The organism is Actinomadura sp. GTD37 (assembly GCF_041951365.1).
Classification (GTDB): Bacteria; Actinomycetota; Actinomycetes; order Streptosporangiales; family Streptosporangiaceae; genus Spirillospora.
This window is the reverse complement of record NZ_JBGNUS010000003.1, coordinates 285,823-343,493: the sequence shown is the minus strand read 5'-3', so window position 1 is coordinate 343,493 and position 57,671 is coordinate 285,823. Positions and strand designations below refer to the sequence as shown.

The following is a 57,671-nucleotide window of genomic DNA, read 5'->3' as shown; positions in this document are numbered from 1 at the left end:
TTGCAGCTCCCGACCCGGCGGGCATGGTTGCCTCACTGAGTTCGCTGGGCTACTCCCTGGAAGCCGCAGTCGCCGATCTGGTCGACAACAGCGTGTCAGCAAGAGCGACCGACATCGAGGTCGTCTTCACATGGGCAGGTGAGGACTCCTGGGTGGCGGTGGTCGACAACGGGAGCGGGATGTCGCTGCCGGATCTCGTCACGGCGATGACGCCGGCCGCGCGTGGGCCTGGAACCGAACGCAGTGCCGACGACCTCGGCAGATTCGGGTTGGGCCTGAAAACCGCCTCTTTCTCCCAGGCCCGCCAGCTGACCGTAACCAGCCGCCCTCCTGGCGAGACGTGGCACACCCGTACCTGGGATCTGAACATGGTCGAGGCCAGCAGGGAGTGGCGTCTGATGCATGATGCCGACCCCGAAACCTCCAGGCTCCTCGACCTTTTCCGCCGAGACCGGGGCAGCGGGACCATAGTGCTCTGGCGTCGGCTCAACGGCTATGGGGCCGACGGGACGGATCCCGACCAGACAACCCAAAGGCAGTTCTACGAAGACGCCTCCCGGGTCGAGCGGCATTTGGGCATGGTATTCGCGCGCTTTCTGAAGGATGTGGACCTCCGAGTGCAGAATCAGACCGTTGCCGCCTGGGATCCGTTTCTCACCGGTCACCCATCCCTTCAGCGGCTACCCCCCGAGGACCTCGCCTTCGGATCCAGCTCGGTCAGGGTCGAGGCGTATGTCCTGCCCAGCGCACAGAGGCTCTCCAAAGAGGAGTATCTCGCCGCGGGTGGGCCCGGTGGATGGCTGAGGCAGCAGGGATTCTACGTCTACCGGCGGAAACGCCTGATCCTCGCTGGCGACTGGCTCGGCCTGCAGGGCATGCGCCAAGAGGAGAAGTTCAACCTGGCCCGCATCTCCATTGAGGTTCCCGCTGAGCTGGATGCGGAGTGGAGCGTTGACGTACGCAAATCCAAGGTGGTCCCGCCGGTGGCGCTCCGACGGCATCTACAACGCATCGCCAAGCGCGCCAGGGAACAGGCTGCGGACGTGATCAGGCACCGAGGGCAGATCGCCGCACGGAGACACGGTTCGGCCTTCGTCTATCTGTGGAGAGTGGACCGCCCTGACGGACGGATCAAGTGCCGCATCAACCGCGACCACCCCTTGGTCCGTGAGGCGCTACGAACCGGGGACGAGCGAGGCAAGGTCGTCAAGGCCCTCCTAACTCTGCTGGAGGAGACCGTTCCTGTCGAGGCACTCCGCGTGATCCATGAAGCGGACGCCGCCGACGACCCGGTACCGTTCACCGGTGCCCCGAGCCAGGACCAGGAAGATGTGGCCCGCGCCCTCCTAGCCGCACTGATCAACCAGGGAAGAAGCCCGCACGACGCTAGGTCGATGATCCGGAACATGGACCCGTTCAGTCGGCTCGACGGCTTCTGGAACAAGTGACCAACGATTGTCGGTGGCAGCGTTTAGCCTCTTCCTGACCGGAGTCTTCACCCGCAGAGGATCGCATGAACGCCACCGAGGAAGTCATCGCCAAGGCGATCCAGGTCGTCCTTGTCCTACTCCCCCGTGAACGGCACGCGACGCCCGGCGAGGTCGAGCAGGCCGTTTCCCAGGCGGCGCCCATGTTCCCCGGGCTCGCGGCGGACGTCTTGCTGCGCAGGGTGGAGGAGCTCGTCTCGGTGTTCCAGGAGGTCGGCAAGGGGATCTCTGACAGCGACCACCACACACCCTGGCTACCGGACGCTAAGTCCGACCGGTCGTGGAATTTCTGGGAACGCTACCGCGACCACCTCGACCACTCGGTGCGCCTCCCACCCCGCGTGGTCCGGGCTCTCGACCGTTCGACCGACGACATCCTCGGTGAACTCGAGGATCCAAGGTCGAAGGCTCCCTGGCGGCGCGCCGGGCTGGTCATCGGTCAGGTGCAATCGGGCAAGACCGGGAACTACACCGGCCTGGTCTGCAAGGCCGCCGACGCCGGCTTCCAGATGATCATCATCCTGGCGGGCATCCACAACGATCTGCGCAGCCAGACCCAGTTGCGCATCGACCAAGGGCTGCTCGGCTTCGACACACAGTTTCAGAAGCGCTACGACGAGGACGCTTCGCGTTACATCGGCGCCGGCGCGCCATCGCACGCCAAGCGACTCGGGATCGGGTCGGTCACCGACAGCACGGAGAAGGGCGACTTCACCAAGACCAAGGCCCTGCAGTTGAACTTCCCGCTCGGACGCTTCCCCGTCGTCTTGGTGGTGAAGAAGCACCGGAGCATCCTGGGGAACGTACGCCGCTGGCTGACGGAAGTGCACGGCACGCCGGACGGGACTGAGGACGGTGTGATCGTCCGGGATCTGCCCGTCCTTCTCATCGACGACGAGGCCGACCATGCGGGCATCGACGTCTCCAAAGAGAGCGAGACGGACCCGTCGAAGGTCAACGGCGAGATCCGGAAGCTGCTGAAGGTGTTCGAGCAAGCGGCGTACGTCGGGTACACCGCCACCCCGTACGCGAACATCCTGATCGACCCCGACACTGAGCACGAGACGTTTGGCCGGGACCTTTTCCCAGGCAGCTTCATCCGGGTTCTCCCAGCTCCGTCGAACTACTTCGGACCCGAAAGGGTCTTCGGTCTGACCATCGACGATCCAGACCAAGACGACGTCGAACCGCTGCCCGTGACCCGCACGGTCGACGACTACCAATTCTGGATGCCAGACAGGCACAAGAGCCACCACCCGGTCGCTATCGAACTTCCGGATTCCCTTCGTGAAGCCGTGAACGCATTCATCCTCACCTGCGCGGCACGGCGTGCTCGTGGCCAAGAGACCGAGCACAACTCCATGCTCGTGCACGTCACCCGCTTCACCGCCGTGCAGGGCCAGGTCCGAGAGATCATCGAGGACCACGTCCAGTTGCTGGCCGACAGCATGCGCGACCGCTACAGCGTCACCGCTGCCGAGCGGCTCACCGAACTCCGCGATCTGTGGAACACCGACTTCATGCCCACGACGAGGGCGTTTCCCGCCGACCAGGTCAAGGACGTCTCGTGGTCCGAGGTCGCCGAACACCTGCTGCCCGCCGTACAGAAGATCCAGGTGCGAGCAATCAACGGGGCGGCAAAGGACGCACTGGAGTACTACGAGAACCGTAAGAACGGCCTGTCCGTCATAGCGGTCGGCGGCGAGAAGCTGTCCCGTGGGTTGACGCTCGAGGGCCTGAGCGTGAGCTACTACCTGCGAACCGCGAAGGCATACGACACCCTGCTCCAGATGGGACGCTGGTTCGGGTACCGACCAGGGTACGAGGATCTGTGCAGGCTCTACACGACCCAGGGCCTTATCGACCACTACATCGAGATCACGCAGACCACCGACGAGCTCCGCCGGGAGGTCGAGGAGATGTCGGCGCTGCGGGCCAAGCCCATCGATTTCGGTCTGAAGATTAAGTCCTCCTCGCTCGGTCTCAACATCACCAGCCGCCCGAAAATGGGCTCGGGCACGCGGGTGCGGCTCAGCTACTCCGGTGACCATCCCGAGACAGTCATGTTCGATCTCAAGAACCAAACACCAGAAAAGAACTTTGCGAACCTTGAATCATTCGTGGGGAGGCTGGACCAGCTCGGCCCCGCCTCTACCGAGGAGGAAAGCCTCGTCTGGTCCAGCGTTCCTCCCGAGGAGATCGTGGGTTTCCTGGACGGCTACCAGTCGGACAAGCTCGCCCACCGCGCTAAAGCAAGCCAGATCGCCCGCTACATCCGCAGGTGCGACCAAGTCGGCGAGCTCGGAAACTGGACCGTACGCCTAGTGGGCAAGTCCGCTGGGAGGCCAGCCGGCATCGGCGGTCACGAGGTCAGGCTCATCACCCGTAACCCGGTGAAGGGTACTGACCCGCTGCACGATGGCCGGTACCGGATCCGCCGCCCGATGAACCCGCCGGATGAGGCCAAGGACCTTTCCAGAGCTCAGTGGAAGACCGCGTTGAACAACGCGCGCGTCGCCGCCGAGGGGAAGCTCGACAAGAAGGGCGATCCGGTTAAGGCGCCCACGCAGCCTGTTGACCTGTTCGTGCGAAACGTACGCACCCCTGACCAGGGGCTCCTGCTGATCTATCCGATCGAGCAGAGCCACCAGGGAGCCGCCCCCGACGCGGTGCCTCTGGTCGGCTACGCCTTCAGCTTCCCCCACTCCCACCAGTTCGAGAAGACCGAGTACTTCGTCAACGCGCCCTGGCTGAAGGAGCAGTCCCTCGGACTCGACGACCAGGAAGTCGAGGACGACAGGTGAGCATCACCGAGGAGAACTGGCGGGAGCTGGAGACTCCGCAGCACACACCCGGTCGCTCCATGCGCCGCATTCACGCCGAGTCCGCACACGACATCCACATCGCCGTGACCTACCCGCAGCGGAAGCGGATGCTCGTCCTCGACACCGACGACCGCGCCTACGAGCGCGCCGCAACCGCCTACGGACGCCTGCCCCGCACCCAGGGACTCGAACTCGCCTTCACTCGGCTGACCCGGCAGCACTACGAACTGACGATCACGCTCACCTCGGACAGCCTCAAGAACGTCTTCACCCCCCTCGTAATGGACATCGCCTGGGCGATCAGCCAGGCCACGGACGATGTCGGCGCGGTGACAACTGCGATCAACCAGTTCGAGCGATGGCAGACGCTACTCAAAAGCCTCGGCGAGGACGGTCTCGGTGCCGACGCTCGCAGAGGCCTGTACGGCGAGCTGCTCGTGCTGAAGGACTACGTGATCCCCGAACTGGGCCCCGCCAACGGAATCCTGGGCTGGACAGGCCCCTTGGGCACCAACCAGGATTTCCAGCTCACCGACTGCGCCATCGAGGTCAAAGCCACGACCGCCCGGGCGACCTCCGAAATCACGATCGCCAACGAGCGTCAGCTCGACAGGACCGGGACCGCCGACCTGGTTTTCGGCCTCGTGGTCTTGGACGAACGCCGCGGCGGCCTCGGCACGAGCCTCAACGCCATGGTGGAGGGTGTCCGAGCAGCCCTGCCAGGCCCGCCGCAAGCAGGCCTTGAGGGGCGCCTGGCCAGAATCGGTTACTTCCCCCAGCACACCAATAACTATGACGAGCCCCGGTATACCCTTCGGGAAATCAGGTTCTGGTCTGTTCACGGGGATTTTCCACGCATTGTCGAATCCGAGTTCCGGCCCGGCGTGAGCACCTGCAGCTACCGCATCCAGACCGCAGGACTCGACGCCTACGCCATAACCAAGGACGAGGTGAGAAAGCTGATCAGAGGGAGCCATGGCTGAAACCTCGCTCGAGGAGTTCGCCCACGGCCTGGTCGCCAATGTCATGACCAGCGCGGAGGCCGAGGGCACCACCGCCCCCGAGATGTTCGCCCAGTTGATGCTCGAAGATCTCGAAGTAGCCGGCGACGTCGAGAACCATTTCCTCGCCTACTACCGGTCCCACGGCATCGAGATCCACGGCTTCGGCGTCAACAACACGCTCGGCAGCCTCGACCTGTTCGTCGTCGACTTCCGCCAGTCACCCTTGATGGGAAAGCTCCACAAGGCCCCGGCGGAGGCCGCGCTCAAACGTCCCCTTCAGTTCCTTCGCAAGATGTCCGACATCCGACAGGCCGCGGACGAGGCCACCGACGTCCAAGACCTCTGCGCCGGCGTCGAGAAGGCCCTTCTGGAGGCATCGCGCATCAGGGTTTTCCTGCTGACCAACTCCGTTTGCACGGCCAAGGCCCCACCGCTCGCCATCTACCACGATCTGGAGGTCACGCACGAGATCTGGGATCTCGAACGGTTCCACCGCATGGCAAGCTCCGGGGCCCAAAGCGAGCCAATCGTCGTGGAGTTCGAGCACCCCCTCCCGTGCCTCGCCGCGCCCAGAACCGGCGACTTCTCGGTCATCCTGGGCGTCCTGCCCGGCCAACTCCTCGCTGACCTGTACAAGGAACACGGCACCCGGCTACTGGAACTCAACGTCCGCTCGTTCCTCCAGACACGCGTCAAAGTCAACAGCGGTATCCGAAAAACCCTGCTCGACAAGCCTGATTGGTTCCTCGCCTACAACAACGGCATCACAGCGACCGCTTCGGCCGTCGACTTCGTCAGGGACGCGGACGGCCAGCACGCGATCCACCGCATCCACGGAGTCCAGATCGTCAACGGCGGCCAGACAACCGCCTCCATCTACTACGCCAGTACCCGAGACAAAGCGGATCTCTCCGCGGTCCACGTGCAGATGAAGCTGACCGTGCTCAGGGAAGCCCAACTCCTCGACGTAGTGCCGGAAATTTCGAGGTACTCCAACAGCCAGAACGCCGTGAGCCTGGTCGATTTCAGCTCCAACAACCCGTTCCACAGGCGCGTAGAACAAGTCACCCGTAGCCTGTGGGCCCCCGCGGCCGACGGCAGCGGGGTCGAGACACGCTGGTTCTACGAACGAGCCCGGGGCCAGTACACCGATGCCCAGGCCCGGGCACGAACTCCCGCGGCCAAGAAGCAGTTCAAACTGCTCCATCCAACGAAGCAGAAGTTTACTAAGTCAGATCTTGCCAAATTCGCGCACTGCTGGGAGATGCTGCCCCACTGGGTCAGCCGCGGAGCCCAGAAGAACTTCAATGAGTTCATGATCCGCCTAGACACCGCAGTAGACGAGGACCGCGCACCCCGAGTGGACGTCGCCTACTGCCAGCGATTGATCGCCAAGGCGAAGCTGTTCAAGGACATCGACAGAATCGCCCAGCAACACGGAGCCGGCAGCATCAAGTCCTTCGTCACCGCCTACACAACGTCGTACTTGGTCAAAGCAACCAACCAGCGCTTGGACCTCGACCGTATCTGGCGCGAGCAGCGGATCTCCCCCGCAACAACAGCAGCCGTCGAAACCCTGGTCGACCGCGTCATGAACGTGATCGACAACCCCCGATCCGGAAACCACTCCGGCGAATGGGCTAAGAAGGAGGACTGCTGGCTCACCGTCAGCGGCATCCGCTGGAACCTCCCCACCGACCTGGAGACCGAACTCCTTCCCGCTCGGATTGTCGACCCGGTTGGCCCGGCAACCGACCTCGACCTCGACACCGAGACCGCACCCCACCCCGACGTCGCCAAGGTTTCCTCCATCCCGCCCGACGAGTGGTTCGCTATCCAACGCTGGGCCAAGGAGACCCGGAACCTCCTCCCAGACCAGCGCCAACGGCTCGCCCTCGTCGGCCGACGTCTCCAAGCCTCCGAACCAATCCGGACAGGAGTCGCAACAGACGCCCTCAGACTCCGCACCAAGGCCTACGCCGCCGGCTTCAAGCCCTAGCCGCACACACGGGCAACGAAGGACGAAGCACAGGTTACGAGCAGTCCTTGGCGGTCATCGCCACCACTTCCCTCCTCCAGACGCCGTGGGCGGCGGTTGTGGCCATCCAGAGTAACTTCGTTCGAAAATAGCTGGCGGCATGAGGTCACACTCTCCATGATGGTCTCGTGTCCTTAACCCAAACTCTCTTGCATTGTGCTCCGTCTCAGGTGACTATCGAGCAGATCCGTCGGCTGGTGGCGGCCGTCGGCCCCGAGGCGCCCACCGTCGAGTACAAGGCCGCCATGACCCAGAGCATCGCCAAAGCTGTGGCCGCTCTGGCCAATACCTATGGTGGCTTGGTCTTGGTGGGAGTAACCGATGATCGCAAGATTATCGGCGTCAAAGAAAAGACGATTGACCAGGTCTCTCAGCACTGCCACGACAACATCGAGCCCCCGTGGGCTCCAGAGATCGTCCCAGTCCCCATAGACGACGCTTCAGGAAGATTCGTCCTACTACTGCGGATAGTGCCGGGGATCGTCCCCAGGCCGTTGCTCATCGGTGGAGCCGCTCCGATGCGCAACCACAGCACCACCTACAACGCAAACTGGCAGCAACTTGCGGCGCTGTTCGCTGAAGACGACGCTGTCCGCTCGAACGATCCTTGGACGATCAGGGGACCTGACCTCCCGCGCCGCCACAACAATCAGCAAGATTACTTCGCCGATCTAATTCTCCGAACCGGTCTCGACATCCCTATCGATCCTCGCGCCAGCTGGCGTCCACTTCGCGAAGACGATGTCGACGAGCTCATTCACGCGCTCAACAAATCACCCATCGACAGTTTCCTCCTCGGCCTGAGTACTGTCCCAGACGGCACCGTCCAGCGATTCCATCGCAAAGGACATAATCAGTCCCGCATCATCCGCCTTCAATGGCAAGGTTTCCCTCGCGGCTGGAGGAACACCAAGTCAGGAGCGGTCGAGGCACTCGTATCGGCCGAGGTGCCAGGCGGCTATGGCCGGAATGCCACGCGCCTACAGGTGCATCTGGACGTGGTCACACGTCTTGCGCACCTCGCGGAGATCAGGGAAGGCGACTGGATCCCAGCGGGAGGCCAACAGCCGCCGCAACTTGACCAGCGCATGGAAGTCACCACGCTCGGTGACCTCATGGACGCCATGATCGCAGGGTTCGTCGCCCAACCCGTCGTAGATGCGCTGGCGGATCTAGCCCAGATCGACTCGCTCGCGGTACCCCAACCGCGTGTCCTGCACCTCAGGACCGTCAACTCCATAGCCGAGACCCTGGACACTAGTAGCCTCACCGCGATTCCCGATGCCAGCGAGTCTGGCGGTGCGCACCTGCTCGCCGATCCCGCATTAGACCTCGCCGATGCCGATGATCGGCACCAGCAGGTTCACGCGTGGCTGGTGCAGACCGCCCTGGATGCTGGCCTGCTCGGCATGGAAGCGTTACTCGCCAAGCAGTCCCGGCGCGCCACATCATGACACCACTCGGCCCCGTGACCGTCCTTACGCGCCGGACGCCGGGTCCGTACGCGGTGGTGCCACGTACGGACCCCGAATGTTGCTACAACATGCGGACGGGTAGCTATCTCACGGGGACGCGGTAGGCGTCGCCGATCGAGGTTGCGGGGAAAATGCAATTGGTTGTGACAACCCCGTCGACATGAACACCCATGAACGTTCACACACGGTCACTGATCCGCTTGGGATGCGGCGGGCGGGCGGCTGGGGGCGTGTCGCCACGGCACCCCACGGTCATCCGATCGTGAACCGGTACGGGAGTGTCAGGCGGGTGCCGGGGGTGGGTCGAGCGGGCACGCGATCATCCCCGTAGGGGGTACACAACAGATCGGTGCATACGCGCCGTCCCGGCCAACGGGCGCGGGGCAACTGGATAAGAAATTTCGATACCGGTCACGCAAGGTGTACGTGGCGCTCGTGCTCGCCTCGGCCCGCGCCCGGCGGGCGGTACGGGCGATGGACGCTTGCCGCGCGGCGTCAGCGGCTTGCGCGACCCAGCGCAGCCGTGCGACACCCGCATCACCACGAGCAGTCCAGCGAGAAGCGTGATGAACACCGGCGCGGTGATCGCGGTCTCCACTACCGCGTTGCCCGCATCCCACGCCCGGTCCGCACGAACTGGCGTCCTCTTCCTCACGATCACACGGATAAGTACCTCTCGCCAAAGAGGGGCGTCGTTGAGCATCTACGACCCGGTACTGCCGGTCGGTGCCGCATTCGGCATCGGCGCCTGTATCTGGTCGCGACGGGTCGTGGCACCTGGCGCGCGGCTACCTCCCCGAGCCGATACCCCGGAGCTGGCGGGAGGTGAAAAGATCATCGGATGCCGATCGATCCGCACCTGCTCGCCGTGTTCACGGTGACCACCATCGTCGCCCTGATCACTCCAGGACCCGACATGCTGTTCGTGCTCGGGTGCGGCGTGCGGGGCGGCGCCCGCGCCGGGCTGCTGGCCACGGTCGGCGTGATCACGGGTGACGCGTTGTACATCGTCGCGGCCGCTGCCGGCCTCGCTGTACTGCTGACGGCATTCCCAGTCGTGTTCACGGTGATACGGATCGCCGGTGCCGCGTACCTGATCTACCTCGGTGTCCAGATGATCCGTCACCGCAAGAACGGCCAGGCCGACGATCCGGCCGCCGGCGGTATGCCGGGTCGGCGCGCCTTCCTCAACGGCGTGGTGTCCTCCATGGCCAACCCACAGACGTTCACGTTCATGGTCGCCTTCCTTCCCCAGTTCATCGATCCCGTGGCGGGGCCCGTCTGGCTGCAGTTCGCCGTCCTGGGCGGCATCCTGATCGTCCTGGAGTTCCTGGCCGACGGAACGGTCGGCGTCCTGGCCGGGCGGATCGGCGGCTGGCTGCGCGCCCGCCAGGCCGTGCGCCGCCGGATCGACGCCGCGACCGGGAGTGTGTTCATCGGCCTGGGCGCCACCCTGGCAGCCGAACGCTGACCGGGCTGGCGCGGCGACCGACTACCGGTTTCTGCGCACGATGCAGGCCGCCGGGTGCACTGCGGTGTGCACCGCCACCAGCAGCTTCCAGGGGGCAAGGTCGCCATCCCGGGCCTCCCAGAGGGTGGGTAGTCGAAGACGCCGGTGAGGGCACGGTGCCACCCTCCAGTGATGGCCGCAGCCACCGCTGGACCAGTACCTGATGTGACTGACGCCGCTAATTGGCCCGGTTGGGGCGTCCAAGGTTGACGATCAGGCGCCATGACCGCTGCACATGGCCCGTCGTGATGGAGATAGTCGGCCCCTGACGGAGGGCGCCCGGAATACGCATGAAAGGGAACGCGGGCCAGCGTTGTAGCCGGTCGGGGGCGTGGTGGCGCACACGGCTCGGGCTTTGCCCGTCCGCCTGCCTGGCCGCTTGAGGGGGTTGCAGGGCTGCGGGCAGGAACCGCCTGAGCAGGGCCGCGGCGGTGGCCGGTGGTCAGGCTTGGGAGGTGATCTCGTGGGTGAAGGAGTATCGGCTGAGCTCGTCGGTGAGCCGGGCGTGGTCGTTGTCGTTTTCGGTGTTCAGGCGGATGGTGGCGTGGGGCTGGCCGTCGCGTAGCTCGGTGCGGACCTGGCCGGTCCGCCCGGTCCGCTGGAGTTCGGCGCGGATGAGGCGTTCGATCGAGTTCAGGACCAGGGCGGGCTTGTAGATCTTGCCGATGGCGGTGACGGGTAGCTCGTCGATCAGGTGGATCGTGCGGGGGACGGCCGCTGGTTCGGGCGCGTGTTCGGCTGCCCAGGCGTGCAGTTCCCCGAGGGTGGTCGACGCTCCGGGGACGAGCACGAGGTAGGCGGCGGGGACCTCGCCGGAATGGGCGTCGGGGGCGCCGATCACGGCGGCGGCGTCGACGTCGGGGTGGGCGAGCAGCGATGCCTCGACGGGTCCGGGGTCGATGTTGTGCCCGCCGCGGATGATCAGGTCTTTGGCGCGGCCGGTCAGGTAGATGTAGCCGTCCTCGTCGACGCGGCCCATGTCGCCGGTGGCCAGCCAGCCGTCGAAGATCTTCCCGGTCGGGTCGGGTGCGGGGCCGTGGGGGCCGGGGCGCAGGTAGCCGGGGAACACGCTGGGGCCGCTGATGGCCAGAACTCCGGTGGATCCGATCGGGAGATCGCCGGTCGGGGCCTCGTCGGCGTCGACGGCGATGGTCTTGACGTGCTGGTAGGGCAGGCGCAGCCCGACCGAGCCCGGCCGGGGTGCGAAGGCCGGTGTGGCGGCGGTCGCGCAGGTCGCCTCGGTGAGGCCGTAGCCCTCCAGCATAGGAACCTTCACGGTGGACTCGAACGTGGTGCGGACCCGGGAGGGCAGGGGTGCCGCGCCGACGGCTCCGGCACGCAGGCTGGAGATGTCGACCTCGTCGGGTACGGGCGGCAGGCCCGCATACACGGTGGGGACACCGGAGAAGCTGGTCACCCGGTAATGCTCGATGATGTGCCAGAAGTCGGCCATGAGTGCTTTGTCGCGGTAGCCGAGCGGGCCCATGCTGACGACCGGACGGCCGTGCATGAACGGTCCCAGTCCGGTGACGTGCACGGCGTTGACATGGAACAGCGGCAGCCCTGACAGGGCGACCGACCCGTCGAGGTAGGCGCCGGAACAGCCGAGGGCCCAGGCCATGTACACCTGGTTGGCGTGGGTGTGCGGTGCGACCTTCGGCGTGCCGGTCGTCCCGCCGGTGTGGAAGTAGGCCGCCAGGTCCGAGGGGACGGGCCGCCGGGAGGTGCCGAGCCGGTCGGCGGGCTGGGTCGCGGTCAGGGCATCGAAGCCGACCGTGGGGATCGCGCCGGTGATCATGTCGGTGGGGCCGGGCGGTGCGCCGACGGCGGCCAGGGCTCGCAGGGCGGGCAGTCGGGCGGCGATCCGGACTGCTTTGTCCCACAGTTGTGGCGACAGGGCCGGCGCTGGGGCTAGGAGGATCTGCGCGCCGGTCAGGGCCAGGATCTCGACCAGGTGGTCCTCGGCCAGCAGCGGGTTCACGGGGTTGGCGATGCCCACGGCCTGGGCGCCCAGCAGCGCCGCGTAGGTGGCGCCGAGGTTGGGCAGCATCAGGCCGACGACGCCGCCCTCGGACAGCCCGAGATTCAGGTAGGCGTTGGCGGCCTGGTGGAGGCGTTCGAGCAGCGTCCGATAGGTCCAGCAGACCGCGTCACGCCAGGGCAGGCCGTCCTCACCGAGCAGGTACAGCGCGGGCAGGCCGGGATCGCGGGAAGCGGTGCCCGCCACCAGGTCGTAGGTGCTGGCCGGCAGATTGCGTTCGGTCAGCGGCACGGACTCGATGGCGGGCAGGTCCTCGGGCAGCAGCAGGAGCGGTCGGTCGCCCTGGGTGTGCGGGGCCGGGGTGGTGGCCATGGGTGTCTCCGTGGTCGGGCGCTGATGACGTCGGGCAGAGCGAGCAGAAGGTGAGGGCGTTCTCATGAAGGGGTGGCGCGGTGGATGCCCGGCGGACTTTTGCGGAGGTCTCCGCTCATGAGTTGTGGGCCGCTCGGAACGAGAGTGTCTGGGTGCCCAGGCCTTCGATGGTGCTGATGAGTTCGTCGCCGGAGGACAGGAAGCGGGGCGGGGTGCGGGTGGAGCCGATTCCGGCCGGGGTTCCGGTGAAGATCAGGTCGCCGGGCCGCAGGACGGTGATGGACGACAGGTGGGCGATCAGCTCGGGTATCCCGAAGATCATGTCGCCGGTGCGGCCGTCCTGCATCGTCTCGCCGTTGAGCGTGCAGCTGATCGCGAGGTCCGCGGGGTCGGCGAGTTCGTCGGGGGTGACGACGGCGGGCCCGGTCGGACCGAATCCGGGGTGGGACTTGCCGAGGGAGAACTGCTGCGGGGCGGGGCCCGACCACTGGCCGATCCGCTCGGACAGGTCCTGGCCGATGGTGAGTCCGGCCAGGTGCTCCCAGGCGTCGACGGCGGGGATGCGGTGGCCGGCTCTGCCGATCACCACGACCAGTTCGACCTCCCAGTCGACCCACCCTTCGGGCAGGTCGACGGTGACGTTCGGTCCGGTCAGGCAGGAGGCGAACTTGGTGAAGGTCATCGGCCAGGTGGACGGCTCCAGCCCGGCTTCTTCGGCGTGCTCGCGGTAGTTGACGCCGATCGCGAAGATCTGGCCGGGCCTGGGGACCGGCGCCCGCAGGTCGGTCTCCCGATAGGCGTCGGTCTCCGGATAGGTGGAGCTCTCGCCGGCCAGTCCGCGGAGCACGGGCAGGGTCTGCGGCCATTGGTCGAACAGGGTCTGGGGGTCGGGGCTCAGGGTGCCGCCGCTGGCTTGGTGGATGTCGACGGCTCCGCCGTCGGTCAGCAGGACGGCTCGGCCGTCCAGGTTCGCGATGCGCATCTGGCTCCTGCGTCGTTCCCGGCGGGTGTCTGCGTATTGAACGCTTGTGGGGCCGGGTCCTGCTTGGCTCGCCGGTCCAAAGTCATTGACCTGGATTGGGTTGGCCGTCCAACATCTGGGCGATCTCCAGGGCGAGCTGGAGTTCCAGCGGGTCGCCGATGGGGTGGCCGAGGATCTCCTCGGCTTTGTGCACGCGGTAGGTGACGGTGTTGCGGGCGATGTGGAGGGTTTCGGCGGCGGCTTGCGGGCTGCGTTCGCATGCCAGGTAGACGCGCAGGGTCTGGCGGATCTGGCGGGTGCGGTCGTCGCGGGCCAGCAGGGCGCCGAGGACGTCCTCGGCGTACCAGCGGGCTTGCTCGTCGTCGGCGGTCGCCAGCGACAGCGTCCTGGCTTCCTGGTGGCCGCACCATCGGGCGGTTCCGGTCGCAGAGGCGATCCGGACGGCCTCGCCCGCCCCCAGGTGACTGCGCCGCAGCCCTTCCGGCCCGAACGCGACCGGGCCCGCCCCGACACAGATCCCGGGCGGTGGCCACAGTCGGCGGGCCTGATCGGTGGGGCCGGCCGGTGGTTCGGCCCGCCATCCCGCCCACGCCCACACCTGCCGGTCGGTATGGGGCAGGGCGAGCCAGCCGTCGGCGGTCAGCGCCCGGGACAGATCCTCGGCGCAGCGTTGCAGGTCGGCGGCGGTGACATGCCGGTCGTCGGCGACGACCACGAACGCCTGATGGTGGCGGGCCAGTTCGTACCCCAGCGCCGCCGACGCGGCGGCCGCACCGACGGGTTTGCCGGAGAGCAGGTCCCCGAGGGTGCGGCGGCGGTCGGTCTCCCTGCCGGCCTCCCATCGGGCGCGTTCGGCGAGGTACTCCTCGGCGAGCAGGCTGGCGTGGGCGTCGGCGTAGGTGAACAGCAGGTCGCTCACCCGGTGGCTTTCGGCTCGACGGCCCGGCTCGGGCAGCATGTCCGTGGCGGCGACGAGCGCCTGGTGCAGGCGGGCGTGCCCGATCCGGATCCCGCGCAACACCCGGTCCAGGGGGATGCCCCGCCGGGCGAACTCGGCGCCGCCCGCGACGGCCTCCTGGCTGGCCGCGCCGGCCGGCGGCTGGACATCCTGCAGCAGTCCGCGCAGCGCCAGCAGCACGGTCGATTCGACCGAAGCCCGCAGCGTCGCGTAGGGCGCGGGACCGCCACCGTGTTCGGGCACCCGTTCGATGATCTCTGCTGTCATCTCCCGCGCGACTTGGACGGCCCAGGCCACCGGCCCGGGGCCGAGCAGCGCGGTCGCGATCGCGAGGGTGACCGCCGAACAGGCGGGTTCGGCTCGTTCCTGCGGCGGGCCGGGCGGGTTCAGAGCCAGGATCCAGTCGCTGCTCATCCTGGCCTCTCAGCTCAGCCCGGCGAGTTCGCCGCGGAAGAACACCAGGGGCCGGGCGCCGCCGGTCGCGTGCATCCCGTGGACCAGGCCCGTCACAGCGAGGTGGTCGCCGACTTGGTGGATCGCGTCCAGTTCGCAGTCGAGCCAGGCCACGACACCCTCCAGCCGGGGGGAGCCCAGTGGGCTGGGCGTCCAGGAGCGGTCACCGAACCGGTCGGCGTCGCGTGCGGCGAACGCGGTGGCGAGCTGCGGTTGCCCGGCCGACAGGACGTTCACGCAGAATCGGCCCGCAGTGTGGATGGCGGGCCAGGTGGTGGAGGTCTTCGCGGCGAAGAACGACACCAGGGGCGGGTCCAGGGACGCCGAGGTGAACGATCCGACGGTCATGCCGATCGGGGTGCCCTCGGACACGGCGGTGATGACGGCGACGCTGGACGGTACATGCCGCATGATCTCTCGCAACGGGCTCATGCGCCTCACTGTGCGACGGTTGCCGCCGGCCCTGCTCGGTCCGCGGGCACCAAACGCGGAGGCTGGTTTGGTCACGGAGCCAGCCCCGGCTTGACGTACATCCGCCGTTTCGGCCCCTGCGTATCGTCGGGCGGCGGCGCGGTGGCGGTCTCCAGAGCCCGGGGAAACCGCATGATCTCCAGGGCGATGCGGACCTCCAGCCGTCCGGAACCGGACCGCATCAGATCCTGGGCTTGCTTGATCCGGTAGGCGACGGTGTTGCGGGCCACGCCGAGCCGCTCGGCGGTGTTCTTCAGGCTCCGCCCGCAGCTCAGATAACAGCGCAGGGTTTCGCGCAGTTGCTCTGCCCGGTCCTCATCGGCGGCGAGCGCCCCCAGCGTCTCCTCCACATACCAGCGGGCCCGCTCGGCGTTCTCGAGCAGCAAGGCCGCGGTCCGCACCTCCCCGTAGTCGCACACACCACCGCCGGCAGGCAGCGTCGCGGCGATCCGGGCGGCCCGCAGCGCACCCAGATGGCTGCGCCGGATCCCCGCCAGTCCGAAGGACGGCGGCCCCGCGGCGGCCCGCCACCCGGCGGGCAGAACCGAGGGCCACTCCACCCGGCCAGGACGGTCGCCGAACCCGATCCACGCCCACACCGCCCCGGCGTGCCCCACCACCTGGAGCCAGGCGTCTCCTCCCGAGGCGGCCAGCAGATCGGCGACCAGCCGGTCCGCGCCGTCGCCTCCGGGGGCGGCGGACCACGCGATCAACGCGACATGACACCGGCTCGGCCGGTAGCCCAGAATCTGCTCGGCGGCGTCCGGGTCGTGCTGCTCTCCAGCGATGATCGCCTCGATCAGGTGCCAGCGGACGGCCTCCTGGCTGGCCTCCCACCGTTCCCGCTCGGCCACGTACGCCGCGGCCATGTCGCCGGCCATACGGTCCACCTGCTCGAACAGTTCCTCAGTGATCTCGGTCGGCAGGTCACCGTCAGGGGCCGAATCGCGCAGCATCCGGTACAGGACGGCGTGCCCGAGCCGGAGCCCGCGCAGCACCCGGTCCAGCGGGATGCCCCGGCGTACGCAATCGCGCACCACCTCGACACCATCAGGTGGTACCCCGTACGGGACCGGTCCCTGCGCGGCCAGGACGCACAAACCGGTGAGCACCGCGGCCTCGGACGCTCGACGCAGCGTCTCAAAGGGCGCAGGTCCGACACCGTGCTCGGGCACATGGTCAATGATGTGCCGCGTCATGGCCTGGCCGGCCGCGACCGCCCACCGCACCGGCCCATCACCCAGCCACCGCCGGGCTTCGGCGACCGTGGCCGGGGTGCAGCACGGCCGCGGCAGGTCCGGGCCGTCCAGGCCGCGGATCCACGACAGGTCCATCACCCCACTTCACCACAGCAGAACCCGCACAGGGAGCGCGGCCGGCCCAACCGGGCACCCCGGCTTTGGTCCAGTGGACCAAGCGGAAGACGAGCGAGACGGCGTGAAATCGGAAGACACCCCCAAGGAGGCATTCCGTGTCCGTGCTTGGCGATTTCCCGCTGCAGTACAGCCCGTCCATCGACGCCGACCTGGTCCGGCGAGCCCGGGAACTGGGCCCGCTGCTCACCGAGCAGACCGTGGCGGCCGAGCGGGAGCGGCGACTGCCCGAGACGAGCGTTGCCGCCCTCACCGAGGCCGGCCTGTTCAAACTGACCGTCCCGCGCGCCTATGGCGGACACCAGGCGAACTTCGCCACATTCCTGGCGGTGAACGCCGAACTCGCCCGCTCCTGCGGGTCCACCGCCTGGGTGTCCAGCCTGATCAACATCTGCAACTGGGCCGTGAGCCTGGGCCCCGACGAGGTCCGGGAGGAAATCTTCGGCACCGATCCCGACGCGCGGGTCTGCGGCGTCCTGGCCCCCAGCGGCACCGCCGTCCGCTCCGGCGACGGGCTGGTCGTCTCCGGCTCGTGGGGGTTCGCCTCCGGCAGCCTGCACGCCACCTGGGGCATGGGCGGCGTGCAGGTTCTGGGCGAGGACGGACAGGTCGCCGAGTTCGGCAATGTCGTCATGCCGATGAAGGAACTCACGATCAAGGACACCTGGCACGTGGCCGGAATGCGCGGCACCGGCAGCAACACCCTCATCGCCCAAGAGGTCTTCGTCCCCGCCCGCCGCTACACGCCGCTGGCGTTCGGCTCCGACCAGCCCGACCTGCACCCCGGCGAGGCGCTCTACCGGTCCTCGCTCGTCCCGTCGCTGGCGCTGATCCTGGCCGGACCGCAACTCGGCCTGGCCCGCGCCGCCCTCGACCACACCCTGGCCACCATCGGCAAGCGAGGCATCTCCTACACCTTCTACGACCACGCCATCCAAGCGCCCGCCACCCAGCACCACGTCGCCGAGGCCACCGAGCTGATCGACACCGCGGCCCTGCACGTGTTCCGGTCGGCCACCTTCATCGACCAGGCCGCCGCCGAGGGCCGGGCCCTGGACGTCACCGAGCGGCTGCGCGTCCGCATGGACACCGGGTACGCGATCGGCCGCTGCCGCCAGGCCATCGACCTGCTGCTGGACGTCAACGGCGCGTCCAGCTTCGCCGAGTCCAACCCGCTCCAGCGGATCTGGCGCGATTCGGCCACCGGCGCGCGCCACGCCATCGCCAGCCCCACCATCAGCGCCGAGGCCTACGGGCGGGCCCTGCTAGGCATCCAGGAGCAGATGACCCCCGTCATCTGAACCCGTCCCGCCCGGCCCCTCGGCCTGCCGCCCCACCTCAACACACCGCTGACCCCGCCACCACACCCTGAACCTGCCCTTCAAGGAAATGACCATGAACCAGATCCGGCCCGCCCGCTTCGTGCACGTCGTCTACCGCACCCACCGCTTCGCCGAGATGATCGACTGGTACCAGCAGGTGTTCGGCGCCCGCGTCCAATTCCAGAACGAGATGCTCGCCTTCCTCACCTACGACGAGGAACACCACCGCTTCGCCTTCGTCAACCTCGACCCCCTCGACCCCGACCCCCAGGACAAGAACCGTCAGGGCCTGGTCGGCGTCGACCACGTCGCCTACACCTTCGCCTCCCTCACCGACCTGCTCACCAATTGGGAACGGCTGAAGGCCGACGGCGTCGAGCCGTACTGGTGCCTGCACCACGGCATCACCATCTCCTTGTACTACGGCGATCCCGACGGCAACCAGATGGAGTTCCAGGTCGAGAGCTACACCACCCCGCAGGACGCCAACGACTTCATGTCCAGCCCCGGCTACACCGAGAACCCCCTCGGCGTAGAGTTCGACCCCGCGGACTGGCTGGCCCGGCTGCGCACCGGCACCCCCGAATCGGAGTTCCTGGTCCGCAAGGTCCACCAGCCCGTCGCCGAACTGCGCTTCTCCACCCCGAGCTCCTCATGACCGGCGCCGCCGCGGCCCCGGCCAGGCTGCACGAAATCGAGCCGCCGAACCGTGGCCGTCGACCGCGGTCATCGACCGGCCAGCCAAGCAGGAACAGATAGGCCGCGTCGTTCTCGCCGGGTGCCGGAATCAGATGGATTCCCGACATCCCGCCGAACTCGCTCCCGACCCCAACAGGCGTGCGTCCACCGCGTACCCGAACTCCGGCCCCCGCCACCGGCGGCGGGACCTCAGCCAGCTTCGGGAAGTACCCCAACCGCGTAGCGCGCCGACAACATTTGAGCTTCCCCCCGTTTCACGGACACCCGATCTGAGTTGACCTTGATCAACTTGGGAAGGAAGTGTCTCGTGCCACCACCTCACCCGCCGGAGTTCCGGCGCCGCGCCGTCGAGCTGGCCCGCACCGGGGACAAGTCGGTCTCCGCGCTGGCCAAGAGTCTGGGCATCAGTCAGTCGTGCCTGAGCAACTGGATCCGTCGAGCCGACATCGAAGAGGGCCACCGCGACGGCCTGAGCGCCCGCGAGAAGAAGGAACTGGCCGAGCTCCGCCGAAAGGCGCGGCAACTGGAACTGGAGAACGAGATCCTCAGGCGTGCGGCGGCGTACTTCGCTCGCGAGAACGTACTCCCAAAATAAGGTACTCGCTGGTCCGTGAGCTTGCCGACAACGACGTTCCCGTCGCGGTGGCCTGCCAAGTACTGGGAATATCCCGGTCCGGTTACACCGACTGGCTCGGCAGGCCCGCCTCGATCCGGGAGCAGCGCAATGCCGATCTGGTGAAAATCATCAAAGAGAGTCCCCGACCAAGCGCCCCTCGGCGGTCTGCGGGAGGAGGACCGAGAACTCCCCGTCGCCGGCCGCCTGCCGTTCCCATCTGTCCCGGTCAAGTGCGGCCGAGGCGACGGCCTGATCCAGGGCGTCGAGAAGTCCCGCCTGGATGTCCGACTGCCGCTGATCATCGCCGCTTCCGTACCCTGTGGCGTCGACTGACATCATCGGGCGCCGTTCGAAAACCCCTCCACCTGCTGTCCCCTTGGCATGTTGGAATCGAGAACGGGATCTTTGCATGCTAGATCGCACAAGAATCAGTACAAATACCTGTTTTGCCTAAGTTATCTAGGTCACCCCGACACTTGGCATTAGTACCGAATCTTGGAGCCTCCCGGGTGGTCTGCTGAACTCAAGCGAAGATCCGCAACCAAGGAGAGAACGTGGCTTCCGAGTCCATCGCCCCAGACCCCGCACACGACGCGATGGTTGCCCTGACCGCAGTGGGAACTTTCCAGAACTACCTGCAGCATGCCGACGCGAAAGTCTCGATCCTGAGGTGATTCCAACCTGAGTGTGCAGGTCACGGGCTGGTTGCAGGCGATGGATATGGCCGTGGAATGAGTGAAGCTCCTGCTGGATGAGGTTGTCGACCAAGATCAACCTTGTCCGCACAGGAGCTTCATGTGCTGTTCTACCGTGCCGCGCTCGATCTGTCGCGCCCGACCCTGACCTTCGTCGCCGATCTGGTGCGCGAGCACCGGTCCCGGATCGGGTCGCGGTGGCGGGCACTGAGCCCCCAGCGTCAAGCGCTGCTGGTGCACCTGCGCCACAACGACACCTTCGCCCGCCTGGCGGCCGCGTTCGGGATCGGTACCGCGACCGCGCACCGCTACGTCACCGAGGTCATCGCCCTGCTCGCCGACCTGGCGCCCGACCTGCGCAAGGCGATGCGGATCGCCCAGCGCAAGGCCTACGTCATCCTGGACGGCACCCTGGCACCGACCGACCGGCTCTCGGGCCCCAACGACCGGCTCTACTACAGCGGCAAGCACCACCGGCACGGGGTGAACATCCAGTTCCTCACCGGCCCGCACGGCGAGCCGATCTGGGCCTCGCCCGTCCTGCCCGGCTCGACCCATGATCTGACGGCCGCCCGCGTCCACGGCATCATCGACGCCCTCACCAGCCGCGCCATCGCCTGCTACGCCGACAAGGGCTACGTCGGAGCCGGCGGCGCAATCGGCACCCCCTACAAGCGCAAGAAGGGCCGCAAGATCGGCACACGCAAAAAGCTGTTCAACCGGCACCACGCCCAGACCCGCGCGCTGGGCGAGCAGGGCGCCGCAACGCTCAAAAGCTGGCACATCCTGCGGAAAGCCCGCTGCTCACCCAGCCGCATGACCACCATCGTCCAAGCCATCCTCACCCTGCACCACCAGGCCAGGTGAAGTTGGAATCACCTCACTACACGCCGAGTACTCCAACGCGACTACAAGCGACTGATCGCCAATAATGCCAAGTGAAGGTCTTCAGTTACAGGACACCAGTTGGGGAGCCGACGGGACGTCCGGCGGCCAGCGGGCGACTCTGGATCACTCGCCGTTGCCGTCGCCCCCGGCGCCCCCGGCGTCCGTCTCGCCCGGTGGCAGGAAGATCAACAGCGCGAACCAGGCGGCGCAAAACACAAGTGAAGCAGCGGCGACAAATTCTCCAAAGCAGAGCACCACTACTGCTGCGATGACCAGAGCGGCAATCGGCACGAGTACTACTTTTTCGAAGGCATCGAACATGTCTGCTCCAATATGCCAGAACGACCGATCGTGGCCAGGGAAGGTGTCACCTGTCACCCGCATTCCCTGATGCTAACGTCTATGCCCTCATCATGACAGGAGGAGCATCTCCAGTGCTATCAGGGTCATCCCTGACCTTCCCCTGATTTCCCAGGCTGGGTGTCGGTGGCCGGGATGGCCTGCTACCGGCCCAGTGAGGAGTACCGGCTGATCTACCGGTTGCGCCGCCACCGCCGCCGCAAAGCGAACGCGCCGCCTTCACCTTGAACGAGTACAAGAGCATGCTGCAGGCTGCCCGCCAGCAACTACCCGGCGGAACAATCGTGCTGCTCTGGGACAACCTCGCCATCCACCACTCCACGGCAATGCGGGCGTTCATCAATGCCCATACCGACTGGCTCACGGTGTTCTACCGGCCGCCCTATGCCCCCGAGCTCAACCCGGCCGAGGGCGTGTGGTCGCTACTGAAACGCTCCGTGACCAACTTCCTGGCCACCGACCTGGGCCGCCTAAGCACCGTGATCAAGTACCGACTCCAAGTCATCCAGCACCACCCGGGCGTGATCGACGGCTGCATGACCCCCATAGGCATCACCCTCAACAGCACCCGGCCATCACCATCGGGTGGGATCGGGCGTTTCCGTTTGTGTGGGGTCCCCGGAGGGTCCGAACCTGCGCATCGACAGAACGTGCCGCTGATTATCGGCTGCCCCATGGGGACGGCTACACCTATCTGTGATAACCCCCTAGGGGTACGCACGGAACCGGCTCGACCGGAACCGACCGCGCGTCTTCAGGCCGAAGACGTCCGGCGGCCGCCGCAGTGTCGGCCCAGCACGGACGCCGACGCACCGGGCCGCATCGCCACTCGGCCGAGGTATTCGTTCGAAAGGTGGGCCCGCAGCTGCGCGCCGACGTGCTGGGCGGGCGATCGGCGGGTGCGGGACACACGGGAGGGCCCGCCGGTTGAGTTCGGCCGCCGCGCGCAGGACGGCAGAGTTGTGGTGAACGCCTCGCATCGCGGGCGGGACGGTCCGCGGTGTCGTCCGGGCAGAGCCCCGAGTTTGGACACGTCCGGGCCAGATTTCTGCGCCGTGTTCGCCCGGCCGCCGCGATTTGTCCTGGGGACATACGTAGAGGGACCCACCCGACAGGTGGGTCCCTCTACGTATGTTCGGCTAGTGAGCCGCTTCGTACTGCTCGATGACGTTGGCAGGGATGCGCCCGCGGTCGTTCACCTTGATGCCGGTGGATTTCGCCCACTCCCGGATCTCAGCGCTGCGCTCCCGGTTACCCGTACCGCGAGCCGTGGCCTTACCGCCCCTGACGGCCTTGAGCCGACGCCCGCTGTCCATGAACGGGTGAAGAGCGCTTCGAAGCTTGTCAGCGTTCTTCTCGCTGAGGTCGATCTCGTACGCCTTGCCGTCGATGGCGAACGACACCGTCTCGTTGGCCTCGGCGCCATCGAGGTCATCTGTCATCTGAACTATGACCTTCTGAGCCATGCGTGTTCCCCTCCTCGTCGTGCTACTGAATATCCTTGACCGTAGCCGACTCCGGTGCGTAGTCGATCCAGAAGAGCAGTATCCCGCTCCGGTCTTCCACAGCGATCGCACCTGGTTGGCCGGCTGGTACGTCGTCACAGATCGTTCCTGATATGCACCGTCCGCTTCCGGGGACGGTCCTGGCCGAGAATTAGGTGCTGCTCTCTACCCGTCCCCACGTCCTGGATATCGAGTACGAGGCAACGAGCCGATTGTCGTCTTGGCCGGACCACTCCTCTTCGCACTTGCTGATGAACCCGGCCTTTCTCCCCGGATCACGTCCGATGCGGCTAACGGCAGGCATGCCCGGAAGCAGCGCAGTCCGCTCGGACGGCGCGCACGGGCCCCGGATGGTGTTCCGCCTACCCCGAGGTCCACGTGCGTCTCGTCGCCTCTTCAACCGCACCACGCCACGAGCCGGCCCGTTGTCCGGTTACAGGTCCAGTTCGCCGACTTTCACTTGGCCGATGAGACCAGTGAACGTGGAGCGGTCGAGAGTGAGGTGGCCGCCTTCAGGATTCTTGCTGTCGCGGATACCGATGGAGGCGCGCACTCGTGCGATCTCTACGCACGCCTGCTCGGAGTTGCTGCGGCTGCTCTTGCGCTACGTGGCCGCTGTGAGGTCGGCACTCATGGTCGGTTCATCTCCCTTGCTGTCTGCCGGAACAACGCCGAACTGTCCTCCTGGGAAAGGGTGTTGTCCCAGATGACCGCGAACCCGTCGGAGTAGCGGTCGATCTCGCGGGGTTTGTCCAGGTACTGGGCTCCCGTGAAGCCTTGCACATACACGGTGGGGGGGTTCGTGGTTGCGCCCGTCTCCGGTGGTCGGGAACCGCATGAGGATGAACGGTCCTGTGTCGAGCCCTCGATGTGCCCCCGCCTCGTAGAGGACGACGCGGATGGAGACGTTCGGGCGTTCGTTGAGTTCTGCGAGTTGGTCGAGCTGTGCCGCCATGACCGCCGGCCCGCCGACGACTCGGCGGACGACGGCGTCGTCGCGAAGGTGTGGGACGAGGCGATGGCCATGCACGGGATGTTCCGCCAAACGATCGACGAGTGCCAGCGGCAGGTCCGGCTGGAACTGGAAGAGATCGTGGACGAGCACATCACGCTCGTGGGGCGGACGACCGGGGCGGGAGGACGCGGGCGGAACCTGCGCGAGAAACCCGAGCGAACCGAGTCTGGCGCGCCCACATCCTCGCCGAGCGGACGATGCTGCACGCCCTTCCGGGCCACTGCAACAGCCCGATCGCGGGACACTGCCACACCACCGACGACGGCCAGCTCAGCCTCATCGGCATGGTGTTCAGCCGCGACGGCACGACGTTCGCCCACGCCCACGAGTGGGACACCTCCGACCACGCCTACGAGCTGGGCGCCTTCGTCGCCGCCAGCCTCACTCGCAAGGACGCCCGAAGCATCATCGCCGGCACCCGCCTGCACTGACATCGCGGCTCCGCAGACGGCAGCTCATACCGTACCGACCGCCCCTCGCGGGCTCGTCCCTGCTGGTCAACCTGACCTACAAGGCGCGGGCGACGGCCGGAGACCGCCTCTGATGCGCTCGCGTGCGCCCCTGCCCGCGGCGTCGGCCCTGGGGCCTTCTTCGACTCCGGCAGACCTCCAGCGGAATCTTTCGGTACAGACCGGTGTATATAGCTTGTGCTCTACCGACCCCCGGAGTACGTTACGTACACAAGCTGGTTTATATAAGAATCGAGAATGGGAAGAGAGCACATCTCATGAGCAGCATCACCTTCATCGGTGTGGGGAACATGGCCCGTACCATCGGCACGCTCGCGGTGGCGGGCGGCAACACCGTCGAGGTCATGGCACGTGATCAGGCCAAAGCCGATGCCCTGGCCAAGGCTCTGGGCGGCGGCGCGACGGCGGGCGAGTGGGGTGCCGTCCCGGTTGGCGACATCGTCGTCCTGGCCGTGCCATACGCCGGCGCCGTGCCGGTCGTCGCCCAGTACGGAGACGCGCTGGCCGGCAAGTTCATCATCGACATCTCCAACACGTTCAACGCCGACGCCACCGGGCTCGTCGTCCCTGACGGCACGTCCGGTGCGCAGGAGATCGCCAAAGCAGTCCCGGAGAGTGCGCACGTCGTGAAGGCGTTCAACACGGTCTTCGGGCACGTGCTGGCCCAGGGGCGTCCGTTGGACGTGTTCTTCGCCGGAGACGACGCGCGGGCCAAGGCCGACGTGTCGGCGTTCATCGAGAGCCTCGGGCTGCGCCCGCTCGACGTCGGCGGCCTGGAGATGGCCCGCTGGCTGGAAGGGGTCGGGCCGCTGCTGATGGGCCTGGCCCGCAACGGCGCGGGGACCTTCGACGTCGCCCTCCGCGTCGACCTCCCCGGCTGAGAGCACCCCCGCCAGTAGCCCGCGGCGCTCCCGCCGCGGATCTTTATGAAGGAGTCATCGTGCGTTTTATATGGCAGCTTTTAGCGGTTGTGGCGGTCTGGATCATCGGCAATCTGGGCACGGCGGCGGTGAAGGACTACCCCTGGCTGGCGCTCGTCGCCGGCGTGCTGACGGCCGTCGTCGCGGTCCTGGTCTACCGCTGGATGGTGCGGCGCACCGAGCACCGGGACCCCGTCGAGGTGTCGCTGGAGGGAGCGGGCGCCGGGATCGGCTGGGGCACGCTGCTCGGCGTCGCGCTGTTCGGGGCGGTCATCGCGAACATCGCCTTCTTCGGCGACTACACGATCAACGGCCTGGGCTCGCCGGGGAACGCCGTCGGCCTGCTCGGCATCATGGTGGGCGCCGCCGTGACCGAGGAACTGGTCTTCCGCGGAGTCCTGTTCCGGAACGTCGAGCACTGGACCGGAACCTGGATCGCGCTCGTGCTGACCGGCTCGCTGTTCGGACTGATCCACCTGCTCAACGCGAACGCCACCCTGTGGGGCGCCATCGCCATCGCCATCGAGGCGGGCGGGATGCTGACCGCCGCGTACATCGCCACCCGCAAGCTGTGGGTGCCGATCGGGCTGCACTTCGGCTGGAACATCGCCGCGAGCGCCATCTTCAGCACCAAGGTGTCCGGCAGCAACACCCCCGAGGGTCTGCTGGACGCGACGATGTCGGGTCCCGCGCCGGTCACGGGCGGCGACTTCGGACCGGAGGGCAGTGTGTACGCCGTGGTGTTCGGCGTCGTGGCCACCGCCGTGTTCATGTGGCTGGCGCACCGGCGTGGTCACGTGGTCCCCGTCCGTCGCTCGACCCGGGCGGACGTGGCCGCTGGGTTCGCCAGGTGATCGAACTCCGGCGGCGGCCAGGGGACCCCGCCGGTCGAGACGCATCACACCTTCTGGGTTGAACCTGCGATGACGGAGGTTCCTCCGCCTTCCGTCGCGGCGGCAGACCCGTCCGACGCCGAGGTCATCACCGCCGCCGCGCGACAGCCTGCTTCCGCGCTTCGTCTGGGATCCGGATTGGGAGCCGCCGGTGGACTGACGTCCGCGAGACTCCCGTGCCGGGCGGTGGTCACAGGGTGCTGATGAGGCCGCCGTCGATGGTGTAGTCGGCGCCGGTGATGTTCGCGGCGCGGTCGCCGGCCAGGAAGGCCACGAGGTCGGCGACCTCCTCGGGGCGGGTGAAGCGTCCGGTGACGGATTCGCTCGCCGCGTGGTCGGCGACGGTTCCCGGGTCGCCGCCGGTGGCGGTCGCGACGGTCGCGGCGACCCCGCCGTCGCCCAGCCACAGCGCGGTCGCGACGGGGCCGGGGCTGACGGTGTTGACGCGGACGCCCGACGGCCCGACCTCCTTGGACAGGGACTTGCAGAAGCTGGACAGCGCGGCCTTGGCGGCGCTGTAGTCGATCACCAGCGGATCGGGCAGGACGGCGTTGACCGAGCTGACGGTGACGATGCTGCCCGCGCCGCGCTCCACCAGGCGGGGAAGCGCGGCGCGGGTCGTGCGGACGGCCGCCAGAAGGTTGATCGTCAGCGTCGCGTCCCAGTCGTCGTCGGTGACCGACAGGAAGCCGCCGACGCGCGGACGGACCGCGCCGACATTGTTGACCAGCACGTCCAGGCCCCCGAAGGAGGAGACCGCCGCGTCGACGACCGCGAGCGGGGCCTGCGGGTCGGTGAGGTCCGCCATGACCGGGAGCACGTTCCCCGTCTCCGCCAGCGCCGTCAGCTCGGCCGAACCGCTCTTCGAGACGGCCGCCACGGACGCGCCCTCGCCTGCGAGGGCGCGGGTGACGGCCAGGCCGATGCCCCTGCTCGCGCCGGTGACGATCGCGGTCTTGCCGGACAGGCCGAGGTCCATGGCGACTCCTTCGGACGGACGGTTCTCAGAGGGACTGCTTGCGCAGCCAGGTCAGCGCGGTGTCGGCGACCTCGCGCCAGCCGCTGTCGATGGTCAGCGAGTGGCCCTTGGCCGGGAAGTCGGTGATGTCGGTGACGGCCTCGGAGTGCCGGTACTGCTTGAGGGTCGCCCGGACGACCGCCTCCGGGACGGTGTGGTCCTTGCCCCCCGTCATCAGCAGCAGCGGGCCGCGCGACTCGTTCCCGGTGTCGACCTTGGCCGCGGAGTGCGGGTTGAAGTTCGCGGCGGCGGCCTCGAACAGCGGTTTGCCCGGCGCGGGGATCGTCCACTTCTCGAACAGGGCGTCCGACTCGTCCTCGGGGATCGCGTTGCCGAACGCGAACCGGAACTGCTCGGCGGTCAGGGACACCGCGCGGTGCCGGTTCGCGGGGTTCTTGAACACCGGGAGCGTGGCGCGCAGCGCGGACAGCGGCAGCGGCAGCACGCCCTTGATCTGCGCGGCGTCGATCGCGACGGCGGCGCGGGCCAGGTTCTGCCCGAGCAGCTTCTGCGCGATCATCCCGCCGAAGGAGTGGCCGACGAGGATCGGTGCGGAGTCCAGGGTGCGGATGATCCCCGCGAAGTGCTCGACGACGTCGTCGATGCCGTGGTCGGCGATGCTCTCGGGGGTCTCGCGGGCCTCGGCCACGGTGTCGGGGTCGCCGGGCCAGCCGGGGGCGATCGGCGCGTAGCCCTCCGCGCCGAACAGCTCCGTCCAGGGGGCCCACGATGTGGCGTGCAGCCATAGCCCGTGGATGAAGACGATGGGAATCGGTGTCGTCATGCTGCCCCTCCGAGCGCCGTCCTGGTCTGTGGCATCAGGACACCATCCGCGCCGGGTGCTTCGTATCCGGGGAAGACCCCAGTCTGCCTGTCCGACTTGCGTGGTTACGTGGGGATTTCTAGGGTCAGTGCATACCGCCCGGTTACCGTCGCGGTGCAGATTCAACGGCGCGCCACGGCGACGCCAAGGAGCGATCTGTGACGAGTGGTGGGGGCGGGGCGAGTGGACCCGATGCCGCGGACGGGTTGTTCGTCGGCCGGGAGCGGGAATCCGAACGGCTGCGGAACTGCGCGGGCAAGGTCAGGGCGAACGAGTCCTGGCTGGCCGTCGTCGAGGGAGAGGCCGGGATCGGCAAGAGCTCTCTCGTGCGCAGATTCGCCGCGTCCCTGGACGACTTCACGGTCCTGTGGGCGACCGGGGACGCGTCGGAGGCCGACCTCCCCTACGGCGTGATCGGGCAGCTGACACGGCACGCCGGTCCGGCCGCGTCGACGTTCCCCCTGCTGGCGGAGCCCGCGGCCGGGACGAGCCCGCACGTGATCGGCGGGCAGCTGCTGCTTCTGCTGGGCGCGCTGCAGCAGTCAGGGAACCCCGTCGCCTTGGTCGTGGACGATCTGCAGTGGGCGGACCGGCTGTCGGTCCAGGCGCTGGGTTTCGTCCTGCGCCGCCTGTGGGCCGACCGGGTCCTGACGGTCCTGGCGATCCGTCCGGACGCCGAGTCCTCCGACGAGACGCTGGACAGGCTGCTGCGGTCCTCGGACCGGACGGCGAAGGTCGAGCTGGGCGGGCTCGGCGGCGAGGACGTCGCACGGCTGGCGCGGGCCCTGGTCGCGGGCACGCTCGCGCCGGGCCTGAGCGAACGGCTGTACGCGTACACCCGGGGGCATCCGCTGCACGTCCGGACGGTGCTGGCGGAGATCCCCCCTGACGTGCTGGGCGACGGAGTGCTGGAGCACTGGCCCGTCCCCCGCTCGCTCCTGGCGGGGATCAGGGCGCAGCTCTCCCGGCTGCCGCGCGAGTCCCGCGAACTGCTGGAGGCGATGGCGGTCCTGGACGCGCGGGTGCCGCTGTCGGCGGCCGGCCGGCTCGCCGGCCTCCCGGACCCGGCCCGCGCGCTCGGCCCCGCCCTGGCGGCCGGGCTCGCGCTGTGGTCGCCGAAGGATCCGGAGAGCCCCGTCGCGCTGGTGCACGCCCTCCAACGCGACGCGATCTACGACACGCTGACCCCCGAGCGGCGCCGGACGCTGCACGCGGGCGCGGCGGACCTCGTGAGCACGGCCGCGAGCTGGGCGCACCGGGTCGCGGCCGCCGCCACCGCCGACGACCGCCTCGCCGCCGACCTGGAGCGATCCGGGACGGCGGAGGCCGCGGCCGGACGCAACGCCGTGGCCGCGACACGCCTCGGCTGGGCCTCGGCCCTGTCGGCCGGCCGGGACGATCGGGAGCGGCGGCTGCTCACGTCCTGCGCCCAGTCGCTGCTCACCATGCGGCCCGAGGGCACCGCGAACCTCCGGCAGCGGGTCGAGGCATGTTCGCCGGGGCCGCTGCGCAGCTGCGTCCTCGGGGCCATGGACATGATGGCGGGACGGTTTCCCGCCGCCGAGGCGCACCTGACCCGGGCGTGGCGGGACGCCCGGTCGCTGCCCGACGCCGGCTGGGTCGCGGCCCTGGCCGGCACGTTCCTGGCCCAGATCATGATCTGGCACGGCCGGGGCGCCGAGACGGCGGAGATCGCCCGCCGCACCCTGACGATCGGCGGTCTCGACCCGGCCACGTCCGACCTCACCCGGGCGATCCTGGCGACCGGCCGGATGTGGCACGAGGGTCCGCGCGCGGCGCTGGCGGAGGTCGCGCACCTGCCGGTGGCGGGTTCGGAGACGCCGGACCACAACCTCGACACGCTGGCGACCCGCGGGGTCCTGCGGCTGTTCCTGGGGGACCTCTCCTCGGCGCGCGCCGATCTCCGGACCGTGGCGCTGCGCGACCAGCAGGGCGCCGGATCCAAACTCGGGCCCGTGACGCTCTCGCTCCAGTCGGTCGTCCACTACCTCGCGGGCGACTGGGTGGGGAGCGAGTCCGCCGCGGATCGGGCGCTGGCCGTCGCGGCGACGCAGGGTCAGCTCGGCGCCGACGCCGCGGCCCGCTTCGCGGCCGTGTGCGTCGCGGCGGGCAGGGGCGAGTGGGACCGCGCCCTGCGGCATTTGGACGACCTCTCCGAGATCGTGCGGGCCCTCGGCTCCGCCACCGAGATCGTCTACTCGTCCCTGGCGGAGGCGACGGTGGCGCAGGCGCGGGCCGACTTCCCCGCCATGGAACGCGCGCTGCGTCCGCTGCTCGACGACGACCGCGCCCTCCGCCTGCGGTACAAGCCCTTCTGGCTGTGGCAGCAGTCGCTGCTCGTGGAGGCGCTGACCGGCACCGGGCAGACCGGCGCCGCCGCCGCGGCGCTGCGCGACCTGCGGGCGGAGCACGGCGGCGGCGGCTACCTCCGGGTCGTCGTCGCCAGGCTGACCGGTCAGCTCGCCGAGGCCCGGGACCGTCCGCGCGAGGCCGTGGAGATCTACGACCGGGCCCTCACCGTCGAGGCGGACGCCGACGCCACGCCGCTCTACCTGGCCATGCTGGAGCACGCTCACGGGAGGCTCCTCCTGGCCACGGGGGCGGCGCCGCGGCGGGACGCGGCGACCTGGCTCAACAAGGCGCACGGCCGTTTCAGCGCGCTGCGGGCCGCGCCGTTCCTGCGGAGGTGCGAGGACGATCTGGCGGCGAGCGGGCTCACGGCGTCCGAGAACGATCCCGGCAGCCTGTTCACGCTGACCGAACGGGAACTGTCGGTGGCGTACGTCATCGCGAGCGGACGCACGAACCAGGAGGCCGCGGCGGAGCTCTACGTCAGCCAGAAGACCGTCGAGTACCACCTGTCCCACATCTACGCCAAGCTCGGCATCTCCTCCCGCCGGCTGCTCGCCGACGCCCTCCGCACCCAGGAGGTCTAGCGCCGGGACCCTGGGTCCGACGATTAGGGCTCTTCCCTAGCGTCCCGATCCGCCCCGGATGTTCCCCTTGTCCCAGCGAGTAGGGGGCGACATGGGCGGACACGCACCAACCGGCTTCCCGGACCGACCGGTCCCGTTCATCGGCCGCGACAAGGAGCTGCGCGTCCTGGCGGACCTTCTGGGCGGCGTCCGTGAGGGACGGAGCGGCACGTACGTACTCGTCGGCGAGCCCGGGACGGGCAAGACCAGCCTGCTCGACCGGGCCGCCGCGAACCGCCCGGACGTCCGCGCCGTCCGGATCGCCGGGGTCGAATCGGAGATGCGCCTCGGGTTCGCGGCGCTGCACCGGCTGCTGCGTCCCTGGCTGCCCGGCGTCGACGCGCTCCCCGCCCCGCAGCGCGACGCGTTGCGCACGGCGTTCGGCCGCATGGCCGGGGTCCCCGCCGACCGCTACCTCGCGGGCATGGCCGCTCTCACCCTTCTCGCCGGCGCCGCCGCGTCCGAGCCGCTCCTGTGCGTGGTCGACGACGCGCAGTGGCTGGACCGGGAGTCCGCCGAGGCCCTGGCCTTCGTCGCACGCCGCCTGCACGCCGAGACCATCGGGCTGCTCTTCGCCACCCGCCCGCACGGGCACGCCCTGTTCGACGGGCTCCCCGCCCTGACGGTGTCCGGGCTGCCCGACGACGACGCCGAGAGCCTGCTGGCCGCGAGCATCGCCGGACGCCTCGACGGCGCGGTCGCCGCGAAGATCGTCGCCGGCACCGGCGGCAACCCCCTGGCGCTGACCGAACTCGCCCGCGCGCTCACCGCGGAGCAGCTGACCGGCATCGCCCCGCTGCCCAGGCCGCTCCCGGCCGGCGGGGCCCTCGAAACCCATTTCCTGCGGCAGGTCGAGCGGCTCCCCGCCGGGACGCGATCGCTGCTCCTGCTCGTCTCCGCCACGCCGCCGGACGATCCCGCGCTGCTCTGGCGGGCCGCGGAGCATCTCGGCATCGCCGCCGACGGGGCCGATCTCGCACTGGCCGCGGGCATCCTGACCCCCGCGCTGGACTTCCGGCACCCGCTGATCCGCTCGGCCGTCTACCGGGGCGCCGACGCGGCGGACCGGCGGCTCGTCCACGCGGCCCTCGCCGCCGTGACCGATCCCGTGCTGGACCCGGACCACCACGCGTGGCACCGCGCGGAGGCCACGATCGGGCTCGACGAGGAGGTGGCCGCCGAGCTGGAGACGGCCTCCGAACGTGCGCGGTCACGCGGCGGCCATGCCGAGCAGGCCGCCTTCCTGTCCCGCGCGGCGGACCTGTCCCCCGATCCGCGCGACCAGGCCGCGCGGCTCGCCGCGGCGGCCCGCGCCCACCTCGTCCTCGGGGATCCGGTCGCCGCCGGCGGGATGCTCGACCGGGCCGAGCGCGGCCTCGGCCATCCCGTGCAGCGCGCCCTCGCCCGCCAGACCAGGGCGACGGTCGAGATGTACTCCGGCCGGTTCGCCGCCGCCCCCGCGATCCTCCTGGAGGCGGCCGAGTCGATCGCCGGGCTGGACGCCCGGCTGGCCCGGAAGATGATGTTCGAGGCGCTCCAGGCCGTCCTGTTCACCGACGACCGCGCCGCCACCCTCACCCTGCGCGACCTCGCCCGCGAGGTGCTGGCGTCACCCGCGGCGAAGTCGGCGGAACCGACCTACACCGACCTGTTCCTGGACGGCTACGCCACGCGCGTCGCCGTCGGCCACCGGTCCGCCGTGCCGCTGATGCGCGGCGCGCTGACCGCCTTGGGCACGGACGAGAACCTCGCCGAGGAGGGCCTGCCGCTCGCCCTCATCAGCATGCTCGCGGCCGACGACGTGTGGGACGACGAGGGCGGACGCCGGGCGTGGCGGCGGCTCGAAGCCTACGACCGGACCCACGGGGCGCTGGGCACGCTCCGGACCACGCTCATGGTCGGCGCCGCCTGGGAACTGCGCGCGGGCCGGTTCGAGGCGGCCGACGCGCTCCAGGACGAGCTGGCGGAACTGTCCGCCGTCGTCGGCCGGCCGCACCGCGGGACGATCCAGCGGATCGAACTCCTGGCCTGGAGGGGCAGGGAGGCCGAGGCGCGGGCGGTGGCGGCGGCGGACGTCGGCTTCGACGGCTTCGTCATGAACTCCCTGGCCGTCCTGGAGACCAGCCTCGGACGTTACGGCGAGGCGCTGGCCCACGTCCTGCCGTCGTTCGAGCGCGACGAGCCCGGCGTCGGCGCCCGGTCGCTGCACGAGATCGTCGAGGCGGGCGTGCGGAGCGGGGACCGCGACGCCGCGGAGGCCGCGCTCGCCCGGCTGGCGGAGCGCGCCCCGGCCGGCGGCACCCCCTGGGGGCTCGGACTGCTCGCCCGCTGCAGGGCGCTGACGGCCGGGGACGAGCGGGCCGAGGACCTCTACCGCGAGTCGGCGGACCTGCTCGGCCGCACGCGGATCGTGACCGAGCGCGCCCGGACGCACCTGCTCTACGGCGAGTGGCTGCGGCGGCGCAGGCGCCGCGCCGACGCCCGCGCCGAACTGCGGACCGCGTACGGGATGTTCACGGCGATGGGCGCCGCGGCCTTCGCCGAACGCGCCCGAGCCGAACTCCTCGCGACCGGCGAACGCCCCCGCGGGCGCAACGAGCAGACCGCCCACGTCCTGACCCCGCAGGAGAAGCAGGTCGCGGGCCTCGCCGCCGCCGGATCCACCAATGGCGAGATCGCGGCCCGCCTGTTCATCAGCACGTCCACCGTCGAATACCACCTCACCAAGGTCTTCCGGAAGCTCGCCATCACTTCGCGCCGCAAACTCGCCTCCGTCCTGCACGACGACGCCTGAACCACGGTTTCGGCCGGTCGGCCGACCCGGCCCTACGTCGACGCGCGGGGGCGGCGGCGGATGCCGATGAGGCGCTGGAGGGCGATGAAGCCGAACAGCAGGACGCCGATGGCGATGCGCGTCCACCACGAGCTGAGGGTGCCCTCGAAGCTGAGGATGGTCTTGATGACGCCGAGGACGAGGACGCCGAGGACGCTGCCGACGAGGTACCCGGAGCCGCCGGTGAGGACGGTCCCGCCGATGACGACGGCGGCGATCGCGTCGAGTTCCATGCCGATCGCGTGGGTGGGGTCGCCCGACAGCGTGTACAGCGCGAACAGCACGCCGCCGAGCGCCGAGCAGAAGCCGCTGATCGCGTACACCTGGATCTTCGTCCGGCCGGCGGGCAGGCCCATCAGCAGCGCCGACTGCTCGTTGCCGCCGACCGCGTAGACGTTGCGGCCGGTGCGCGTCCACTGCAGGACGAAGGCGCCGGCCGCGAACACCGCCAGCGCCGTGACCGCCCCGTACGAGAGGTGGGTGCCGCCCGGGAGGTGGAGGGAGTTCAGGGCGAGGGCGTCGAAGAAGGAGTCGTCGATGGAGATCTGGTTCTCGCTGAGCGTCAGGCACAGGCCGCGCGCCAGGAACATCCCGGCGAGGGTGGCGATGAACGGCTGCACCTGGAACACCTGGATCATGTAGCCCATGCCGGCGCCGAACAGCGTCCCGAAGGCCAGCACCAGCGGGATGACGGCCGGTGCGGGCAGGTGCAGCTTCATCGTGCCGATCGCGCACAGCATGCCCGACAGCGCCACGACGGAGCCGACCGAGAGGTCGATCCCGCCGGTCAGGATGACGAACGTCATGCCGACCGCGACGACGATGAGGAAGCCGTTGTCGATGAACAGGTCGAGGAAGACCTGGGCGGTGCCGAAGTTCGGGTAGCGGATCGCCCCGACCGCGAAGGCCGCCACGAACAGCCCGAGGGTCACCAGGACGGGGACGTGCCGGCGGCGCGGCGCGAGGAGCCGGCCCCGGCCGATCGCGCTGGAAAGGACGGCGCTCACGCGGTGACCTCCTGCTTCGGCGTGGCGGGCGCGGGCTCCGCGCGGCGTCCGCGCCGCCGCCGGCCGAACTTCGCGCGGAAGGCCGGCGACTGGAGCAGGCACACGATCGTGACGACGACCGCCTCGAAGACGAGCGTGGTGCGCGGCGGGATGCCCGCGGTGTAGATGGTGGTGTCGAGGGTCTGGATGATGAGGGCGCCGACGACCGTCCCGGCCAGGGAGAACCGGCCGCCGGTGAGGGCGGTGCCGCCGAGGACGACGGCGAGGATCGCGTCCAGCTCGATCCAGAGGCCGGCGTGGTTGCCGTCCGCCGACAGCGTGTTGGAGCTGATCATCAGTCCGGCGATCCCGGCGCACAGCCCGCAGAACGCGTACGCCAGGACGATCAGCCCGGTGGCGCGGATGCCGACCAGCCGGGACGCCTCGGCGTTGCCGCCGACGGACTCCAGCAGCATGCCGAGCGCGGTGCGGCGGGTCAGCACGACGGTGACCGCGAGCGCGATCGCCACCAGGATGATCGCGAAGGGCAGGCCCAGCCAGTAGCCGCCGCCGATCAGCTTGTAGTCCTGGTCGTTGATGGTGATGATCTGCCCGCCGGTGATGAGCTGGGCGACGCCGCGCCCGGCGACCATGAGGATGAGCGTCGCGATGATGGGCTGGATGCCGAACCGGGTGACCAGGAGCCCGTTCCACGCCCCCAGCAGCAGGGACACGACGACGGCGGCGCCGATCGCGACGAACAGCCCGTGCCCCTCGCTGATCAGGTAGCAGGCCAGCGCGCCGGAGATGGCGACGGTGGCGCCGACGGACAGGTCGATGCCGCCGGTGGCGATGACGACCGTCATGCCGAGGGCGACCAGGATGAGCGGCGCGCCGAACAGCAGGATGTCGATGAGGCTGCCGTAGAGGTGGCCCTGCCGGATGCGGACCGCCAGGAAGCCGTGCGTGAAGATCACGTTGCCGAGGAGCATGGCGACCAGCACGGTCACCGGCCAGAACAGCGTGCTCCTGGTGAGGGCGGCGAGGCGGGAGAGGGATTCGGCGCGGGTCATTTCTCCGCGTCTCCGTTCGCGATGGTCTGCAGGATGCGTTCGGGGGTCAGGGACCCGTCGTTGCGGAGTTCGGCGACGAGCCTGCGGTCCCGCAGCACCTCGACCTTGTGCGAGATGCGCAGCACCTCCTCCAGTTCGGCGGAGATGAACACGACGCCCATGCCGTCGCGGGCCAGGGACACGACGAGCCGCTGGATCTCGGTCTTCGCGCCGATGTCGATGCCGCGCGTCGGCTCGTCCAGGATCAGCAGCTTCGGACGGGTGATGAGCCAGCGGGCGAGCAGCACCTTCTGCTGGTTTCCGCCCGAGAGGTTCCGCACCGGGGTGTCCGGGTTCGGCGGCTGGATGCGCAGCGCCTTGATGTACTCGTCCACGAGTTCGTCGCGCCTGCGCTGGGTGAGCGGCCGGAGCCAGCCGCGGGCGGCCTGCATGGCGAGGACGATGTTCTCCTCGACGGTCAGGTCCATGACGAGGCCGTCGCCCTTGCGGTCCTCGGGGCAGAACGCGACGCCCCGGTCGATCGCGGCGCGCGGCGTCCTGATGGAGACCGGGCCGTCGTCCGTCCGGATCCGGCCGGAGTCGGCGTGGTCCGCGCCGAAGATCAGCCGGGCGAGTTCGGAGCGGCCCGAGCCGAGGAGGCCGGCGAAACCGACCACCTCCCCCGCGTGCAGGTCCAGGTCGACGGGGGCGATCGCGCCGGTCCGCCCGACGCCTTCGAGCGCGAACAGCCGCTCGCCCCGGACGACGTCCGGCGACTCCTCGTCGAGTTCCTCCAGGGAGGCCAGCTCCTGCCCGGTCATCTTCGCGACGAGTTCGAACCGGCTCAGCTCGGCGATCGGGTACTCGCCCACGAGGCGGCCGTTGCGCAGCACCGTCACCCGGTCGCAGACCTCGTAGATCTGCTCCAGGAAGTGGGAGACGAACAGGATCGCCACGCCGTCGTCCCGCAGCCGGCGCATGACGGTGAACAGCCGGCCGACCTCGCCGCGGTCGAGGCTGGACGTCGGCTCGTCCAGGATCAGCACCTTCGCGTCCAGGTCCACCGCCCGGACGATCGCGACGAGCTGCTGCACCGCCAGCGAGTACGAGCCGAGCTGCGCGGTGACGTCGAGGTCGAGGTCGAGCCGGGCCAGCAGCTCGGCGGAGCGGCGGTTGATCGCGGTCCAGTCGATGCGGCCGAACCGGCGCGGCTGCCGTCCGATGAAGATGTTCTCGGCGACCGACAGGTTCGGGCAGAGGTTGACCTCCTGGTAGACGGTGCTGATGCCGAGCCGCTGGGCGTGCAGCGGGCCGTGGATGACGGCGCCGCGGCCGCCGATCGCGACGGTTCCGGCGTCGGCCTCGTAGACGCCGGTCAGCACCTTGATCAGGGTGGACTTCCCGGCGCCGTTCTCGCCCATCAGCGCGTGCACCTCGCCGGGGAACAGCCGGAACGCCACGTCGTCGAGGGCCTGGACGCCGGGAAACCCCTTGGAGATGCCGTCCATCTCCAGGACGGGAGCGGTCATCGCCGTCTCCTCCCCTTCCATGCTCGGGCGCCCGGCGGGGTCGCGGGCCGGCCGCGGCCCCGCCGGGACTCGCGGTGGGTCAGTACTTGCGGGTCGGCAGGGCCTCCTTGGCCTTGGCCTGGTCGAAGACGGTCTCGACGGTGACGATGCGGTTCGGGACCTTCTCGCCGGCCTTGACCTTCTTCGCCGTGTCCATCAGCTGGCCGCCCAGCAGCGGGTTGCACTCGACGATGAAGCTGAACTTGCCTTCGGCGAGCGCCTGCATGCCGTCCTTGACCGCGTCCACGGTGACGATCTTGATGTCCTTGCCGGGGGTGAGTCCGGCCTCCTGGATCGCCTGCATCGCGCCGAGGCCCATGTCGTCGTTGTGGGCGAACAGCACGTCGACGTCCTTGTGCGCCTTGAGCAGGGCCTGCATGACCTCCTTGCCCTTGGCGCGGGTGAAGTCGCCGGACTGCGAGGCGATCACCTTGAGGTTGGGGTTGGCGGCGATGGCCTGCTCGAAGCCCTTCTTCCGGTCGATCGCGGGCGCGGCGCCGACGGTGCCCTCCAACTGGATGATGTCGACCGGGTCCTTGGTGTCCTTGTACTCGTTGACGAGCCAGTCGCCGGCCTTCTTGCCCTCCTCGACGAAGTCCGAGCCGAGGAAGGTGACGTAGAGGGACGGGTCGGAGTCGACGGCCCGGTCGGTGAGGACGACCGGGATGTCCGCGGCCTTGGCCTCCTTGAGGACGGCGTCCCAGCCGGTGACGACCACGGGCGAGAAGGCGATGACGTCGACCTTCTGCTTGATGAACGACCGGATCGCGGCGATCTGGTTCTCCTGCTTCTGCTGCGCGTCGGAGAACTTCAGGTCCACGCCCGCGGTCTTCGCGGCCTCCTGGATCGACTTGGTGTTGGCCGTCCGCCAGCCCGACTCGGCGCCGACCTGCGAGAAGCCGAGGACGAGTTTCCCGGAGCCGGAACCTGAGCCGGAGCCGCCGCCGGAGCCGCAGGCGCTGAGGGCCGTCAGCGCCAGCGAGGCGCTGGCGACGGCGACGATGAGCCGCTTGAACATGGGGTTCTTCCTTCTTCCTCGGGGGTGCTCGGCGAAGGGCGTCTGGGGGGTGTCTCTGGGAACGGCCTCGGGTCGAACGTCCGGGGCGGGGGTTGTGTTAGCGCTAACATTCCATGGCGCGGAAGACCCGCGCGGCAGGACCTGCGGGCTCAGGACGGGACGCCGGTGCTCTCGCGGACGACGAGTCCGGCCCCGGCGACGAGGCGCACCCGCCGCCTGGTACCTGCGGACCGAGCGGTGCCGGGCGCGTTCCAGCGCCGGATCCCGGGGCGCCGCGAGACGGCCTCGGCCCGTCCCCCTGCCGCCCCGGCGACGTCCTTCGCCGGCGCACGCCGGCGTTCGGCCGCGCGGCCGTTCCGTGTCTCGTCCACTTTGCCCGCCTTCGTCCGTGTGGCGCGTGTCACGAATGTTTGCGCTAACTCATTGCCGTGTCAATCCCCCTGGCGGCACAACAGGACTTCACGCCGACCTTGACGCGCCGGTCTGATATCGCTAACAGAGCCTGCCTGCTCGGACGGGGCGGGTCGTGCGCCGCCGGGTCGGCCTTCCCGAACGGAGGTCGCGATGGGCGTCTCCGGGCTGCGAGAGATGCCGGGAGACCGGCGTGCCGGCCTGGGGAGATCGGCGGGTCGGCCTGGGGAGATCCCGCATCAAACGGGCGTCTGCGCGGCTCAAGATTTGGCCAAGCACGGGGTTAACGTGGGCCGTGATGTTAGAGGCCGGTCATAGCGGCAACCCCGCCTCCCGAAGGTGTTCGCAGACGGGGAGGAGCATCGGAGCGGCTCTTTGGTGGCCGGCTCATGTGATCGGCATGGCCCGAGTAAGCGTCCCACAGCGGAGATCGCAATCCGTGACGGGGGACGGGAGGCACCGTAATGACATCCGAGCCGGAGCCGCGTATCGGCGTCGTAGTGCCCATTTACAACGTCGAGCCGTACCTCGCGGAATGCCTGGCCTCGATCGCCGGGCAGTCGATCCGCGAATTGGACGTCGTGCTCGTCGACGACGGATCGACCGACGGCAGCGCGGAAGTGGCCCGGGACTTCACCGGCCGCGATCCCCGGTTCCGGCTGATCCGGCAGCCCAACGGCGGACTCGGCCACGCGCGCAATGTGGGGGCGGCGAACGTGCGCGGACGGTTCCTGGCGTTCGTCGACAGCGACGACGTGCTGCCCGGCCACGCGCTGGAACTCCTCGTCGGGACCCTGGAGCGGACGGGGTCGGACATCGCCTCGGGCAACGTCCAGCTGCTGACCGACCAGGGGCTGGAGCAGTCGCCGATGCACCGCCGCCCGATGGGCACGACGCGGCTGCGCACCCACGTCACCCGCGACCACCTGCTGATGTACGACCGGCTGGTGCCGAACAAGGTCTTCCGCCGCCGGTTCTGGGACGAGCACGCGTTCCGCTTCCCCGAGGGCGTGCTGTACGAGGACATCCCGGTCACCCTGCCGGCGCATTTCCTGGCCTCGTCCGTCGACGTCGTGAGCGAGCCGGTCTACTACTGGCGGCAGCGCGTCGGCGGCGCGCTGTCGATCACGCAGCGCCGCACCGAGATCGGCGCGGTCACCGACCGTTTCGCGGCGGTGGAGACCGTCAGCCGGTTCCTCGGCTCGCGGCCGGAACCGGAAGTGCGCGCGTGCAAACGCGAATACGACGAGGTGGCGCTGCGCAGCGACCTGCGGATCTTCCTGAATGTGCTGGACGAGGCCGACGACGAGTTCCGCACCCGATTCGTCGAACTGGCGCACGGTTTCCTGGAGCAGGCGGACCGCACGGCGCTGAACGATCTGCCCGCCATGATGCGCCTGAAGTGGCACCTCGTCGGCCGCGGATTGGTGCCCGAGTTGCTGGAGGTGCTGCGGTACGAACGCCGCGGCCTGCGGATTCCCGTGACCCGCCGACTGTGGCGCCATTACGCACGGTATCCGTTCTGGCGGGACCGCCGGCTGCGCATTCCCCGGCAGGTGTTCCGGCTCGGCGAGGAATTGGCGGCCCGCGCGCAACTGCACGAGGCGACGTGGCGGGACGGCAGACTGCACATCACCGGGCACGCCTTCATCGCCAACATCGGGACGCGCTTCCCCTGGTCGTCCCTCAAGGTCGTGGGCCTCCGGGAGACGGGGAGCGGCGCGACGCGGGTGATCCCCGCGCGGACCCGGCGCTGCCCGGACGCCGACGAGGTCGCGCGCGACCCGCATCGCAGCCACAGGTGGTCGGGGTTCGCCGGCACGATCGACCCGAAGCGGCTGCGGCGCGGCGGCCGGTACGTCGACGGGACCTGGCTGGTCGCGGCCGGCGTGTACGACCGGGGGGTGCTGCGGCGCGGCGCGCTCGCGGCGGCGTCCTCCGGCAGCGGCGCCCATCCGTCCTGGCACTACGTCGCCGAGAACGTGCGGATCGTCCCGCTGATCACGCGCGGCGGGACGCTGCGGCTGCGGGTGGAGACGGTGCGGGCCCGCCTCACCGCCCACCGGGTCGCCGACGACGCGATGGAGATCCGGGGCACGGTCCCCGGCGGCGTGCCGGACGGCGCGGCGGTGGTCGTGCGAAGGCGGGCCGGGACGCCGCTGAACCGGTATCCGGTGGCGCCGGACGGTCCCGACGGCGGGTTCCGCGCGAGGATCCCGCTTAGCGAGCTGATCGACGACATGCCCGTCCACGAGGACGATCCGGGCAGCGTGCCCGGCGCCGAGCCCGACGAGGGCGTCGGCTGGCGGCTCGACCTGAGCCTCCCGACCGGTTCGGCGGCCGCGGACGCCCCGGCGGCGGGCGGCGCCCCCGCGATGCCCGGCGCGTTCACCTCGACGGACGAGCCCGATGGCACCCCCGGAGCGCCCGACGACTTCGCCGCCGAGGAGTCCCCGGAGGCGGCCGGCGACGAGGCGGCCCCCGACGACCCCGCCCCGGCCGACGATTCCGGGGCGGACGATTCCGGGGCGGCGGACGAATTGGTCCGGATCGTCCTGGACTCCGACGTCCCCGAGGGCCTGTACGCCTTCGCCGGCAGGGAGTTCGTCGTCTACCGCTCCCGGCACGGATACGCCGGGCTGAAGGCCCGCACCCCCCGCCCGCTGCTCACCGGCGCGTCCTGGCGGCGGGACAGGACGCTGGTGCTGACCGGCGACTGCCCGCCCGGCGTGCCCGACCCGGCCGAGCTGGTGCTGCGCAGCCGCGACCGCAACGAGGAGCGTGCGTTCCCGCTGGCCCGCGCGGACGGGCGGTTCAGCGCGGAACTCCCGCTGAGCCGGCTGCCGTCCCTCGGCGGCGTCCTGCCGCTGGCGTCCGGCAAGTGGGACGTGCGCTTCCGGCGGCCCGCGAGCGCCGCGGACCCCGCCGGGCGGAGCCTCGCCGTCCCGCTGGACCACGCGGCGATCGACGGGCTCCCGGTGGAGGCGACGCTGGACGGCCGGCGCTACGTTCTCCGCGAGCAGGGGTATGACGTCCCGGTGGTGGAAGTCCATTCCGACCTGCGGCCGGACGAGCGCGGGGCCTACCGCCAGGCGCGCACCCGCGCGCGCCGCTACCGCGCGCCCCGCCGCCTCGGCTCCCTGCGGCCGGCGGTGCTCTACGACAGCTACTCCGGCAAGCAGTACTCCGACAGCCCCCGCGCCATCCACGAGGAGTTCGTGCGGCGGGACGCCGACGTGGAGCATCTGTGGGTGGTCCGCGACGCGCAGGTGGAGCTGCCGGAGACGGCGCGTCCCGTGCGGCTGTGGGGGGCCGAGTGGTACGAGGCCATGGCCCGCAGCCGCTACATCGTCACCAACGCGCACCTGCCCGAGTGGTTCGTCCGCCGTCCCGGCCAGGTCGTCGTGCAGACGTGGCACGGCACGCCGCTGAAGCGCATCGGGTTCGACATCGAGGACGTGCAGTTCGCCAACGCCCGCTACCTGGAGAAGGTGGCCAAGGAGACGCCGAGTTGGAGTTATCTGGTCTCCCCGAACGCCTTCAGCACGCCGATCCTGCGCCGGGCGTTCCGCTATGAGGGCGAACTCATCGAAACCGGATATCCGCGCAACGACGTGCTCGCCTCCCCCGACCGAGAGATGCTGGCCGCGCGGGTGCGCGAGCGGCTCGGCCTGCCGCCGGGCAAGCGCGCCGTCCTGTACGCGCCGACCTGGCGGGACGACAGCTACTACGGCCCCGGGAAGTACCGGCTCGACATGCGGCTCGACCTGGAGCGGGCGGCGGCCGAACTCGGCGACGACCACGTCCTGCTGATCCGGCGGCACCCCAACGTGGTCGACACCGTCCCAGAGGTGGCGGGCGGTTTCGTCCGGGACGTGTCGGCCTACCCCGACATCGCGGAGCTGTTCCTGGCGGCGGACGTCCTCCTGACCGACTACTCGTCCCTCATGTTCGACTACGCGAACACAGGCCGTCCCATGCTGTTCTTCACCTACGACCTGGAGCACTACCGGGACGAGCTGCGCGGCTTCTACTTCGACTTCGAACACGAGGCGCCCGGCCCGCTGCTCGGCTCGTCCGACGAGGTGATCGAGGCCCTCCGCTCCATCGACGAGGTCGGACGCGCCTACACCGCCCCCTACGAGCGGTTCACCGAGCGCTTCTGCGAGCTGGACGACGGCAAGGCCGCCAGCCGGGTCGTCGACCGCGTCCTGCGGTCCGGCTGATGAGACCCCCGGCATGACGCGCACCGGCCCGCGGGCGGCACGGCACCCCGCCGTCCTGGCGCTGATCGCGTGGGTCGTGGCGACCCCCGCGGCGATGCTGCTGCCCGCCCTCGCCGACCGGAACCCCTTCACTCCCCGGGGCGCGGTCCTGCCGATCGCCGCGGGCGGCCTGCTGCTCGCCGCCGCGCTGGCGCTGGCGGCCGCCTGGCGCGGCGCGTCCCGCGCGGACGCGCTGTCGGGGGTGTGCGCCGGGCTGCTGGCCGCGTGGGTGGCGCTCGCCCTGCGGAACTCCCTGTACGGCACCCCCTTCGGCTTCGCCGGGCTCGTCGGGGACGAGGGCCGGATGAGCGCGATGGTCACCCGCTACAGCGCCACCGCCGTCCCGACGGACGGCATCGTCGCCGGGACGCCCACCGAGTACCCGCCGCTGTTCCCGTGGCTGGTCGGCAGAATCGCGGCGCTGCTGGGCGTCCCCGCGTGGCAGCTGCTCGGCGACGCGCAGATCCTGACCATCTCGGGGGCCGTGCTCCTGACGTTCATGCTGTGGACCCGTCTCGTGCCCGCGCCCGCCGCGCTCGCCGTCGCCGCCGCCGCGCTGGTGACCTTCGCCGATCCGCGCAAGGCGCACGAGGTCGTCGCGCTGGCCGTGTTCATCCCGTGGGTCGCGGCTACGTTCGGCCGCCCGCCGCGCGGCCGGCTGCACTGGCTGCCGGCGGGCGTCCTCGGCGGCCTCATCGTGGCGACCTACCTGGGGTTCGCGCTGTGGGGCGCGGCCGGGATCATCGTCCTGGCCTGGCTCGCCTGGCGGACGTCCGACGACCGCCGCCGCTACGTGTCGTACCTGGTCAAGGTGGTCGTAGTGGCCGCCGTGACCGCGAGCTGGTACGTGGTCCCCTACGGCTGGGCGCTGCTGCGCGAGGGCGGGCAGATGGTCTCCGACCAGTTCCCGGCGCCCGCGATCACCGGCGAGCCGTTCCCGTTCCTGACCGCCACGCCGCTGGGCGCCCTGCAGACGATCGGCCTGCTGGGCGTCGTCTGGTACCGCCGCGCCGCCTGGTGGGCCACCCCGCTGCTCTGCCTGGTCGCCAGCGCCTACCTGTACCGCGCCGTCGCCGCCACCCGCTACATCATCACGGGACATACCGGCCTCTACTACCACACCGCCCGCATGATCACGGTGCTGCTCGCCATCGCGGGCGTCCTCACGATCGCCCACGCGGCGCCGGGCCTGATCCGCCGGCTCGCCACCCGCGACACGATCCCGCACGGCCTCACCGCCACCGCCGTCGCCGGGCTGATCGGCTGGTCCGCGTTCACCTACTGGCACGCCTGGACGCCGCCGACCAGCGACATCGCCACCACCGGCGGCAGCCGACGCTACGCCACGCTCGCCCATGCCGAGCCGCGTCCGGGCGGCGCCCTCCCCCGCTACGCGCCGGCGCGGCCCACCACGCGCTGGTTCCCGGTCACGCCGATCCGGAGGACGGTGACCGGCGTCCTCGGACGCGGCGCCGCACCCCGCACGCTCTCCTATGACGAACGGCTGTTCGCCTTCCTGCCGTGGCCCGGCTACATCGCCGTCGACCGCACCGCCGCGTCCAGCACGACCCACTGGGACGACCGCCACGCCGCCCTGACCGCCTTGGCCGCCGTCCGCGATCCGGCCGGGTTCGCGGCCGCCGCGGGCAAGACCCGGTTCGGCCGCATCGACGTGTTCATCCTGCGCGCGGGCCCGGCGGCGTGGACGTGGCGCGACGTCCGCTTCCGCCCCGAGCAGTTCGCCGCCGCCCACTTCACCGTGCGGATGCTCCCGAGCGACACCGTGGTCGCCATCCGCCGCGACCGCTGACCCCTGGCGTCCCGGCGGTCAGGGCTCGGCGCGGGTGACGCGGATCTTCGATTGGCCATGCGGGAGCTCTTCCCAGTCGTCCATGAAGCGGGCCGCGAAACCATGCCGTCCGGCGAGCCGGGTCAGCGTCTCGGTGCGGTAGTAGAAGTCCTCGCGGAGGACGTGGTGCTCGGTTCCCTCGGTGCGGTCGAAGGTGAAGTCGAAGAATCCGCCGGGCGCGAGGACGCGACCGACGTGCGCGAGGCATTCGTCGATGACCTCGATGGGCGAATGGCTGAACACGCTGTGCGCGTGCACGACCGTGAAATGGTGGGACGGCAGGAACCGCAACTTCAGGTCGTCGACGAGCGTCAGGTGCGGCAGCTTCTCCTGAAGGTCCTGCTGGACGAGGGTGTGCTGCGCCGCGAGCAGAATGTCGGGCGAGATGTCGATGCCGTAGTAGTTGCCGGCGTCCAGGTAGTCGATGAACCGCCAGCCGGCGCGCAGATTTCCGCAGCCGATCTCCAGGACCCGGTCGTCGGGTTTCAGCCCGTGCTGGACGAGGTAGTCGAACTGCATCTGGCCGAGCTTCAGCCAGCGCTCACGGGTGGGGCTGCCGACTGCGGCCTCCGGGCTCCGCGCCGCGTCCGCCTTCATCACGGCCCGGTAGTAGGCCACATGGCTCCGATGGGCGGCGCGCAATTTCAGGTCGCGGGTGACTCTGGACAGATATGCCTTGATCTTGTCCGGGTTCTGGGTCGCATAGCGGATTTTGTACGTCAGGCTCGCGCGGTTCCTCCGCACGCGCGGCGGCGGTTTCGTCATCGAGTTCATCCCCGTGGGCGGTCCGGCAGGTGCGGTGAGTGCCCTACCCCGGCCACCGGCCGCTACCCCCGGGCGGACACCCGGGGGCGGGCCGCGAGAGCGCTATGGCCTGATCGACTGGCTGTTGCGGAAGATGTTCAGCGGATCCCAGCGGCGCTTCACCCTCTGGAGGGCGGGATATGCGTCCTTGTAGTAAAGGACTGGCGATTTCTGATTCGACTTGTTCCAGGTCGCGTCGTCGAGGTCGACGTCCGGGTAATTGATGTAGCAGCCGTCGGTCAGCGCGTCCTGCGGATTGGGGTCGCCCACCTTGGGGACGCCGCCGGTCTGGGCGAACGTCGCCTGGTACGTCTTGCGGATCCAGTCCAGGTACTTGGCTTCCTTGGGGTCGTTCTTCGTCCAGTAGACCTGGTACTGCATCTTCATGATGGAGTCGCGCTGCCGCGCCGCCGTGTCATGGGGCGGCCTGTTGATGGCGCCGCCGTAGGAGTCGATCTGGATGAGGGACTGCGGGTTGACGTAGTCGCGGAAGGGCCCGTCCTTGCTGAGGTGGGACCACATCGCGTCTATCTGCTTCGCGTCGAACGGCTTGCGCATGTAGGCGGACTTGTACTTCCCGCACTGGTCCTCGCCGCTGCTGTCCAGGACCTGGGTGGCCGTCAGCCAGGGCATGTCCCGCGGGATCTTCAAATGCCCGAGGGACGGGCGCTCCCCCATGAACGTCCGCATCGCCGTCGCCTCGGCGCGTATCCCGCTGTTGATCTGGGCGAGGAACGCGTCCATCGTCGCGGCCCCGTCCTTGTCGTCGATGTCCACTTGGGCGGTGAGGCCGATCTGGCCGTTGCTGTGGTGGTTGAGCGCGAGCAGGGCGAACAGTTTCCCGGCGGCCTTGGTCGGGTCCTGGTGGTCGCGGAAGTACGCCCCGAAAGTGTTGAGCAGGGACGTGAAGTCGCTCTTGGTGAAGCCGTCCCAGTTCCAGGCGATGCCGGCCAGGCGCACCCTGCTGGGCGGCTGCGGAAGGTCCTTGAACCAGAACTTCGTGATAAGCCCGAAGTTTCCGCCACCGCCGCCCGTGTGCGCCCACCAGAGTTCTCTGCGCTCGGCGTTCCAGTCGTCGCGGCGCGCCACGACGAGTTCGACGGTGTGGTCGCGCCTCACGACCGCCACTTCGACCGCGTAGAGATAGTCGACGGTGAGCCCGAACTGCCGCGAAAGCAGGCCGTATCCGCCTCCGGTGATGTGCCCGCCGAGGCCCACGGAATAGCAGGAGCCCCCCGGCAGCGCCCTCCCGCTGATCGGATAGAGGTGGCTGTAGGCGTGCCAGTTGCTGGCGCCGGCCTCCACGCAGTAGGCGTCCATGTCGGGGTCGTAGTACATCCCGCACATCTGGGTGACGTCGAATATCACCCGCACGTCGTCCCCGCACACGAAGTTCTCGTAGCAGTGCCCGCCGGAACGGACGGTGATGCGCGTGCGCTCCGGGTTCTTCGGCTGCTCCCGCACCGCCTGCTCCAGCGCGACCTTGGCCTCTTCGGACGACCGCAGCATCCGGACGTACTCGGGCTGGGCGATCCACCGCTGGTTGAAGCCGCGGCTGAGCGAGGGGTACCGCTTGTCGCCCGGCCGCACGACCGTCGACGGCTGGGGAGAGCTGCTGGTCATCGAAGCACCACCTTCTGAGAGGACGCGAACGGCCACCGCGCGACCGTCACACCGCTCAGGGGGCGGCGGCAGCGGCCGCACAGTATTCGACTACTCTCAGCTTCCCGGCACTCACTCTCCGGAAACGACAGGTAAGGGCCATGTAGCGGCGGATTGATCGCTTCGGCGGGTTCCGCGTCAGGTGGGCAGGGTCGCGCTGTAGTCGGCGAAACGCTCGTCGACGTCGCCCGCCGTAAGCCCGAAATCTGCGAGCGAGTACCGGTGGGACGGCTTGGCGGCGCCACTTCGGCTCTCGCCGTGAAGCTCCGCCATCGCCGTCCGGGCCTCGTCGGTGAACGGCAGGCCGAAGCGCGCGTAAACGGTTGCGACGGTGCCGATCGGGTCACGGACGAAGTCGTCGTAGTAGACGTCCGCGAACTGCTCGGGGTTGTGGCGCGCCCGTGCCTCGTGGAATTGGTCGAGGCCCCTGCTCCACAGTTCGAGCTGGGCGGAGCCGATCGCCGCGCCGGTGAACAGGTCCGACCATCCAGCCGTGACGTGCGCGGCGAGGCTGCACATGGACGCCATGGCCGTGCGCGGTGTCCGGTGGGTCTGGATGATGAGGGCGTCAGGGTAGACGTCGAGCAGCGCGTCCAGGGCGAAGAGGTGGCTGGGGTTCTTCAGCACCCAGCGCCGTCCGACGTCGTTCAGGCCGATGAGCTGGAGATTGGCGCGATGCCTGCGATAGGCGGGCGTCCAATCCTGTGCTGCGAGCCAAGAGGAATAGGACGGCACGTGTGCCAGGGACTCGTAGGAGATCGACGTCATACTCTGCCGCAGAAGCTGCCAGCACTCTTCGACGGAGTCCGCCGAGATGTAATGGACGCCCATGAATTCGGGGTTCGCGATGTGGTGCCGACGATAGGCGGCATCGATCGCCTGGAACACCGGGTTGTCCGCCCAGGTCTCCCTGGGCGGACGCGGCTGCGGCATCTCGCTCAACCACAGGTCGAGACCCTGGTGGCCGGGGTCGGCGGTGAGCAGCCGGTGCAGCGCGGTGGTGCCGGTGCGAGGCAGGCCGGTGACGAAGACAGGCCGCTCGATGGGCACGTCCGCGTACTCCGGATGCCGTTTCCAGGACGCCTCGGAGAACAGCCGGGCCGCGAGGGCACCGCGCAGCATGGCCCGGTGCGCCTTGTTCCCGAGTGGAGTGAGCCCGGCCTCCTTCTCCATGGACTCCAGCAGAACCTTCAGCCCGTCCAGGTACTCGTCACCGCCGAAGTCGTCCATTCCGGTCACCTTGCCGGCGGACGCGTGGAGATCCTCGACGGTCCCCACGCTGTCGCGACCTGCGCTCATCGGTACGCCCTCTCCTAGGGTTGCCTAGTGGTGCCATTCGCCGGAATTGACGTCCAGGCATTGCCCGGTGACCGCCCGCGCCAGCGGCGACAGCATGAAAACCACGGCGTCGGCGACCTCGTCCGGCTCGGGCAGTTTGCGTAGGTCGGTCGTCGCGGCGTTCTCGTCGTAGACGTCCTGCATCGTGACGCCGCGCTTCTTGGCGAGGTGGTTGAAATACCACTGGAGGTTGTCGGCCCAGATGTATCCGGGGGCGATGGTGTTGATCCGGATGCCGCGCGGCCCGAGCTCGGTCGAAAGGTTCTGCGCCATCGCGAGCAACGACGCCTTGGCCATCTTGTAGGCGCCGAACGTCCGCCGCGAATGCCGCAGCACCGCCGAGTTGATCATCACGACCGACCCGCCGCGCTCTTCCAATGCGGGCACGAACAACCTGGTCAGATGCAACGCGGCGAGCACATTGGTCTCGAACCCGGCCCGCACCGCATCAAGGTCGACCTTCATCAGGTCGGTCAGCGGCGGCGTCGCGAAAGCATTGTTGATGAGGCCGTCCACACGCCCGAATGATTGTTGAGCCGTCTCCGCGAGCCGCTCGCACGCCGCCGCGTCATTGATGTCGGTCGGGACGACGACGGCACGCCGCCCGATGTCCTCGACTTCCTTGGCGACCTCGGCGAGCCGTTCCTCATTGCGCGCCGCGAGCACCACATCGGCGCCGGCCTTGGCGCACTGAACGGCGAGCCCGCGTCCCAGCCCAGGCCCGACACCGGAGACGACGATGACCTTGTCTTCCAGCAGCCCCGCCATCAGCCCAGCATCCTCTTCGCCACGGCGACCTGGCGACCGGCGATCTTCTCCGCCCACTCCTCCGCGGAGACCCGCTGTTTCTCATAGAACGGCAGGACGCGAGCCAGTTCGTCGAACTTCACGACCTCCACAGCGGGCCCGTCCTCGGGCGTGAGATCGCGCTCAACCCGCTGCCAGCGGAATTGCAGATAACCGCGACTGTGCCCCGTCCGCTCGATCCAGTTGGCGAGCCCTGGATCCCGCTCGCTGACGACGTACCGGACTTTCCCGTCCTCGTCGATCCTCGCTTGGTCGACGGTGAGGCTCGTCTGGTGGTTGATGTAGTCGAGCGAGATGTACCACATGCTGCCGAGCTGGAAGCCCTGGTAGGGCGCCACTTCCCGGTCGGCGGCCGGCGCGGTGATGACCATGACCTCGTCGTCGTCGAGGTCGTAGTGCCCGACAGATGAGAACTGGGTGGACAGCCCGCCGGGGGTCAGCCGCGGCTCGGTCAGCGTGTTGACGGGCAGTTGAAGGTAATGCCATTCGGGGAAGGCCAGGAACGTACGGATCCTGGAGACCAGCATTTTCGCAGCGATCTGGTACCGCCGCGCCATCCGCTCGGACGGGACGGACAGCGGAGACGTCCCGAGCGTGTCGGCCCGATGGATGCGAATTTCGCCCGCCCGCTCACTTTCCCAGTCGCTGAACACCTCCCGGGCGATGAGCATCGCCGCCCCGTCCGGAAGCACGACGTAACCGGGCCCGGCGTCATCCTTAGGCGGGCCGAACCGCAACTGGAACGACCCGTCGTCGGCGATATCGAGCTTGCGGTCGTCGAACGCAGTCAGACTGTCGGGCGACTGCGTAGGCGAGTAGTCGCCGTTCATGACCTGGAAGCTCAGATCGGCGGTCGTCCCCCGCCGTCCGGTCACCACATACTCGGCGTCGTCCCGGATGTAGGCGTGGAAGTACAACGTGTCCGGGTTGTCGAGCCCCAACTTGGTGTAAGGCCCGGTCGAGGACGCGAAGAACGGATAGTCCTGCTGGTAGGCGCCGACCATGTGCAGACACGCCTTGATGCTGCCGGACAGGTAGTCGAGCCCCTCGGCCAGGTCCTGATCGGTCTTGACGTGCGGAGCGGTACGGATGATCCGCTCGGCCTCGACCATCGCGTCCGCGAACACGCGCGTCGCCGATTCGAAGCCGTCTGCCTTGCCTTCGGGTGAGTCGGTGGCCACCGGGCACTCCTGGGGACGCAGGGCGCGAACACCGTTGTGCTCGCGGCACTGAGGCTCCAGAAGCTAGAACCGGTTCTAAGCCAGGTCAACGCCCGGTCCCGGTCAATGGGAGGTCGTGAACTTCAGGCTCGGCGCGTCGTCCAGCGACACCATGTACTCGTACGTCCGCCGATGCCCGGTCTTCTCGACCAACCACCGCCCGTCCTCACGCCGGTACGTGTCGTAGTAGAACGCGGCCCCGCGAATCAGCAGGTTGTGCGCCGGGATGATGATCGAGTCGTCCAGCGACCACACCCCGGAAGCCCGGTCCCCGTCGATGTCGATCTCGGGAGCCCCGGCCGCATGCGCACTGATCTTGGTCTCGTCCAGGTTCTCCCGCATGTACTGGACGATCGCGTCCCGCCCCTCCAGCCGAAGCGTCTTCCCGAGCACCGGAGTGTCGTACTCGGCGACCGCATCTTCGACGAACACCTCGGCGAACTCGTCCCACAGCTTCAGGTCGACGCAGCGCAGGTAGCGGTACTTGAGCCGCCGGATCTCTTCCAGAGCAACCAGGTCCATGCGCCCAAGACTGGCCGCTGCGACGCGATTAGACAAGAACAGGTTCTACTCTCATCCTCGCGAAGCGAGCGGCCATGCGGCTTTGGCTCGGACGGCACCGCGGCCGGACGCCACATCCGCCTAGGAGTTGACCGATTCACCGGGCCGTCCACCGTCGTCCTGATGCGAGGAAGCAGGTCGGGCGGCGGTCAGTTCGCACCGACCCTGCGCGCAAGAGCGCTACAAACGGCCCATGGAGATGGTCTGCCCCAGCCCGATCATCCAGCAGGCCGGGCACCCACGCAGTACAAGCAGGCCAATCGGTGCGAGCAAGACGCTGCCGAGTCCGAGCAACGGAATCAGCGCGAACGAGCCGAACCCCGCCGGCGCCGCGCAGCAGGTGCCAGCGAAGTGACGCGCTCGCAAAGCTCAAATTGTCAGCCATCGCAGCCGCCGGGGGCCGGGCGGGACGCACCCTGCAGCGTGCCGTGAAGCGCCGCGCGGGGACGATGCAGGCGGGACGTCATCGTGGGAAGGCTGAGGCCGAGCGTTGCGGCGACCGTCCGTCCGCTGAGACCGTGGACGGCCCACATGATCAGCACCTGTCGCTGGTCGGGCAGGCAGAGCGGCGATCGCCGCCGCCATCCGGCCCGCTTCCAAGCGTCGCAGAACCTCATCCTCGGCTGAGACCGTACCCACCTCAGGGACCGCCTCGCAGTGCCGCGGCCCCAGCCGCGCCCGCCAACGGCCGTACAGGTCACGGTCGGCCGGCGCAGGTGATCAGTACCTCCAGGCGACGGGACGGCCCCTACTGCCCGGCCCCGGCAATCGGAAGCAGTCTCAGTTCCCCTCAGCCTGCGAATGCGCGAAGCTACAGCGCTCGCCGTTGGTGAACCGCGCGGGCGATTTTCGAAGCGGCCTCGTTCGTGTCTTCATGCTCCCAGATACGGATTACCGACCAACCGGCGTCCCTGAGGAGACCATCCGTCTCGGCATCGCGTTCACGGTTGCGCTCGACCTTCTCAGCCCAGTAGGCGGCGTTCGTGGCCGACTTGGTGTGGTGTTCGGGGCAGCCGTGCCAGAAGCAGCCGTCCATGAAGACCGCCACCTTCGCCTTGGTGAAGACCAGGTCGGCCGTTCGGCGCACCTTGGGAAGCGGACGCATTGACACCCGGTACCGCAGCCCGAGCGCGTGGACGGCTCGACGCAAGGCCAACTCCGGCTTCGTGCCCCGGCTCTTGTTGCCCTGCATGCTCTTGCGAACGCCGGCGCTCGACGCCCGGGTCGGCCTTTGTACTCCCACAGCCCAACCGTACGCAAAAGGGCGGCAGCATGCTTCCAATCACCGTGCCGTCGTCCCACACGCCGGCCGCGCACCCGCCGGGGACGGTCACCCGTGCGGTAACCCCAGCCCACCGCACCGGGGCCGCCACTCCTCATTGAATCCAGGTGCGTCACCCGAAGAAAGCACAATGATGTCCATCATGTCGGCTGATCGCGACATAATACGGACATGCACACGTCCACGAAACTCACGGTTGGTGAGGTCGTCCGCTACCCGGAACCCCCGAATCAGGAGCCCGAGTACCTCGACGGTTGCCGAAACTTCTTCAACCTGACCGCAGCCCCTGGTGCCCCCAGGCTCATCATGAACCGGGGTATCGACCATCCAGCGGCCGTCTCGGCCCCCGAGGGGAAACGCCGGCCAGTGATCCTCCTTCGCTCCAACCCGTTCCAAGCCGGGTCGACGAAAACACCATGGCGCGACGTCATCGACCTGACCGATGGAAAAGTCCGGTATTACGGCGATCATCGCGCTAATACGACCGGACCACTCGGAAGCACAAGGGGCAACGCCGCGCTCCTGCGAGCAGTAGAAGATCATACGTCCGACAAGACAGAGATCCGCAGGAAGGCTGTTCCACTTCTAATCTTTAGATCAATTGAGCAAAATCGCCAGATTAAAGGATTTTTGCAATTCTGTGGCTTGGGCGTCATAGATGGGGCCGAGGCGGTTCGCCAAGAAGACCCGGCCAGCGGAAAATATTTCCCAAACTATGTCTTCAATATCTCACTACTGAACCTCTCGCTCGAAGGTAACGAAATAGACTGGAGATGGATAAACGCGCGTAGAGATTCCACGGTGAGATTGGATGAAACAATCGACCTTGCTCCGCATTCATGGGCCTCATGGATAAGTTCTGAAACGTCTAAAGGTAGTCGGACGGAAAGCTCAAACACCTCTACCCAGAGGTCGCCTGACTGGGTCTGGGATGAACTCGTACTGGCATGTGCCTTGGTTCACAGAAATAGCTGGAGAGAGGTCAAGAACTACGACAGTCGAGCAATAGAGCTATCAAACCTACTACAGAAACTGCCATTCCATCCTCTGGAGATACGCGGGAACGACTTCCGCAGTCCGAGCAGCGTCCAACGAAAGACCGCCGACTTCGCGACAGCGCATCCGGATTACAAGGGGACACAAACCAGAGGAGGAAGGAAGACCCGCCAAGTAATCGACGCCTTCCTGGCCAACCCACAAAAAATGCTGGCAGCCGCGGATCGCATTACTGAAGTTCTCAATTCAGGAGATGACAGAATCCGTGATGCCATCGCCACACCAGGTAGCGATGAGAATGAGGTTACAGCCCTCGAAGGACGAAGTCTCGAACGAGTACATCGATACCGAGAGCGTGACCACGGCCTCCGCCAGAAGAAGATCAAGAACGTCTTGTCGTCAGGCGGCGAACTCTCCTGCGAGGTCTGTGGATTCGATTTCACCAAGGTCTACGGCGAACATGGCGATGGGTACATCGAGGTGCACCACGTAGTCCCGTTGCACGAGGCAGGGGAAGCCAAGACCAGCCTGAGCGATCTGGCGCTTTTGTGTGCCAACTGCCATCGAATGAGTCACCGTCGCCTCGGAGCAACCAGCACATGGCCCTCTCCGGAAGAACTACGGGACTTGGTCAGGGAGTTCACTCACTCCGAGAGGCGGCGTAACGCTGCGCCTGTCAGGCAACCGGATAAGGCTCGACTGGGTGATCGTTAAGAGTTCGCTCCTTACACCCATCCATGTTGGAATGGAAGCCGGACAGTGATGACGATGCAGGCCCCGGTGCCTTGATACCCCTTGTCGGCCACGTGGTGATACCGGTGGCAGTACGCGTGTATGGGCAGGAGGCTAGGGATCGACGCCCATGAAGTCGGCTAGGTCGAGCATGGCTTGGGAGGGCATTCTTGGGCGGGTTTCCAGTACTTCGCGGGTGATGTCGCGGCCGTACTGTTGGTATCGCAGCCATGCCGGGTGTTCGGCTCGGATGGTCTGGATGATCTCTGTTGCCTTCTCGGGGTCGCCGGTTTGTGTCTTCGCGCGGGCGATGTCGAGACGATGGCGGTCCCATCCGGAGGTGTTTCCGAGACCGACGTCGCGCGGCACGTCCCGCGCCAGGTCGAGCGCGCGGTCAGGGTGACCGTCCAGCAACTCGATCTCCGGCCCCATCAACGCTGGGGTGAGAGGCCCGAACGACTTGTGGCCTGCCAGATCTTGATGCTGTCGACCGAGGCGGGCACCGGCCGCCCTTGCCGCATGGAGGTACTCGCGGGCTTCCTCAGCGCGATTGTTGCGTGACGCGGCCGACGCGGCTCGCAGCAGCAAGTAGCCCCAGCTCGACAGTTCGTCCGGCGAGGCAGTGCTCATCTTCGGTTCGATTTGTCCTGCTGTGTCGACACATAGGCGCTCGACCTCAGCGAATCGTCCCTGCCGCAGCATCGCCCACGCCTGTGAGCTAACAGATGCGGCGGCGAGTGGAATGTCGCCGATCTCTACCGCGTCCCGGAGTGATGCGTGGAGCGCGATCAGCGCCAGGTCATGGGCGCGGACCTGGATGAGGTAGCGTCCCGCGAGACCGAGGATGTCCGCACGGAGCCGCAGCGCCTCCCGGCGTTGATTTCCGGTGTCGTGGATGTCGACGTGATGGTGGGCTGACCGCACCAGGGCTGGCATGAATTGCGCGAGATCGTCGTAGGCGTCCGCGTGATATTTGGCGGCAACTGCGGCAACCGCGCCGCCAAGACGCCCGAGGTCGGGGTGGTCGCCGTCAGCGGTGCCGTAGAGGGGACGGCCGGTCAACCCGATGGGTGGGTTGATCGCTGAGCGGATGTCAGCGAGCACTACCTCATCGATGGTGGCTTCGGCGGGTTCAGGGGATCCAGCGGAGGCGAACCATACGGTGGTGACCCCGAGTGCGCGGGCGAGTTGGTGGTAGGTCTCCATGCGGCAGGTGCCGCCCTGTTCCAACTTCTTGATCACCGCGAGCGACAAGTTGGCTCGTTCGGCCAGCTCTTCCTGTGTCATCCCACGCCGGCGTCGCAGTTCTCGGACGCGATCACTGATGCTGGCGTCCTGCATTTGCCCTGCCCTTCTCTGAGCCTCTCGATGACTTCAGCGTAAGTCGCAGAACCTCGCCCTGCCGGGTCAGTATTCAAACGACTACGCGTCATAGCCCTCTACACGCGCAACCCACAGAACGACCGCGCAGCGTGACTGTACCAACACGATTATGGTCCGTAGCGTCTCCGGCGTCCAAGCAGCCAGGAAGCCGAGATGAGGGTCCACCGTGGAAACGCCTCGTCCCTCAACAGCCGAGGTGCTGCGCGCGAAGCATGGCCACACGTGGGACATCTGGCGCGAAGTCCTGCGGGGCGGACGCCATGGGGACTGGCTCGCTCAATCACTGCCAGGCGCGTCACGGCACCGGCTACTTCGGGCGCGAACGGTCGAGGAACTGGACGCGCTGCTGTCTGAGGCGGAGGCGTGATCATGCTTTCCGACGTGACCGTCCCGATAGACACCGGGCCGCTCGTCCGGGCCGAGATCCGTGAGCTGGAGCGCCGCTTCGGTGTGGTGGCTTGGTTCGGCTTTCACACGCGCCGGTGGTGGGCGCTGGTCGATGGCCGTCTCATTGAGGCCGCCACCCCGGCTGGTCTCGCCGACGCGGTCATGGCGGTGCGTGGTGTTGCGGACCGACCGTCACAGCACGTCCAGGCACGACGGGTGGGGCAGGCGCGGCCGGGACATCACCAGCGCGTTCGCGGTCGCCTGCGTTCGCCGGGGCGGGGCCGCCACGGTCCCAGATGGCCGGACGTGCCTGGAGCCATAACGAATACGGAAGGTGGAGGGCCTTGAGCGGCCATATAGAGGACGACGAGCTGATCACCCAAGTGGGTGACCTGGAGCTGCTCGTATGGGGCGCGGATAAGCAGGCACCTGCGGCGGCCCGGCGGTTCGTCGGTGAGTGGTTCCAGGATCGGGGCTTCGATGACGCCTACACTGCGCAGCTCATCGTGTCCGAGCTGGTCACGAACGCGCTTCTGCACGGGCAGCCGCCGATCGTCGTCCGCGTGGTGCGGGACGAGGCGGACGGGCGGCCCGTCATCGAAGTCGAGGACAGCGGCGGAGGGCTCCCCTGCGTCCAGCCGGAAAGCGAGTCGGCGATCAGCGGACGCGGGCTCCTCCTCGTCGCCGCGCTCGCGGAGGAGTGGGGCACTGATCCGCTGGCCAAGGGAGGGAAGGTCACGTGGGCGAAGTGCGCTCTCTGAGCGTTCAGGCCGAACGTCAGGTGCTCCGCCTGCGGACGCGGCTGGGTAGGCGAACATCGATTCGCTACCTGGACGCGCTGGCCATCGCCCTCCAGCCTCAGGGATGGCGCTTCATCAAGTTCTATCGGCCTGAGGAGTTCCCTACGCCACTGCCCATGCTGTGGGTGCACGCCGGTTTCTCCAAGGACGTCGGCATCGTGGTCTCCGTCCGGGCCACTCCCGGTGGAACGTGGGGCTACTACGAGACGCTGCGCGGAAGGCAGGGGTACTTGTGGCCCTGCGGAGACGCCAAGTCGGCCGCCGAGCAGGTCGACTCGCTCCTCAAACACCAGATGTTCCCAGGCACCTGGTAGCTCCCGGATGAGCAATACGGGCACGGGGCGGGCCGCGTGGATCCGGCGGACGGAGGAGCAAGACGTTCATGCCGCGCGCTGGCGATGCTCCTGCCCACGCAGGGCCGCCTCGTGGTCGGCCAGGAGGCGGTGGCCGAAGGCGTGACCGATCAGATGGGCATCGACCTGGCCTCACTCAAGGTTCGCGGCCCGGGTGCGCAGGTCGCCTGCCTGGTCGTCGCCGAGTTCGTCGTAGATCGTGGCGGCCGCCTGCC

45 protein-coding genes and 2 pseudogenes (2 of these 47 only partly in view) are annotated in these 57,671 nt (G+C 68.6%); 21 read left to right on the top strand and 26 right to left on the bottom strand.

Annotation, left to right across the window (positions count from 1 at the left end; genetic code table 11):
* The 6 genes from ACA511_RS19940 to ACA511_RS19915 all read left to right on the top strand — a co-directional run.
* Positions 1-1,448, top strand: the 3' portion of a protein-coding gene (locus tag ACA511_RS19940) for an ATP-binding protein (RefSeq protein ID WP_375025909.1). It extends 19 nt beyond the left edge of the window; 1,448 of the gene's 1,467 nt are visible here — the last part of the coding sequence; its start codon lies beyond the left edge, outside the window; its stop codon occupies positions 1,446-1,448.
* Positions 1,449-1,513: 65 nt separating this feature from the next.
* A complete protein-coding gene (locus tag ACA511_RS19935; RefSeq protein WP_375025908.1) occupies positions 1,514-4,291 on the top strand; it encodes a Z1 domain-containing protein in 2,778 nt (925 codons plus the stop codon).
* Positions 4,288-5,295, top strand: a complete 1,008-nt coding sequence (locus tag ACA511_RS19930; protein WP_375025907.1) for a PD-(D/E)XK motif protein — start codon at positions 4,288-4,290, stop codon at positions 5,293-5,295. The genes ACA511_RS19935 and ACA511_RS19930 overlap by 4 nt, the downstream gene beginning before the upstream one ends.
* Entirely contained in the window at positions 5,288-7,315 is a 2,028-nt protein-coding gene (locus ACA511_RS19925; protein WP_375025905.1) for an AIPR family protein, read from the top strand. Before ACA511_RS19930 ends, ACA511_RS19925 begins: the two co-directional genes overlap by 8 nt.
* A 209-nt stretch (positions 7,316-7,524) precedes the next feature.
* The gene (locus tag ACA511_RS19920; RefSeq protein WP_375025904.1) at positions 7,525-8,808 is read left to right on the top strand and encodes a helix-turn-helix domain-containing protein; all 1,284 of its coding nucleotides are present in this window, start codon (positions 7,525-7,527) and stop codon (positions 8,806-8,808) included.
* An 862-nt stretch (positions 8,809-9,670) separates the two neighbouring features.
* Entirely contained in the window at positions 9,671-10,300 is a 630-nt protein-coding gene (locus tag ACA511_RS19915; RefSeq protein ID WP_375025903.1) for a LysE family translocator, read from the top strand.
* 481 nt (positions 10,301-10,781) lie between these two features.
* On the opposite strand, the gene ACA511_RS19910 is transcribed toward ACA511_RS19915, so the two are convergent.
* The 5 genes from ACA511_RS19910 to ACA511_RS19890 all read right to left on the bottom strand — a co-directional run bounded on the left by ACA511_RS19910 (position 10,782) and on the right by ACA511_RS19890 (position 16,890).
* Positions 10,782-12,692, bottom strand: coding sequence for an acyl-CoA synthetase (locus tag ACA511_RS19910; RefSeq protein ID WP_375025902.1), 1,911 nt, complete (start codon positions 12,690-12,692; stop codon positions 10,782-10,784).
* Between the two features lie 115 nt (positions 12,693-12,807).
* Positions 12,808-13,674 (bottom strand): fumarylacetoacetate hydrolase family protein, encoded by an 867-nt coding sequence (locus tag ACA511_RS19905; protein ID WP_375025901.1) that lies wholly within the window; start codon positions 13,672-13,674, stop codon positions 12,808-12,810.
* Positions 13,675-13,756: 82 nt separating this feature from the next.
* Complete coding sequence (locus ACA511_RS19900) at positions 13,757-15,046, bottom strand: PucR family transcriptional regulator (protein WP_375025900.1); 1,290 nt, start codon at positions 15,044-15,046, stop codon at positions 13,757-13,759.
* 9 nt (positions 15,047-15,055) lie between these two features.
* The gene (locus ACA511_RS19895; RefSeq protein ID WP_375025899.1) at positions 15,056-15,517 is read right to left on the bottom strand and encodes a flavin reductase family protein; all 462 of its coding nucleotides are present in this window, start codon (positions 15,515-15,517) and stop codon (positions 15,056-15,058) included.
* Between the two features lie 71 nt (positions 15,518-15,588).
* On the bottom strand, positions 15,589-16,890 hold the full coding sequence (locus ACA511_RS19890; protein ID WP_375025898.1) for a PucR family transcriptional regulator: 1,302 nt from the start codon (positions 16,888-16,890) through the stop codon (positions 15,589-15,591).
* 137 nt (positions 16,891-17,027) lie between these two features.
* Here ACA511_RS19890 and ACA511_RS19885 point away from each other — a divergent pair, with 137 nt between their 5' ends.
* The 4 genes from ACA511_RS19885 to ACA511_RS19870 all read left to right on the top strand — a co-directional run bounded on the left by ACA511_RS19885 (position 17,028) and on the right by ACA511_RS19870 (position 21,128).
* On the top strand, positions 17,028-18,230 hold the full coding sequence (locus ACA511_RS19885) for an acyl-CoA dehydrogenase family protein (protein ID WP_375025897.1): 1,203 nt from the start codon (positions 17,028-17,030) through the stop codon (positions 18,228-18,230).
* A 94-nt stretch (positions 18,231-18,324) separates the two neighbouring features.
* Positions 18,325-18,909, top strand: a complete 585-nt coding sequence (locus ACA511_RS19880; RefSeq protein WP_375025896.1) for a VOC family protein — start codon at positions 18,325-18,327, stop codon at positions 18,907-18,909.
* A 348-nt stretch (positions 18,910-19,257) separates the two neighbouring features.
* Positions 19,258-19,545 carry a transposase gene (locus tag ACA511_RS19875; RefSeq protein ID WP_375025895.1) on the top strand — a complete coding sequence of 96 codons (288 nt, stop codon included), beginning with the start codon at positions 19,258-19,260 and terminating at the stop codon, positions 19,543-19,545.
* Positions 19,546-20,363: 818 nt separating this feature from the next.
* Entirely contained in the window at positions 20,364-21,128 is a 765-nt protein-coding gene (locus tag ACA511_RS19870) for a transposase family protein (RefSeq protein ID WP_375025893.1), read from the top strand.
* 144 nt (positions 21,129-21,272) lie between these two features.
* Here ACA511_RS19870 and ACA511_RS19865 read toward each other — a convergent pair whose 3' ends face one another.
* Entirely contained in the window at positions 21,273-21,527 is a 255-nt protein-coding gene (locus ACA511_RS19865) for a hypothetical protein (protein ID WP_375025892.1), read from the bottom strand.
* A gap of 224 nt (positions 21,528-21,751) precedes the next feature.
* Between ACA511_RS19865 and ACA511_RS19860 the strand changes: the two are divergent.
* A pseudogene (locus ACA511_RS19860) lies at positions 21,752-21,943 on the top strand (transposase); the annotation flags it as partial.
* 705 nt (positions 21,944-22,648) lie between these two features.
* On the opposite strand, the gene ACA511_RS19855 reads toward ACA511_RS19860, so the two are convergent.
* From ACA511_RS19855 to ACA511_RS19845, 3 genes and pseudogenes are all read right to left on the bottom strand, one after another.
* Entirely contained in the window at positions 22,649-22,975 is a 327-nt protein-coding gene (locus ACA511_RS19855; protein ID WP_375025891.1) for an Lsr2 family protein, read from the bottom strand.
* Positions 22,976-23,447: 472 nt separating this feature from the next.
* Positions 23,448-23,606 (bottom strand): annotated as a pseudogene (locus tag ACA511_RS19850) (DUF397 domain-containing protein); the annotation flags it as partial.
* Between the two features lie 12 nt (positions 23,607-23,618).
* Positions 23,619-23,969, bottom strand: coding sequence for a Scr1 family TA system antitoxin-like transcriptional regulator (locus ACA511_RS19845; protein WP_375025890.1), 351 nt, complete (start codon positions 23,967-23,969; stop codon positions 23,619-23,621).
* A gap of 50 nt (positions 23,970-24,019) precedes the next feature.
* Here ACA511_RS19845 and ACA511_RS19840 point away from each other — a divergent pair, with 50 nt between their 5' ends.
* The 3 genes from ACA511_RS19840 to ACA511_RS19830 all read left to right on the top strand — a co-directional run bounded on the left by ACA511_RS19840 (position 24,020) and on the right by ACA511_RS19830 (position 26,273).
* The gene (locus tag ACA511_RS19840) at positions 24,020-24,460 is read left to right on the top strand and encodes a hypothetical protein (protein ID WP_375025888.1); all 441 of its coding nucleotides are present in this window, start codon (positions 24,020-24,022) and stop codon (positions 24,458-24,460) included.
* Between the two features lie 296 nt (positions 24,461-24,756).
* Positions 24,757-25,380 (top strand): NADPH-dependent F420 reductase, encoded by a 624-nt coding sequence (locus ACA511_RS19835; RefSeq protein WP_375025887.1) that lies wholly within the window; start codon positions 24,757-24,759, stop codon positions 25,378-25,380.
* 59 nt (positions 25,381-25,439) lie between these two features.
* Positions 25,440-26,273, top strand: coding sequence for a lysostaphin resistance A-like protein (locus ACA511_RS19830; protein WP_375025886.1), 834 nt, complete (start codon positions 25,440-25,442; stop codon positions 26,271-26,273).
* Positions 26,274-26,502: 229 nt separating this feature from the next.
* Here ACA511_RS19830 and ACA511_RS19825 read toward each other — a convergent pair whose 3' ends face one another.
* A complete protein-coding gene (locus ACA511_RS19825; RefSeq protein WP_375025885.1) occupies positions 26,503-27,291 on the bottom strand; it encodes an SDR family NAD(P)-dependent oxidoreductase in 789 nt (262 codons plus the stop codon).
* Positions 27,292-27,316: 25 nt separating this feature from the next.
* A complete protein-coding gene (locus ACA511_RS19820; protein WP_375025884.1) occupies positions 27,317-28,114 on the bottom strand; it encodes an alpha/beta hydrolase in 798 nt (265 codons plus the stop codon).
* Between the two features lie 197 nt (positions 28,115-28,311).
* On the opposite strand from ACA511_RS19820, the gene ACA511_RS19815 reads away from it, so the two are divergent.
* Both ACA511_RS19815 and ACA511_RS19810 read left to right on the top strand, forming a co-directional pair.
* Positions 28,312-31,110 (top strand): AAA family ATPase, encoded by a 2,799-nt coding sequence (locus ACA511_RS19815; protein ID WP_375025883.1) that lies wholly within the window; start codon positions 28,312-28,314, stop codon positions 31,108-31,110.
* 91 nt (positions 31,111-31,201) lie between these two features.
* The gene (locus ACA511_RS19810) at positions 31,202-33,943 is read left to right on the top strand and encodes an AAA family ATPase (RefSeq protein WP_375025882.1); all 2,742 of its coding nucleotides are present in this window, start codon (positions 31,202-31,204) and stop codon (positions 33,941-33,943) included.
* A gap of 32 nt (positions 33,944-33,975) precedes the next feature.
* Here the strand turns inward: ACA511_RS19810 and yjfF are convergent, their stop codons facing one another.
* The 5 genes from yjfF to ACA511_RS19785 form a co-directional block, all read right to left on the bottom strand.
* On the bottom strand, positions 33,976-34,989 hold the full coding sequence (yjfF, locus tag ACA511_RS19805; protein WP_375025881.1) for a galactofuranose ABC transporter, permease protein YjfF: 1,014 nt from the start codon (positions 34,987-34,989) through the stop codon (positions 33,976-33,978).
* On the bottom strand, positions 34,986-36,041 hold the full coding sequence (locus tag ACA511_RS19800; RefSeq protein ID WP_375025880.1) for an ABC transporter permease: 1,056 nt from the start codon (positions 36,039-36,041) through the stop codon (positions 34,986-34,988). Before ACA511_RS19800 ends, yjfF begins: the two co-directional genes overlap by 4 nt.
* Complete coding sequence (locus ACA511_RS19795) at positions 36,038-37,549, bottom strand: sugar ABC transporter ATP-binding protein (protein ID WP_375025879.1); 1,512 nt, start codon at positions 37,547-37,549, stop codon at positions 36,038-36,040. Before ACA511_RS19795 ends, ACA511_RS19800 begins: the two co-directional genes overlap by 4 nt.
* 79 nt (positions 37,550-37,628) lie before the next feature.
* Complete coding sequence (locus ACA511_RS19790; protein ID WP_375025878.1) at positions 37,629-38,606, bottom strand: ABC transporter substrate-binding protein; 978 nt, start codon at positions 38,604-38,606, stop codon at positions 37,629-37,631.
* Between the two features lie 149 nt (positions 38,607-38,755).
* Positions 38,756-38,977 carry a hypothetical protein gene (locus ACA511_RS19785; protein ID WP_375025877.1) on the bottom strand — a complete coding sequence of 74 codons (222 nt, stop codon included), beginning with the start codon at positions 38,975-38,977 and terminating at the stop codon, positions 38,756-38,758.
* 504 nt (positions 38,978-39,481) lie between these two features.
* On the opposite strand from ACA511_RS19785, the gene ACA511_RS19780 reads away from it, so the two are divergent.
* Both ACA511_RS19780 and ACA511_RS19775 read left to right on the top strand, forming a co-directional pair.
* Positions 39,482-43,243, top strand: coding sequence for a CDP-glycerol glycerophosphotransferase family protein (locus ACA511_RS19780; protein WP_375025876.1), 3,762 nt, complete (start codon positions 39,482-39,484; stop codon positions 43,241-43,243).
* Between the two features lie 13 nt (positions 43,244-43,256).
* Complete coding sequence (locus tag ACA511_RS19775; protein ID WP_375025875.1) at positions 43,257-45,092, top strand: arabinofuranosyltransferase; 1,836 nt, start codon at positions 43,257-43,259, stop codon at positions 45,090-45,092.
* 18 nt (positions 45,093-45,110) lie between these two features.
* Here the strand turns inward: ACA511_RS19775 and ACA511_RS19770 are convergent, their stop codons facing one another.
* The 8 genes from ACA511_RS19770 to ACA511_RS19735 form a co-directional block, all read right to left on the bottom strand.
* Positions 45,111-45,896, bottom strand: a complete 786-nt coding sequence (locus tag ACA511_RS19770; protein WP_375025874.1) for a class I SAM-dependent methyltransferase — start codon at positions 45,894-45,896, stop codon at positions 45,111-45,113.
* 102 nt (positions 45,897-45,998) lie between these two features.
* Complete coding sequence (locus ACA511_RS19765) at positions 45,999-47,558, bottom strand: BBE domain-containing protein (RefSeq protein WP_375025872.1); 1,560 nt, start codon at positions 47,556-47,558, stop codon at positions 45,999-46,001.
* A gap of 177 nt (positions 47,559-47,735) precedes the next feature.
* Positions 47,736-48,896, bottom strand: coding sequence for a sulfotransferase (locus tag ACA511_RS19760; RefSeq protein WP_375025871.1), 1,161 nt, complete (start codon positions 48,894-48,896; stop codon positions 47,736-47,738).
* A gap of 24 nt (positions 48,897-48,920) precedes the next feature.
* On the bottom strand, positions 48,921-49,703 hold the full coding sequence (locus ACA511_RS19755; protein ID WP_375025870.1) for an SDR family oxidoreductase: 783 nt from the start codon (positions 49,701-49,703) through the stop codon (positions 48,921-48,923).
* Entirely contained in the window at positions 49,703-50,923 is a 1,221-nt protein-coding gene (locus ACA511_RS19750; protein WP_375025869.1) for a hypothetical protein, read from the bottom strand. Before ACA511_RS19750 ends, ACA511_RS19755 begins: the two co-directional genes overlap by 1 nt.
* A 102-nt stretch (positions 50,924-51,025) precedes the next feature.
* The gene (locus tag ACA511_RS19745; protein WP_375025868.1) at positions 51,026-51,484 is read right to left on the bottom strand and encodes a nuclear transport factor 2 family protein; all 459 of its coding nucleotides are present in this window, start codon (positions 51,482-51,484) and stop codon (positions 51,026-51,028) included.
* 416 nt (positions 51,485-51,900) lie between these two features.
* Positions 51,901-52,140 (bottom strand): sigma factor-like helix-turn-helix DNA-binding protein, encoded by a 240-nt coding sequence (locus ACA511_RS19740; protein WP_375025867.1) that lies wholly within the window; start codon positions 52,138-52,140, stop codon positions 51,901-51,903.
* A 194-nt stretch (positions 52,141-52,334) separates the two neighbouring features.
* Positions 52,335-52,766 carry a very short patch repair endonuclease gene (locus ACA511_RS19735; RefSeq protein WP_375025866.1) on the bottom strand — a complete coding sequence of 144 codons (432 nt, stop codon included), beginning with the start codon at positions 52,764-52,766 and terminating at the stop codon, positions 52,335-52,337.
* A 210-nt stretch (positions 52,767-52,976) separates the two neighbouring features.
* Between ACA511_RS19735 and ACA511_RS19730 the strand changes: the two genes are divergently transcribed.
* On the top strand, positions 52,977-54,515 hold the full coding sequence (locus ACA511_RS19730) for an HNH endonuclease (RefSeq protein ID WP_375025865.1): 1,539 nt from the start codon (positions 52,977-52,979) through the stop codon (positions 54,513-54,515).
* Positions 54,516-54,647: 132 nt separating this feature from the next.
* Here the strand turns inward: ACA511_RS19730 and ACA511_RS19725 are convergent, their stop codons facing one another.
* Positions 54,648-55,874, bottom strand: a complete 1,227-nt coding sequence (locus ACA511_RS19725; RefSeq protein ID WP_375025864.1) for a helix-turn-helix domain-containing protein — start codon at positions 55,872-55,874, stop codon at positions 54,648-54,650.
* Between the two features lie 773 nt (positions 55,875-56,647).
* Between ACA511_RS19725 and ACA511_RS19720 the strand changes: the two genes are divergently transcribed.
* Together ACA511_RS19720 and ACA511_RS19715 are read left to right on the top strand one after the other, a co-directional pair.
* Positions 56,648-57,064: an ATP-binding protein gene (locus tag ACA511_RS19720; RefSeq protein WP_375025863.1), complete on the top strand. Its 417-nt coding sequence runs from the start codon at positions 56,648-56,650 to the stop codon at positions 57,062-57,064.
* Between the two features lie 155 nt (positions 57,065-57,219).
* Positions 57,220-57,417, top strand: coding sequence for a hypothetical protein (locus ACA511_RS19715; protein ID WP_375025862.1), 198 nt, complete (start codon positions 57,220-57,222; stop codon positions 57,415-57,417).
* Between the two features lie 171 nt (positions 57,418-57,588).
* Here ACA511_RS19715 and ACA511_RS19710 read toward each other — a convergent pair whose 3' ends face one another.
* Positions 57,589-57,671, bottom strand: partial view of a tetratricopeptide repeat protein gene (locus ACA511_RS19710; protein ID WP_375025861.1) — the 3' end only. The gene runs 2,053 nt beyond the window's last position; 83 of the gene's 2,136 nt are visible here — the last part of the coding sequence; its start codon lies beyond the right edge, outside the window; its stop codon occupies positions 57,589-57,591.

Excerpts from the sequence above, each read along its gene's own strand:
- ACA511_RS19755 (WP_375025870.1), bottom strand. The coding sequence starts at position 49,703 with ATGGCGGGGCTGCTGGAAGACAAGGTCATCGTCGTCTCCGGTGTCGGG.
- ACA511_RS19835 (WP_375025887.1), top strand. The coding sequence starts at position 24,757 with ATGAGCAGCATCACCTTCATCGGTGTGGGGAACATGGCCCGTACCATC.
- ACA511_RS19715 (WP_375025862.1), top strand. The coding sequence starts at position 57,220 with ATGCTGTGGGTGCACGCCGGTTTCTCCAAGGACGTCGGCATCGTGGTC.
- ACA511_RS19855 (WP_375025891.1), bottom strand. The coding sequence starts at position 22,975 with ATGGCTCAGAAGGTCATAGTTCAGATGACAGATGACCTCGATGGCGCC.
- ACA511_RS19745 (WP_375025868.1), bottom strand. The coding sequence starts at position 51,484 with ATGGACCTGGTTGCTCTGGAAGAGATCCGGCGGCTCAAGTACCGCTAC.
- ACA511_RS19900 (WP_375025900.1), bottom strand. The coding sequence starts at position 15,046 with ATGAGCAGCGACTGGATCCTGGCTCTGAACCCGCCCGGCCCGCCGCAG.
- ACA511_RS19795 (WP_375025879.1), bottom strand. The coding sequence starts at position 37,549 with ATGACCGCTCCCGTCCTGGAGATGGACGGCATCTCCAAGGGGTTTCCC.
- ACA511_RS19810 (WP_375025882.1), top strand. The coding sequence starts at position 31,202 with ATGGGCGGACACGCACCAACCGGCTTCCCGGACCGACCGGTCCCGTTC.
- ACA511_RS19725 (WP_375025864.1), bottom strand. The coding sequence starts at position 55,874 with ATGCAGGACGCCAGCATCAGTGATCGCGTCCGAGAACTGCGACGCCGG.
- ACA511_RS19730 (WP_375025865.1), top strand. The coding sequence starts at position 52,977 with ATGCACACGTCCACGAAACTCACGGTTGGTGAGGTCGTCCGCTACCCG.
- ACA511_RS19895 (WP_375025899.1), bottom strand. The coding sequence starts at position 15,517 with ATGAGCCCGTTGCGAGAGATCATGCGGCATGTACCGTCCAGCGTCGCC.
- ACA511_RS19770 (WP_375025874.1), bottom strand. The coding sequence starts at position 45,896 with ATGACGAAACCGCCGCCGCGCGTGCGGAGGAACCGCGCGAGCCTGACG.
- ACA511_RS19845 (WP_375025890.1), bottom strand. The coding sequence starts at position 23,969 with ATGGCGGCACAGCTCGACCAACTCGCAGAACTCAACGAACGCCCGAAC.
- ACA511_RS19775 (WP_375025875.1), top strand. The coding sequence starts at position 43,257 with ATGACGCGCACCGGCCCGCGGGCGGCACGGCACCCCGCCGTCCTGGCG.
- ACA511_RS19880 (WP_375025896.1), top strand. The coding sequence starts at position 18,325 with ATGAACCAGATCCGGCCCGCCCGCTTCGTGCACGTCGTCTACCGCACC.
- ACA511_RS19935 (WP_375025908.1), top strand. The coding sequence starts at position 1,514 with ATGAACGCCACCGAGGAAGTCATCGCCAAGGCGATCCAGGTCGTCCTT.
- ACA511_RS19890 (WP_375025898.1), bottom strand. The coding sequence starts at position 16,890 with ATGGACCTGTCGTGGATCCGCGGCCTGGACGGCCCGGACCTGCCGCGG.
- ACA511_RS19790 (WP_375025878.1), bottom strand. The coding sequence starts at position 38,606 with ATGTTCAAGCGGCTCATCGTCGCCGTCGCCAGCGCCTCGCTGGCGCTG.
- ACA511_RS19765 (WP_375025872.1), bottom strand. The coding sequence starts at position 47,558 with ATGACCAGCAGCTCTCCCCAGCCGTCGACGGTCGTGCGGCCGGGCGAC.
- ACA511_RS19905 (WP_375025901.1), bottom strand. The coding sequence starts at position 13,674 with ATGCGCATCGCGAACCTGGACGGCCGAGCCGTCCTGCTGACCGACGGC.
- ACA511_RS19910 (WP_375025902.1), bottom strand. The coding sequence starts at position 12,692 with ATGGCCACCACCCCGGCCCCGCACACCCAGGGCGACCGACCGCTCCTG.
- ACA511_RS19925 (WP_375025905.1), top strand. The coding sequence starts at position 5,288 with ATGGCTGAAACCTCGCTCGAGGAGTTCGCCCACGGCCTGGTCGCCAAT.
- ACA511_RS19760 (WP_375025871.1), bottom strand. The coding sequence starts at position 48,896 with ATGAGCGCAGGTCGCGACAGCGTGGGGACCGTCGAGGATCTCCACGCG.
- ACA511_RS19780 (WP_375025876.1), top strand. The coding sequence starts at position 39,482 with ATGACATCCGAGCCGGAGCCGCGTATCGGCGTCGTAGTGCCCATTTAC.
- ACA511_RS19800 (WP_375025880.1), bottom strand. The coding sequence starts at position 36,041 with ATGACCCGCGCCGAATCCCTCTCCCGCCTCGCCGCCCTCACCAGGAGC.
- ACA511_RS19915 (WP_375025903.1), top strand. The coding sequence starts at position 9,671 with ATGCCGATCGATCCGCACCTGCTCGCCGTGTTCACGGTGACCACCATC.
- ACA511_RS19825 (WP_375025885.1), bottom strand. The coding sequence starts at position 27,291 with ATGGACCTCGGCCTGTCCGGCAAGACCGCGATCGTCACCGGCGCGAGC.
- ACA511_RS19740 (WP_375025867.1), bottom strand. The coding sequence starts at position 52,140 with ATGAGGTTCTGCGACGCTTGGAAGCGGGCCGGATGGCGGCGGCGATCG.
- ACA511_RS19820 (WP_375025884.1), bottom strand. The coding sequence starts at position 28,114 with ATGACGACACCGATTCCCATCGTCTTCATCCACGGGCTATGGCTGCAC.